54 protein-coding genes and 2 pseudogenes (2 of these 56 cut by a window edge) are annotated in these 57,671 nt (G+C 33.0%); 41 read left to right on the top strand and 15 right to left on the bottom strand.

Annotation, left to right across the window (positions count from 1 at the left end; genetic code table 11):
* The 14 genes and pseudogenes from AC5LXV_RS02500 to AC5LXV_RS02435 all read left to right on the top strand — a co-directional run.
* Positions 1-319, top strand: partial view of a PTS sugar transporter subunit IIA gene (locus AC5LXV_RS02500; protein ID WP_025316765.1) — the 3' portion only. Its footprint begins 143 nt before the window's first position; 319 of the gene's 462 nt are visible here — the last part of the coding sequence; the start codon falls outside the window, past its left edge; it ends in the stop codon at positions 317-319.
* Entirely contained in the window at positions 316-633 is a 318-nt protein-coding gene (locus AC5LXV_RS02495; protein ID WP_025316764.1) for a PTS fructose transporter subunit IIB, read from the top strand. Before AC5LXV_RS02500 ends, AC5LXV_RS02495 begins: the two co-directional genes overlap by 4 nt.
* 20 nt (positions 634-653) lie before the next feature.
* On the top strand, positions 654-1,751 hold the full coding sequence (locus AC5LXV_RS02490) for a PTS fructose transporter subunit IIC (RefSeq protein WP_493467299.1): 1,098 nt from the start codon (positions 654-656) through the stop codon (positions 1,749-1,751).
* Positions 1,752-1,772: 21 nt separating this feature from the next.
* Positions 1,773-4,469, top strand: coding sequence for a mannosylglycerate hydrolase (gene mngB, locus AC5LXV_RS02485; RefSeq protein WP_493467960.1), 2,697 nt, complete (start codon positions 1,773-1,775; stop codon positions 4,467-4,469).
* A 127-nt stretch (positions 4,470-4,596) separates the two neighbouring features.
* Positions 4,597-5,457 (top strand): annotated as a pseudogene (scrK, locus tag AC5LXV_RS02480) (fructokinase ScrK).
* A 224-nt stretch (positions 5,458-5,681) separates the two neighbouring features.
* Entirely contained in the window at positions 5,682-5,837 is a 156-nt protein-coding gene (locus AC5LXV_RS02475) for a carbohydrate porin (protein WP_493467959.1), read from the top strand.
* 913 nt (positions 5,838-6,750) lie between these two features.
* Entirely contained in the window at positions 6,751-8,337 is a 1,587-nt protein-coding gene (locus AC5LXV_RS02470) for an FGGY-family carbohydrate kinase (protein WP_493467298.1), read from the top strand.
* A 16-nt stretch (positions 8,338-8,353) separates the two neighbouring features.
* Positions 8,354-10,000, top strand: a complete 1,647-nt coding sequence (locus AC5LXV_RS02465) for a signal transduction protein (protein WP_493467297.1) — start codon at positions 8,354-8,356, stop codon at positions 9,998-10,000.
* Positions 10,001-10,079: 79 nt separating this feature from the next.
* Positions 10,080-11,462, top strand: a complete 1,383-nt coding sequence (locus tag AC5LXV_RS02460; protein WP_110424550.1) for an MFS transporter — start codon at positions 10,080-10,082, stop codon at positions 11,460-11,462.
* Positions 11,463-11,516: 54 nt separating this feature from the next.
* A complete protein-coding gene (locus tag AC5LXV_RS02455) occupies positions 11,517-12,620 on the top strand; it encodes a mandelate racemase/muconate lactonizing enzyme family protein (RefSeq protein WP_493467296.1) in 1,104 nt (367 codons plus the stop codon).
* Positions 12,621-12,636: 16 nt separating this feature from the next.
* Complete coding sequence (locus AC5LXV_RS02450; RefSeq protein WP_034884420.1) at positions 12,637-13,464, top strand: SDR family oxidoreductase; 828 nt, start codon at positions 12,637-12,639, stop codon at positions 13,462-13,464.
* A complete protein-coding gene (locus AC5LXV_RS02445; protein ID WP_110434817.1) occupies positions 13,458-14,369 on the top strand; it encodes a dihydrodipicolinate synthase family protein in 912 nt (303 codons plus the stop codon). Before AC5LXV_RS02450 ends, AC5LXV_RS02445 begins: the two co-directional genes overlap by 7 nt.
* Positions 14,353-14,811: a GlcG/HbpS family heme-binding protein gene (locus AC5LXV_RS02440; RefSeq protein WP_493467295.1), complete on the top strand. Its 459-nt coding sequence runs from the start codon at positions 14,353-14,355 to the stop codon at positions 14,809-14,811. Before AC5LXV_RS02445 ends, AC5LXV_RS02440 begins: the two co-directional genes overlap by 17 nt.
* Before the next feature lie 426 nt (positions 14,812-15,237).
* A complete protein-coding gene (locus AC5LXV_RS02435; RefSeq protein ID WP_493467294.1) occupies positions 15,238-16,242 on the top strand; it encodes a LacI family DNA-binding transcriptional regulator in 1,005 nt (334 codons plus the stop codon).
* 287 nt (positions 16,243-16,529) lie between these two features.
* On the opposite strand, the gene scrK (AC5LXV_RS02430) is transcribed toward AC5LXV_RS02435, so the two are convergent.
* Both scrK (AC5LXV_RS02430) and AC5LXV_RS02425 read right to left on the bottom strand, forming a co-directional pair.
* Positions 16,530-17,399 (bottom strand): fructokinase ScrK, encoded by an 870-nt coding sequence (gene scrK / locus AC5LXV_RS02430; protein ID WP_493467958.1) that lies wholly within the window; start codon positions 17,397-17,399, stop codon positions 16,530-16,532.
* Positions 17,400-17,763: 364 nt separating this feature from the next.
* On the bottom strand, positions 17,764-18,528 hold the full coding sequence (locus AC5LXV_RS02425; protein WP_493452652.1) for a DeoR/GlpR family DNA-binding transcription regulator: 765 nt from the start codon (positions 18,526-18,528) through the stop codon (positions 17,764-17,766).
* Positions 18,529-18,742: 214 nt separating this feature from the next.
* Here AC5LXV_RS02425 and AC5LXV_RS02420 point away from each other — a divergent pair, with 214 nt between their 5' ends.
* From AC5LXV_RS02420 to AC5LXV_RS02325, 20 genes are all read left to right on the top strand, one after another.
* The gene (locus tag AC5LXV_RS02420; RefSeq protein WP_493467293.1) at positions 18,743-19,615 is read left to right on the top strand and encodes a ketose-bisphosphate aldolase; all 873 of its coding nucleotides are present in this window, start codon (positions 18,743-18,745) and stop codon (positions 19,613-19,615) included.
* Positions 19,616-19,741: 126 nt separating this feature from the next.
* Positions 19,742-20,197: a PTS sugar transporter subunit IIA gene (locus AC5LXV_RS02415; RefSeq protein ID WP_034884675.1), complete on the top strand. Its 456-nt coding sequence runs from the start codon at positions 19,742-19,744 to the stop codon at positions 20,195-20,197.
* A 46-nt stretch (positions 20,198-20,243) separates the two neighbouring features.
* Positions 20,244-20,555 carry a PTS fructose transporter subunit IIB gene (locus AC5LXV_RS02410; RefSeq protein WP_493467292.1) on the top strand — a complete coding sequence of 104 codons (312 nt, stop codon included), beginning with the start codon at positions 20,244-20,246 and terminating at the stop codon, positions 20,553-20,555.
* Positions 20,556-20,575: 20 nt separating this feature from the next.
* Positions 20,576-21,670: a PTS fructose transporter subunit IIC gene (locus AC5LXV_RS02405; RefSeq protein ID WP_493467291.1), complete on the top strand. Its 1,095-nt coding sequence runs from the start codon at positions 20,576-20,578 to the stop codon at positions 21,668-21,670.
* A gap of 91 nt (positions 21,671-21,761) precedes the next feature.
* Entirely contained in the window at positions 21,762-22,304 is a 543-nt protein-coding gene (locus tag AC5LXV_RS02400) for a D-lyxose/D-mannose family sugar isomerase (RefSeq protein WP_493467290.1), read from the top strand.
* Positions 22,305-22,731: 427 nt separating this feature from the next.
* A complete protein-coding gene (locus tag AC5LXV_RS02395; protein WP_493467289.1) occupies positions 22,732-23,043 on the top strand; it encodes an integrase core domain-containing protein in 312 nt (103 codons plus the stop codon).
* Between the two features lie 168 nt (positions 23,044-23,211).
* Positions 23,212-24,027, top strand: a complete 816-nt coding sequence (locus tag AC5LXV_RS02390) for a helix-turn-helix domain-containing protein (RefSeq protein WP_493467288.1) — start codon at positions 23,212-23,214, stop codon at positions 24,025-24,027.
* Positions 24,028-24,291: 264 nt separating this feature from the next.
* Entirely contained in the window at positions 24,292-24,765 is a 474-nt protein-coding gene (locus tag AC5LXV_RS02385; RefSeq protein ID WP_493467287.1) for a PTS sugar transporter subunit IIA, read from the top strand.
* A 14-nt stretch (positions 24,766-24,779) separates the two neighbouring features.
* The gene (gene rhaD, locus AC5LXV_RS02380) at positions 24,780-25,601 is read left to right on the top strand and encodes a rhamnulose-1-phosphate aldolase (protein ID WP_493445682.1); all 822 of its coding nucleotides are present in this window, start codon (positions 24,780-24,782) and stop codon (positions 25,599-25,601) included.
* 28 nt (positions 25,602-25,629) lie between these two features.
* The gene (locus AC5LXV_RS02375; RefSeq protein WP_493446400.1) at positions 25,630-25,929 is read left to right on the top strand and encodes a PTS sugar transporter subunit IIB; all 300 of its coding nucleotides are present in this window, start codon (positions 25,630-25,632) and stop codon (positions 25,927-25,929) included.
* Between the two features lie 98 nt (positions 25,930-26,027).
* Positions 26,028-27,431: a PTS galactitol transporter subunit IIC gene (locus AC5LXV_RS02370; protein WP_493445681.1), complete on the top strand. Its 1,404-nt coding sequence runs from the start codon at positions 26,028-26,030 to the stop codon at positions 27,429-27,431.
* Between the two features lie 15 nt (positions 27,432-27,446).
* A complete protein-coding gene (locus AC5LXV_RS02365; RefSeq protein WP_493467286.1) occupies positions 27,447-28,502 on the top strand; it encodes a 2-hydroxyacid dehydrogenase in 1,056 nt (351 codons plus the stop codon).
* A gap of 281 nt (positions 28,503-28,783) precedes the next feature.
* Positions 28,784-29,098 (top strand): transposase domain-containing protein, encoded by a 315-nt coding sequence (locus AC5LXV_RS02360; protein ID WP_493467957.1) that lies wholly within the window; start codon positions 28,784-28,786, stop codon positions 29,096-29,098.
* Between the two features lie 12 nt (positions 29,099-29,110).
* Positions 29,111-29,326 carry a hypothetical protein gene (locus tag AC5LXV_RS02355; RefSeq protein ID WP_493445679.1) on the top strand — a complete coding sequence of 72 codons (216 nt, stop codon included), beginning with the start codon at positions 29,111-29,113 and terminating at the stop codon, positions 29,324-29,326.
* Between the two features lie 353 nt (positions 29,327-29,679).
* Positions 29,680-29,844: a hypothetical protein gene (locus AC5LXV_RS02350; protein ID WP_493452644.1), complete on the top strand. Its 165-nt coding sequence runs from the start codon at positions 29,680-29,682 to the stop codon at positions 29,842-29,844.
* A gap of 394 nt (positions 29,845-30,238) precedes the next feature.
* Complete coding sequence (locus AC5LXV_RS02345) at positions 30,239-31,336, top strand: hypothetical protein (RefSeq protein ID WP_493467285.1); 1,098 nt, start codon at positions 30,239-30,241, stop codon at positions 31,334-31,336.
* A 284-nt stretch (positions 31,337-31,620) separates the two neighbouring features.
* Positions 31,621-32,658 (top strand): sulfate ABC transporter substrate-binding protein, encoded by a 1,038-nt coding sequence (locus tag AC5LXV_RS02340; protein WP_493467284.1) that lies wholly within the window; start codon positions 31,621-31,623, stop codon positions 32,656-32,658.
* A 76-nt stretch (positions 32,659-32,734) separates the two neighbouring features.
* Positions 32,735-33,568, top strand: coding sequence for a sulfate ABC transporter permease subunit CysT (gene cysT / locus AC5LXV_RS02335; protein ID WP_334321059.1), 834 nt, complete (start codon positions 32,735-32,737; stop codon positions 33,566-33,568).
* Positions 33,569-33,582: 14 nt separating this feature from the next.
* Entirely contained in the window at positions 33,583-34,449 is an 867-nt protein-coding gene (cysW, locus tag AC5LXV_RS02330; protein ID WP_493467283.1) for a sulfate ABC transporter permease subunit CysW, read from the top strand.
* A 9-nt stretch (positions 34,450-34,458) separates the two neighbouring features.
* Complete coding sequence (locus AC5LXV_RS02325; RefSeq protein WP_493467282.1) at positions 34,459-35,538, top strand: sulfate/molybdate ABC transporter ATP-binding protein; 1,080 nt, start codon at positions 34,459-34,461, stop codon at positions 35,536-35,538.
* A gap of 24 nt (positions 35,539-35,562) precedes the next feature.
* On the opposite strand, the gene AC5LXV_RS02320 is transcribed toward AC5LXV_RS02325, so the two are convergent.
* The 5 genes from AC5LXV_RS02320 to sat form a co-directional block, all read right to left on the bottom strand.
* Positions 35,563-36,516 carry a LysR substrate-binding domain-containing protein gene (locus AC5LXV_RS02320; protein WP_493467281.1) on the bottom strand — a complete coding sequence of 318 codons (954 nt, stop codon included), beginning with the start codon at positions 36,514-36,516 and terminating at the stop codon, positions 35,563-35,565.
* Between the two features lie 364 nt (positions 36,517-36,880).
* Complete coding sequence (gene cysI / locus AC5LXV_RS02315) at positions 36,881-38,647, bottom strand: assimilatory sulfite reductase (NADPH) hemoprotein subunit (protein WP_493467280.1); 1,767 nt, start codon at positions 38,645-38,647, stop codon at positions 36,881-36,883.
* Positions 38,648-38,694: 47 nt separating this feature from the next.
* Positions 38,695-40,494 carry an assimilatory sulfite reductase (NADPH) flavoprotein subunit gene (locus AC5LXV_RS02310; RefSeq protein ID WP_493467279.1) on the bottom strand — a complete coding sequence of 600 codons (1,800 nt, stop codon included), beginning with the start codon at positions 40,492-40,494 and terminating at the stop codon, positions 38,695-38,697.
* 139 nt (positions 40,495-40,633) lie between these two features.
* The gene (locus tag AC5LXV_RS02305; RefSeq protein WP_065602911.1) at positions 40,634-41,269 is read right to left on the bottom strand and encodes a phosphoadenosine phosphosulfate reductase domain-containing protein; all 636 of its coding nucleotides are present in this window, start codon (positions 41,267-41,269) and stop codon (positions 40,634-40,636) included.
* 49 nt (positions 41,270-41,318) lie between these two features.
* Positions 41,319-42,479, bottom strand: coding sequence for a sulfate adenylyltransferase (gene sat, locus AC5LXV_RS02300; RefSeq protein WP_493467278.1), 1,161 nt, complete (start codon positions 42,477-42,479; stop codon positions 41,319-41,321).
* A gap of 268 nt (positions 42,480-42,747) precedes the next feature.
* On the opposite strand from sat, the pseudogene AC5LXV_RS02295 reads away from it, so the two are divergent.
* The 7 genes and pseudogenes from AC5LXV_RS02295 to AC5LXV_RS02265 all read left to right on the top strand — a co-directional run.
* A pseudogene (locus tag AC5LXV_RS02295) lies at positions 42,748-42,873 on the top strand (phosphorothioated DNA-binding restriction endonuclease family protein); the annotation flags it as partial.
* A gap of 247 nt (positions 42,874-43,120) precedes the next feature.
* Positions 43,121-44,380 carry a DNA cytosine methyltransferase gene (locus AC5LXV_RS02290; protein ID WP_493467277.1) on the top strand — a complete coding sequence of 420 codons (1,260 nt, stop codon included), beginning with the start codon at positions 43,121-43,123 and terminating at the stop codon, positions 44,378-44,380.
* A gap of 17 nt (positions 44,381-44,397) precedes the next feature.
* Entirely contained in the window at positions 44,398-46,584 is a 2,187-nt protein-coding gene (locus tag AC5LXV_RS02285) for an ATP-binding protein (protein WP_493467276.1), read from the top strand.
* Positions 46,574-47,605: a hypothetical protein gene (locus AC5LXV_RS02280; RefSeq protein ID WP_493467275.1), complete on the top strand. Its 1,032-nt coding sequence runs from the start codon at positions 46,574-46,576 to the stop codon at positions 47,603-47,605. The genes AC5LXV_RS02285 and AC5LXV_RS02280 overlap by 11 nt, the downstream gene beginning before the upstream one ends.
* A 468-nt stretch (positions 47,606-48,073) precedes the next feature.
* The gene (locus AC5LXV_RS02275; RefSeq protein WP_493467274.1) at positions 48,074-48,334 is read left to right on the top strand and encodes a hypothetical protein; all 261 of its coding nucleotides are present in this window, start codon (positions 48,074-48,076) and stop codon (positions 48,332-48,334) included.
* Positions 48,335-48,756: 422 nt separating this feature from the next.
* Positions 48,757-49,353: a GntR family transcriptional regulator gene (locus AC5LXV_RS02270; RefSeq protein ID WP_493445662.1), complete on the top strand. Its 597-nt coding sequence runs from the start codon at positions 48,757-48,759 to the stop codon at positions 49,351-49,353.
* A gap of 5 nt (positions 49,354-49,358) precedes the next feature.
* Complete coding sequence (locus AC5LXV_RS02265) at positions 49,359-50,000, top strand: GntR family transcriptional regulator (RefSeq protein WP_086326590.1); 642 nt, start codon at positions 49,359-49,361, stop codon at positions 49,998-50,000.
* Positions 50,001-50,042: 42 nt separating this feature from the next.
* On the opposite strand, the gene AC5LXV_RS02260 is transcribed toward AC5LXV_RS02265, so the two are convergent.
* From AC5LXV_RS02260 to AC5LXV_RS02225, 8 genes are all read right to left on the bottom strand, one after another.
* Positions 50,043-50,885, bottom strand: coding sequence for a fumarylacetoacetate hydrolase family protein (locus AC5LXV_RS02260; protein WP_493467273.1), 843 nt, complete (start codon positions 50,883-50,885; stop codon positions 50,043-50,045).
* Positions 50,886-50,962: 77 nt separating this feature from the next.
* Complete coding sequence (locus AC5LXV_RS02255) at positions 50,963-52,246, bottom strand: MFS transporter (protein WP_110434847.1); 1,284 nt, start codon at positions 52,244-52,246, stop codon at positions 50,963-50,965.
* A 103-nt stretch (positions 52,247-52,349) separates the two neighbouring features.
* Complete coding sequence (gene ttdB / locus AC5LXV_RS02250) at positions 52,350-52,964, bottom strand: L(+)-tartrate dehydratase subunit beta (RefSeq protein ID WP_034884698.1); 615 nt, start codon at positions 52,962-52,964, stop codon at positions 52,350-52,352.
* Complete coding sequence (ttdA, locus tag AC5LXV_RS02245; RefSeq protein ID WP_086326586.1) at positions 52,961-53,863, bottom strand: L(+)-tartrate dehydratase subunit alpha; 903 nt, start codon at positions 53,861-53,863, stop codon at positions 52,961-52,963. The genes ttdB and ttdA overlap by 4 nt, the downstream gene beginning before the upstream one ends.
* Positions 53,864-54,331: 468 nt before the next feature.
* Positions 54,332-55,075 carry a 2-dehydro-3-deoxy-phosphogluconate aldolase gene (gene dagF / locus AC5LXV_RS02240; protein WP_493467272.1) on the bottom strand — a complete coding sequence of 248 codons (744 nt, stop codon included), beginning with the start codon at positions 55,073-55,075 and terminating at the stop codon, positions 54,332-54,334.
* 21 nt (positions 55,076-55,096) lie between these two features.
* The gene (locus tag AC5LXV_RS02235; protein WP_493467271.1) at positions 55,097-56,206 is read right to left on the bottom strand and encodes a DgaE family pyridoxal phosphate-dependent ammonia lyase; all 1,110 of its coding nucleotides are present in this window, start codon (positions 56,204-56,206) and stop codon (positions 55,097-55,099) included.
* A 76-nt stretch (positions 56,207-56,282) separates the two neighbouring features.
* Positions 56,283-57,155, bottom strand: coding sequence for a PTS system mannose/fructose/sorbose family transporter subunit IID (locus AC5LXV_RS02230; protein ID WP_110434849.1), 873 nt, complete (start codon positions 57,153-57,155; stop codon positions 56,283-56,285).
* Between the two features lies 1 nt (position 57,156).
* On the bottom strand, positions 57,157-57,671 hold the 3' portion of the coding sequence (locus tag AC5LXV_RS02225) for a PTS mannose/fructose/sorbose/N-acetylgalactosamine transporter subunit IIC (RefSeq protein WP_034884326.1). It continues 232 nt past the right edge of the window; the window shows 515 of its 747 coding nt (coding positions 233-747); its start codon lies beyond the right edge, outside the window; it ends in the stop codon at positions 57,157-57,159.

Here is a 57,671-nt window from a genome sequence, read left to right as displayed (position 1 = left end):
AAAAGAATCATCGACAGGATTGATTGATGGGTTTGCAATTCCTCATGCAAAAGATGACGCGGTTATTACCCCAACTGTATTTTTTGCAAAATTAGCTAAACCGATAGAATGGGAAACATTTGATGAGAGTAATGTTCAATATGTTTTTGCTTTATTCGTACCTAAAAATGAGGCTGGCACTACTCATATTATGATGATAAGTAAACTAGCTACTGCTTTAATGGAAGATGATTTTAAAAATGAAATAAAAGCATCAACAGATATAAATAAAATTATATCACTAATCAGTAAGGAAATGACAAGAGAGGTATTAGTATGAAAATTGTTGGTATTTCAGCCTGCCCAGCAGGACTAGCGCACACTCCTATGGCAGCTAAAGCATTAGAGAATGCAGGTAAAAAATTAGGTTATGATGTAAAAATTGAGCAACAAGGATCTTTAGGGCAAGTTAATAAAATTTCACAAGCTGAAGTTGATGAAGCTGATTTTGTTTTATTAGCAACAGATCAAAAAGTAATAGATATGGATAGATTTAAAGATAAGCCTCAATTAAAAGTTAGTATTGCCACTTGTATTAAAGCTCCTGAAGCAGTTTTAAAAAAATGTGTGAATATCATAGAAAGTAGAAAATAACTAAATAAGAGAAAATTAATATGAAAAAAATAATGTTTGAGTTGAAAGGGCATTTGATGAGTGGCATTAGTTTTGTTCTACCATTAATTATCGGAGCTTCTTTAGTAATTGCTATTCCCAAAATGATAGCATTATCTATGGGTATTACTAGTCTAGATATTTTTAAAGATAGTGCTGGTTTTGAGCACTCTCTTTATTTGATAGAACAAGTGGGTTGGGTAGGTATAGCATTAATAAATACGGTATTAGCTGGTTTTATTGCATATTCTATTGGTGATAAGGCTGCACTTGGTGCTGGATTTATTGGTGGAGCTGTTGCTAGTTCAACTAATGCTGGATTTTTAGGTGCGGTGATTGCTGGATTTTTAGCTGGCTATTTAGTTAAATTGGCAAAAAATAAAATTCATCTACCAGCATCATTTTCAGGCGTAATGCCACTGGTTATCCTACCTTTAATTGCCACTTTATCTGTAGCTATCATTATGGGAGCTGTTTTATCTGAACCACTAGCTTTGATTAACACAGGATTAGTTAATTGGATCAGAAGTATGATCGCGAATGACGTCAGCCAATTATTATTAGCTATTATTCTTGGGGGAATGATCGCTTCTGATTTAGGTGGCCCAATTAATAAAGCTGCATGGATGGCAGGAAATGTGTTATTAATTGAACAGATTTATATGCCAGCAATCATGGTTAATATTGCTATTTGTGCTATTCCTATGGGATATGCTTTTGCAACGTTATTCCATAAGAAAAAATTTAATGCTGAATTATTAGATGCAGGCCGGAATAATTTTGTGATGGGATTTATTGGTATTACCGAAGGTGCAATACCATTTACTTTAGTAAACCCATTAAAGTTAGTACCAATTAATATTATTGGTGGAGCTATAGCATCAGGTTTAGGTGTTTTATTAGGGATGTTTGACAAGATGCCACCTGTTGGCGGTGTTTATGGTTTCTTTACTGTCGGAAATGGCTGGGCATATTTAGTCGGTCTATTTGTTGGTGCTGCTTTCATCGGTTTTTTTGCGCCATTGTTTGTTAACTTTAAAAGAGATGATGAGCAAGAATTAATAGATATTGATGATATTGAGATCAGCATTGAAAATTAAACTTAATTTAAATAGGCCAAGATAATGAAAAAAGTACATGTAGTTCCGCATACTCATTGGGATAGAGAGTGGTATTTCACAACTAGTCGCTCTAAAGTATATTTGATGCATGATTTTAAAAGAGTCATTGAATTATTAGAAGATGAAAATGGATATGATTCATTTTTATTAGATGGTCAAGCATCTCTTTTAGATGATTATCTCAAATGGAGACCGCAAGATAAACATAGAATAGAATCACTAGTAAAAAAAGGTAAGTTAATTATAGGTCCTTGGTATACTCAAACAGATCAGTTAGTGATATCTGGTGAAAGTATTATCAGAAATATGCAATATGGTATGAGAATTTGTAGTGAATTTGGTGGATATATGCCAGTTGGTTATGTTCCAGATTCATTTGGTCAATCGTCAAGCATGCCTCAAATTTACTTAGAGTTCGGCATTAAAGATACAATGTTTTGGCGCGGAGTTAGTGATGATGAAGTCAAAAAAACAGAGTATAGATGGAAAGGAGAAGATGGTTCAATTGTAAATGTATTCCAAATTCCTAGTGGTTATTACATTGGCGGAGCTATTCCTGAGGATTCGCAAGAACTAGCAACTTATTTGAAACAAGATCCTTTTAAAAAAACATGGGCAAGAAGTTCAACTAATCATGTTTTTTTCCCTAATGGATTTGATCAAGCTCCACCAAGAGAAAATCTATTAGAATTAATAGCTAGAATGAATGAATTATATAAAGATGAGTTTGAATTAGAAATATCTACTATAGAAAACTATATAAATGCTATAAAAAATGAAAATCCGGACTTAGAAGAGATTAGTGGTGAGTTAATTAATGGAAAATTAATGAGAATTCATAAAACTATTTTTTCTTCGAGATCAGATTTAAAACAGTTAAATACACAAACTCAAAACTATCTTGTTAATATAATGGAACCTATTTTAAGTATTTCTATGTCATTAGGTTTCGAATATCCAGTAGAAACAGTTCGTGAAATATGGAAATTGATGTTTGAAAACGCTGCGCATGATTCGATAGGTTCGTGTGTATCTGATTCTGCTAATGAAGATATCTATATGCGCTACAAACAAATTAGGGATATTTCGGAGAACTTGATAGAGCTTACAATGAGAAATATATCGATGAGAATTGATAATTTTTCTGGTAAAGAAATCACTCTAACTGTATTTAATACTTTTAATAAATCTAGAAGTGGAATTATTGAAGCAGATGTTTATTTACCACAAGAAGATTTTAGAATATTAGATCAGCAAGGTATGGAGATTCCCTATACAATTTTAGAATTAGTAGATCAGACACAATATGTTCTTAATCAAGGAAATATTCTTAATCCAAGTAAAAAAATATATATTCCAGAAAAAGTATATAAAGCAAAAATTGCGTTAGAATCATCTAATCTACCTGGCTTAGGTTATAACCAACTAACGCTTGATTTGAATGGCAGTACACATAAAAAAATCAAACAAAAATCTACTAATGTAATTGAAAATAGTTATTATACAATTACTGTTAATAAGAATGGTTCTTTAGACATTTTAGATAAAAAATCAAATGTAACCTATAAAAATCAAGCTATTATAGAAGATAATGGTGATGATGGAGATTCCTTTAATTATTCACCTCCGGTTAACGATTTAGTTGTTTATTCTACAAATTTTTCACCTACGATAACGATAAAAGAATCAGATATCGTTAGTATGGTTTGTATAGATTTTGAAATGTTAGTACCTAAAAATCTACAAGAAAGATCACAAAGAAAATGTACAACTTTATTACCAATCACATTAAATTTAACCATTAAAAAAGACTCTCCTGTAATTGATTTTTCATTACAAGTAGATAATACATTAGTTGATAGCCATCGAGTATGTGTATCTTTTGATACAAGTATTGCATCTAAATTTTCAACGGCAGATCATCAATTTGGTGTAATAAAAAGACCGGTGCTATTTGAAAAAGAAATGAACTTATGGGAGCAAAATAAAAACTCTTGGAGTGAGCAACCTATAGCAATCGAAACTTGCCAAACTTTTGTAACTTTATCTGATGAAAATAAAGGGGTTGCAGTCGTACCAAAAGGTGTTCGAGAATATGAAATCATTGGCGATGATTACAGTATTATCCGATTAACTATATTTAGAACATATGGTTTTATGGGAAAAGAGAATTTAATGTACAGACCAGGACGAGCTTCTGGTGAAACAACGATTAAAACTCCTGATGCCCAGTGTCATAAACATATGACATATTCGTTTTCGGTTTTTTATTATTCTGAATCATTTAACTCTTCAAATGTTGCGGAGTTAGCAAAACAAATATTATCACCAGTTCAAGTTTACCAAATAGCAGATTTTTTAAACTCAAGATTAATATTTACATTATCAGATGTAGATAAAACACTTCCTGTTACTTTTAGTATGCTAGAAACCAGCGGAGATTTAATTTTAAGTGTTATAAAGAAAGCTGAAGAGAGACCTGGTTATATTTTAAGATTTTATAATGGTAAATATAAACAGATTAGTCATTCAACAATTAAATTTAAGCATAAAATTAAACTAGCTGAAAAAGTTAATCTTCAAGAACATTGCTTAGATAATCTAGATATATTTAATAATAGTATTGATATTAAAGGTATTGATCACGCTAAGTTTGTTACGATTTATATCGAATTTGAAAATCAATTAACTCATTAATAAAGCGAATAAAATTTAGCCAATATGGATGATGTTGGCTAAATTATTTATAGTTATATTATTTAAAATAATATAAATCATAATAAGTTTATTTATGATATTGAATTTATTTTGAAGAGGTTCAAAAATGAATTTATTTGGAAGTATTGAGGCTGGTGGAACGAAATTCCTCTGTGCAGTAGGAAATGAGAAAAATGAGATAATTACGAGTGAAGTTATCCCAACCACAACATATGAACAAACAATTAAACAAGTTAATCACTTTTTCAGTGTGAATAGAGTTTCATCAATTGCCATCGGCAGTTTCGGTCCTATTGATAATAACAAGAATAGTGATAAATACGGATATATTTTAAACACACCTAAACAAGGATGGTCTAATGTTGATTTAGTTTCTCCTATTCAAAAAGAATTAGATATTCCTGTGTTTTTTACAACAGATGTTAATTCAAGTGCTTACGGAGAAATGCATTTAAATTCATGTGATAATTTGATTTATTACACAATAGGGACGGGAATTGGCGGTAGTGTTATTCAAAATGGCCAATTTATAGGTGGCGTAGGGCACCTATAAATGGGACATCAAATGGTAAAAAAACATCTGTTAGATCAGGACTTTAATGGAGTTTGCCCATTTCACCATGATTGCTTAGAGGGATTGGCATCAGGACCAAGTATTGAAGCTAGAACAGGTATTAAGGGTGAAAATATAACCAGTGATTCATATGTATGGGATGTGCAAGCCTTTTATATAGCTCAAGCCATTTTCAATGCAACATTAATAATACGACCTAAAATGATTATTCTTGGTGGCGGTGTAATGTATCAAGATCATATGTTAGGTAGAGTTAAAGCACACTTTAAACTGCTCATGAATAATTATATTGCAATTGAAAATGTGGATGAATATATAAAAACACCATCTATAGAAAATAATTGTAGTGCAACAATTGGTAATTTTTTACTGGCCAAAAAATTACTTTCTTAAATCAAGATTATTTTTTATATGTACACACACTATATTTAATCGTAATTTGAAAAAATTGTAGTTTATTTATGTGATTACATAATACTTTAATCGGAGATCGAGTAATGGAATATTCTAAACTTTTTGTCGCTTTATACTGTTTATCCAGTTTTCCTACGTTTGCACAAATTGAGTAGCAAACTAGCCAAGGTGGTTTAAAATTATATGGTGATGTCGAATTCAATATCGATGCAGCATATTTAATTCCCAATGTAATGGATATGGCTAACTTTAGTATCTATCTAGGTTCTTACTGGTCACATTTATCTCGTGATGAGAATCAAGGCGGTGGCTCTGATAATCGTTATGGTGCACGGGTAAGATTTAAATATTTCTTCTAACTATCTAATCTAATTAATATTTTTATCCTAGCTCGCTAAAGCAGGATGGAAATATTAAATCATTTCAAAATTAGAGTTTTTTACTTATCATATTATTTTAGACATTAATTGATTTAATACTTTTATTTATATAATAACACTTTGAAAAGATGGTGATTCATTTGTATGTTTAGCCGTTAAAAATATTTAAATTCAAGCAAGTTGACTATGGATATAAAAGTGGATACAGATAGTTTTTATTTGAATTAAAGTTATTTAATATAGGTAGGTTATTGTTTTATTTAGATTCCAAGTCAGGGCGCCAATCACCAAATGTTAAGACCTGCTTCTAGCAGGTTTTTTATGTCTAAATCCTTTTCAAAGCAGCCTCCCAACAACATTTCTCTATCAATCAACGTCAACTCCCCCTAAATTAAGTAAAAAAATAGATGCATTCAGTTGGATAATGATGCTCGACCTAAAAATTGTTTTAAAATCTTTATTGGCAATAGTTACCATAAACTGCTTAGGTTTTATTATTTATTCTAAAAATCAAATAATTGTATTAATTTTTAAAGTCAATTGAAGCCAAATTTGCTAAGTGAATAGTCAACTGCTGAACACTTATTTGAAACTAAATACTAAGTAGCTTTGATAAATAGACTTGCCGATTAATTAAAACTAATCCGACCATAATTGTTCAATTATTATGAATAATTATTCAATAAAATCATATTATTAACTCTATAAATATCATTTATCCAGTAAAGAAGTGTTGGTTTTACTGGTATTTTCAACTAGAGGTTTATAGCTGAAAAAACAATAAATTACATTAATATTCATGATCTGCATCACATAATCACATAATTATTGTTGTTGGTTCCAAATTATTTAAATATATTGCTAACACGAGTTAGCAAAGGGTATTTTAAAGATGGAAATTTATTTTATTGGTGTTGATGTAGGTTCGGCTAGTGTACGAAGTGCAATATTCGATCAACAAGGTAATCGAATTGCATTTGCAGTAAGACCAATCCAACAATTTCATTCGAATGTTGATTGGGTCGCGCAATCATCTTCTGATATTTGGGATCAAGTTTGTTCTGCTGTAAAAGAAACGGTTCTTCAAGCAAAAATAGATAAAAATAAGATCGTTTCTATTGGCTTTGATGCGACATGTTCTTTAGTTGCTATCGGCCATGATGGCTCACCAATTTCTGTTTCGGAAAATGGATCATTGCATGAAGATATCATTATGTGGATGGATCATAGAGCTAAAAAAGAGACCACTGATATTAACTTAACTAATGATCCGGTTTTGAAGTATGTTGGCGGTGAAGTTAATGTTGAGATGGAACTGCCTAAAATTTTATGGCTGAAAAACAATCACCCAGAAAGATATCAAGCAACATGGCGATTTTTTGATTTAGCGGATTATCTAGTTTGGAAATCAACCTCAGCAGATGTCGCCAGTGTTTGTACATTGACTTGCAAATGGAACTATCTCTCTCATAAAAAACGATTTGATGAAAAATTCTTAGCCAAAATTGGACTAAATGATGTGCTCGCTAAAATACCTAAGTCGGTAACTGAATTGGCTGAGGCGGTTGGTACACTTACACCAAAAGCAGCTATTGAACTCGGTTTAACTGAAAAGGTAATTGTTGCTAGTGGAATTATTGATGCCCATGCTGGCGGTGTTGCATTAGTCGGTAGTGATCCTAAAAATAGTTTAGCTATTATTAGTGGTACATCTAATTGCCATATGATAGTCAACCCAAAATCTATTTATGTTCCGGGTGTCTGGGGACCATATTATGGGGCAATGTTACCTAATTTTTGGTTAAACGAAGGCGGGCAAAGTGCTGCCGGCGCGCTTTTAGAATGGACAATTAGACAACATTCAGCTTGGCCGGAAATTGTTAAAGAATCAGAAAAAAAACAGTGTCATTATTATCAATTATTAAATCACTATGTTTATCAGTTAGAACAAAAAGAACAACGTCCAACACAAAATCTACACATCTTAGCCGATCATCATGGTAATCGTTCTCCTAGAGCTAATGCAGATGCTAAAGGGATGATTTCAGGATTAACACTCGAAACGGGGGTTATGGGCTTAACCAGAATTTACTTAGCAACCTTGCAAGCCATCGCCTATGGAACACTACATATCATCGACACACTAACTGAATCTGGTTACCAGATTGATAAGATCATTATGTGTGGAGGTGCAACAAAAAATCCACTGTGGTTACGCGAATATAGTGATGTAACTGGTCGTGAAATTGTTTTAGTCAAAGAGGAAGACGCGGTCAATCTTGGCGCGGCGATTTTAGCGGCAGTGGCAGCTAAAGCTTTCCCAAATATTCAAAGTGCCGCCCAATCTATGGTAGCTAGCGGTATCACAATCAAACCTAATTTTAACAGCCAAAATTTTCATAAACACAAATACCGTGTTTATTTGCAAATGTATCAAGATCAACAAAAGTATAACCAATTCATTAGTTTATCCGATTGAAAAAAAGGAGTAGAAAATGCTACAAGTCGTATTACCCAAACAATTAAATCCACAAAAAAGTGATGATAAAGAAATCATCATGATCACAAGTGGTGATTTGCGAGAAGCTGCAAATACCACATGCTGGCCTACACAGCTTAAATTTGAACACAAACTACAAGAATGTTTACAGAAACGTGGATATAAACTAACTCGTGCCTTTCCCGTTAATTCAGAAGTAGGACATGGTTTTCTTAGAACACAACGTGAAGGTTGTGATCATTTTGCCAATATTGACCCTGATGCCCCTTTAATTGTTCTTTTAACTGCTTGGCAGTATTCACATTATGTTGCGCCTTGCTTAGTTCATCATCGAGGACCTATTTTGCTATTAGCTAATTTTGAAGGAACTTGGCCAGGGTTGGTTGGTATGCTTTGTTTAGCGGGAACATTAACAAGCTTAGGGAAAAATTATTCAAGATTATGGTCTGAGAATTTTGACGATGACTTTTTTAATAGCTCTTTAGATACCTGGTTAAAGTATGGTTCTGTACAACACAATACTCAATATTTACATGATATTTCACCAGTACATCCTGTCATGGCAACATCAGCCGGAGAAATTGGGCGGCAAGTTGGTAACTATATTTTACAACATAAAGCTATCTTAGGGCTGTTTGATACCTTTTGTATGGGGATGATCAATGGCGTTTTTCCACAAAAATCATTGATCGATATTGGTATGCCACTTGAATCATTATCACAATCGGCATTATTAGTTGAAATGAACAAAGTACCAAAATCGTTACGTCAAACTTGTCTCAAATGGTATGAAGATCAAGGCATGAAATTCCAATTTGGTACAGATCCTCAAACAGAATTAACACGTGAACAAGTTGAAGAGCAATGTGCCATGATGATTGCCATGGCTCGCTTTTATAAACGCTATGGTTTATCCGCGATTGGAGTTCAATATCAACAGGGCTTGAAAGATAGTTGTGCGGCGTCTGATTTTGCAGAGGGTGCCATAGGTTCAACTCAGCGTTTCCCGATCCCAGATGATAATGGCGATATTATTGCCCCAGGAAAACCTATCGCTTGTATAAATGAAGTTGATATGGGTACCGCAATTCCACAAACCATGCTTTGGTATCTTCTTACCTCCTTAAATTTACCTGCCGAGACAACTTTACACGATGTTAGATGGGGTAGTGAATACAACGGCGTATTTTACTGGGATTTTGAAATCTCAGGCGCAGTTCCTTTTGAACATATTAAAGGTGGCATTGCCGGCGCAACAGGATATCGACAACCAGCAATGTTCTTTCCTTATGGTGGTTCAACCATTGCCGGACAAGGTAAAGCAGGACGTTTTATTTGGTCGAGAGCTCATTATGAAGGACTTGACGTCATTATGCATATTGGTACAGGTCATGCGGTGGAATTACCAGAAGCTGAATTTGAGCGTCGCCGTAAAGCAACCAATTATGAGTGGCCACTTATGAATGCCATTTTAGATGGTGTATCACGTAATGATTTTATGGCTGGGCATCAAAGTAACCATATCACTATTGCTTACGTTGATGAAGATAAAATTGCAGAAGTATTACAAGCTTTTGTTGCTCAATGTTTAACCCAAAAAATAAAAGTTAAAGTCGCTGGCGATGCATTTAGATTTTTTTAGTTATATCTAAATGTTTTGCTTAGTGTTGATAACGTGTGGGCTTTTTACATAAATTTGGTTAAAGGTAACAGGTAATAATATGAGTACATCCACAAGAAATATAGATGAGCTTATCTCATCGGTAAAAAATATATTTGATAATAAAGAGTCACCATCGGCAACAAAAGCTGGTTGGTTAATGATAACCGCTTTATTAATTGAATCATGGGATATCTATTCTATGGCATTCATTATTTATGCTTTAAATGATATTTACCACCCAAGTAGTTGGTTATTAGGTTTAACCGCCGCAGGAACACAATTAGGCGCAGTTATAGGTGCGTTAATGGGCGGCTGGCTAACAGACAAAATCGGCAGAAGAACAATTTTCCTTGGTTCAATGATCCTTTTTGCTATTTGCGCAATTTTACAAGGTATGGCACCTGATATGTATTGGCTAGCTGCAATAAGATTTTTTGCCGGTATTCCAGTTGGGGCTGATGTTGCTAATGGCTTCACTTATATTATGGAAGTGATGCCTAAAAAGAAACGTGAAGTTATGGCAAACCGTTGGCAATTTATGTTTGCATTAGGAATCATTGCTGCAATTTTATTAGTGACCATTTTGCAATTAGCTAATGTTGATAATTCTTTAATTTGGCGCATTGTTTTAGCTGTTCCGGCAATTCCAGCATTTGGACTATTGATGATGCGTAAAGAACTACCAGAAACACCAACTTGGTTAGTTGAAAGAGGTCGTTTTATTGAAGCAAAAGTCGCATCAAAAACATTCTATAAAGATGATTTTTTAGACGCATTACTACCTGACGAAAATGTACATATCGAACAACCAAAAGTTAACCAAGTATTAAAAGATGTATTTAAAAATAAATTTTCAAAGAAAACCACAATTTTTGGTTGGATCTCATGTGCTGTGCAATCATTTGAAAATTATGCATTTTCATTCTATTTACCGTTTATTCTAGTAACAATTGGAATCTCAGGACAAATACAAAATAACCTAGCATTAATTTTTATAAATTGCATAGCTGCAACCTCCGCTTTTGTTGGCCCATTATTGTTACCTAAATTAGGTCATAAAGGGATTAGTCAGTGGGGCTTCTTAATGGTAACCATTGGTATTTTAATTGCAGCTTACGGATTTTATGATCAAAACTTTATCTTTATTACATTTGGCGCTGCTTTAATGTTATGGGGGCATTATTGGGATTCTGAAAGTGGAATGACAGTTATTTCCCTAGTAGCAAAACCTGAGTATAGAGGAATTGCATCCGGTATTGGTTACACTATTGTTAAAGTGACTGCTTTTGTTACTACATTAGTTTTCCCCCCATTATTCAAAACCCTTGGCGTGCCGGTTGCTGCGGCCATCGTTTCAATTGGACCTTTCCTAGCATTTTTAGCGGCAACATTTATTTTGCCAGAAGTATTTGGACATGAAGAAAGTAACAAACAGAAATAAACAAGAATATTAAATTAGTAACAGAGAATTATATATAGATAAAAGGATATAGTTATGAAAAATTTACAAATGCCTGTAATTGAACGAATCGAATTAATGACCTCAAGAGTTCCTTTACCGAAAGGCCCTTGGGGAGATCAAATTCACCATGTAACAGATATAGAAGTATCGATTGTTGATGTTTATGGCTCAAATGGTCTTGTCGGTACTGGTTTTAGTCATACTTCAGGTTGGTGCGGGACAACAATTTCAGCTTTAATTAAGGAAATTATTCCTGACGTTATCGGCCAACGACTATCACCACGAGGTTTATGGCATCGTAGTTATAAACACGTTCATGATGTTGGCGGTGCCGGGGTTACGACTCATGCTTTATCTGCTCTTGATATCGCTTACTGGGATTTACTAGGTAAAACCTTAAATACGCCAATAATTGATATTTTAGGACGAGTAAGGGATAAAGTACCTCTCTATGGTAGTGGTATAAATTTACATTTATCGGTCGAAGAAGTTATTGAACAGGTTAAAGAGTGGAAAGCTAAAGGTTACTTCGCAGCAAAAGTGAAAGTAGGTAAACCAACATTAGAGGAAGATGTTGAGCGATTAACAAAAATCCAAGAAGCAGTATCCTATTTTCCTTTAGCGGTCGATGCTAACCAAGGATGGAATTTCCCTCAAGCTTTACAAGCATTTAAAGCATTTGATCATTTAAATTTATTATGGATTGAAGAACCATTACCATCAGATGATATTACCGGACATATTCATTTGCGTGAGCGTGTAAATACACCAATAGCGCTAGGTGAGAATGTTTATAATGTTAATCAATTTGCTCAATATATTGAAGGTAATGCCGCTGACTTTATTCAAGCGGATCTAGGTCGAGTAGGGGGAATTACCGGATATTTAGATATTGCTGCGGTAGCAAGAGCACATAATTTACCAATGACACCGCACTTTGTTATGGAACTTAGCGCATCACTATTAACAACTGTACCAAATATCTCTTATTCAGAAATGACTGATGGTGGAACTTGGAGTGATTTACGTATCTTCAAGTCTGCTGGTCGTGAAGAAAATGGCTATTATATCCCTAGTGAGTTACCAGGGCATGGCATCATTCTTGATAGAGAATATTTAGAGAAATACAAAATTTAATTGAAGGAGTTTAATGATGCAAGATTCTCTATTTTCTGTTAAAGACAAAATTATCATTGTCACAGGCGGCTTTGGGCAATTAGGGGCTCAATATGTTAGAGAACTTCATTCACGTGGAGCACTGGTAGCAGTGCTCGGTTCAACATGTGGTGAAGATAAAATTAACAAAGTATTTAATGATATTCGAGATTCCAAAAACGTTAGATTTTATGGTGTCAATATTACAAAAGTAGATGAAATTACTAACGCCTTAGATGATATTGAAAATGTATGGGGAACACCAGACGGCTTAATTAATAATGCTGGTATTGATACCCAACCAAGTGCTCCACCAGAAGTATCAGGACCATTTGAAAATTTTCCTGAGGAAGTATTCCGAGAAGTTGTTGAAGTAAATTTGGTGGGAACATTTTTAATGACACAACAAGTTGGTGCAAGAATGAAACAAGCTGGAAAATCTGGTTCAATAGTGAATATTGGATCCATTTATGGTGTTGTCTCTCCTGTACAAGATATCTATTCTTATAAAAAAGAAGATACCGGTGTTCCATTTATTAAACCAGTTGCTTATTCTGCTGCAAAATCAGGTGTTTATAATTTTACTCGTTACTGTGCAACCTATTGGGGACGAGATAATATTCGGGTTAATACGTTAACCTTATCGGGAGTACAACGCGCAGATCAAGATCCACGATTCCAAAAAAATTATACAGCTCGAATTCCTATTGGCAGAATGGCTCAAGCAAATGAATTTAATGGCGCAATTGTTTTCTTAATGTCAGATGCATCTATTTATATGACTGGAGCAAATGTCGTTATGGATGGAGGATGGACGGCATGGTAGACAATAAACAGCAGTTTGCCGGTGTTTTCTCGGCAATCGTCACACCAATGCATCATGATGAATCGGTAAATTATGAGGCATTAGCTTTATTGGCAAAAAAACAACTATCACGTGGAGTTGAAGGGTTTTATTGTTGTGGTTCTTCGGGAGAAGGACCATTATTGAATATTGAAGAACGTTCACAAATAGCTGAAACCATCGTTAAAGCGGTCGGTGATCAAGTACCGGTTATTGCTCATGTGGGTACAGTTAGGACTCTTGATGCAGTTAAAATTGCAAAAAACGCTGAAAAATCAGGGGTTAAAGCTGTTTCCTTAGTTCCCCCCTATTATTATAATTTTAGTCAAAAAGAGATCATTAATTACTATAAAACAGTATTATCGGCTGTTTCTATTCCAGTGATTCTTTACAATATTCCACAATTTACTAAAGTTGAATTCGATAGAAAATTTGCTGGAGAGTTGCTCTCAGAACAACAAGTATTAGGAGTGAAACATACCTCTCATAATATGTATTCATTACAACGTATGGTCTGCGAGTATCCTGATAAAATCTTTTATAATGGTTTTGATGAAATTTATTTTTCTAGTCTTGCCGCCGGGGTTAAAGGAACAATTGGCACTACCGTCAACATTCAACCTGAGCTATTTTTGAAAATTCGCCAATATTACCATAGTGGGCAGGTTGATAAAGCTCAAAAAGTACAAGGTATGATCAATTATGCCATAGAGTATATGGTTGATAGGGGGATTTTTCAATCGGCTAAATATATGTCAGGAATAGACTTTATGGATTTGGGTAATACTCGAGCTCCATTTGAATTATTATCAGAAGAATACAAAAAGCAACTTGATAATTTGAATCTGATTATAAAAGAGAATATAGCCAATGAAACAAATGGATAACAATTATTCGCAAATAGTTCCTATCAATATTTCGAAAATGGTTGAGTGTGTGACAAATTTGTTAGATGACATTGCTCGACAAGATAATAATCGTGGTATTGCCGTTGCTATTGTTGATAGTTATGGTGAGTTATTGGTTTTTGTAGCTCACCCTTATTGCTATCCATTACCCCGAAAAATTGCTATTCGTAAAGCTTATACTGCAGCTATTTTACGGCGAGGAACCGATTTAGTTGAACAAGAGGTTAAAATGGGCAATTTAAATTTAATTGCACTCAACGATCATAATCTTATTGCATCAACTGGTGGGATTCCAATTGAATTTGATCATAAAGTTATAGGTGGTATTGGGGTTAGCGGTTTAAGTGCACAAGAAGACTTAACCATCGCTAAACAACTATTTACTTTTCTTAATGATTCAGGACTATTTTCAAAAGCATAAATGAAATAATGATTAAAAATGGTTTTTATTCTATTTTCATTTTTACTACTAATCGAAAACCACCTCCATAAGAGGTGGTCATCACTTAAATGAGTTTCTATCCATTTTAACTAATATAAATGACCAATCGAAATTGTAATTAACAGCAGCTAAAACCTTGGCAAGACAATTTCTGGCAAAAAGATTTTTCATTGAATAATTACAGATCAACAAATAATCAGAAGATGCAAATAAATAAAGCTAAAGACGAAATTAAAGTTTTTTAATAACATTATGCTACCAATCCAATAAATTATATCTTAATTTATTCTAAAGTTTACTCTATATAAATAACCTTAAATATTTATTACTGATCTAAGGAAAGGTTTTTATTTCGTTGTGAAATTTTTATAATACTCTCTTAATATATAAATTATAGGATCTAAAATGGCTAAAACAGTAGAGCAAATCTCTTCTGCATTAAATCTGTCAATAACAACAGTGAGATTAGTATTAAATGGACAAGCAGAACGTTATCGTATCAGTCAGAAAACCCAGAAAAAGATCCAAGATTATGTCAATAAGTATGGTTACACCATTAACCATATTGCACGTAGTTTAAAATTAAATAAAACAGAAACATTAGGCTTAATTGTGCCTAATTTATCAAACCCTTTTTTCTCATCCTTGGCTGAGTCGATGGAATTATCTTGTCGAAGTAAAGGTTATCGATTGATGATCTGTTGTACTCATAATGATCCTGAACATGAAAAAAAATTACTTGCTTCACTAGAAGAGAGAAATGTTGATGGTATTTTTGTTGTCCCGGTTACTGAAGAAACACAAATGTATCATATCAAAACATCTAATAAACCCATCGTTTTCTTAGATCGTGATTTTGCTCAAAATGACTCTTCATGGGTTGTGTCTGATAACTTTGAGAGTGGTTATGCCTTAACATCATCAATGTTTAAACTCATCCAAAAACCCATTGTTTTTTTTGCGGGAGCGCCGATTTTACCCCCAGTAAAAGAACGTATAGCAGGTTTTATCTCTGCCATGGTTGAGAACGGCATTGACGAAAAAGATTGTGAAGTCTTTTATTCACAAACTGATTTAGTTAATGACGGCGAGCTTTTAATGAAAGAGTACATTGAAACACATAACGACATACCGCAAAATTTTATCGCTTCATCACTACCTATTTTAGAAGGAATTATTAGTTTTCTACGTCAGCATTTGGGATATATTCCGGATAATCTAAATATTGGTGCTTTTGATGAACATATTATGCTCAATTTCTTAGCTAACAATATCTGGTCAATGAAGCAAAAGGATAAAGATATTGCCGAAAATGCTATCGCCATTATGAACAATAAAATATCAGGAGAAAAAAGTTCTGACCAGATCAAGATTAAAACAGAAATTATAAGCCGCCTTAAAAAGAAGTAGAGTAGAACTTTTTAGGTTTTATTGCTTATAATTCAATTGGGCTATTTTTCAAACCAACTAAAAATTTTGTGATATAACTCCCAAAACAAGGCAATATTGGTAAGATTTTTTCCATATATGACCTCTAATTGGCATCTGAATGGATATTAAATAAAACCTATATGATGATCCATTTGCGATTAGCCTATCTATAATTTAAAAAACAGGGTTAGTTCGGTTTTAAATTCAGAGGTTCCTATATCAATTTCGGTAGATATAACAACCTCATCATATACAATGGCAATAAATTAATTTTTAATTAATAAGTTTTTGGCGAGTAAAAAGTTACCTATTGTTGCACTGCCATTATTTTCAACTGACGGGGTTTTTATATATTTATCAATATTTTCAATGGTAACATAATTATTTAACAATTTTTTAAAATGCATTTTTATTCGATCTAGCATGTGATGTTGGCTCATCACTCCACCACCAACAATGACTAACTCAGGTCTAATCACTAAGGTCGTATTCAAAATAGCTTGAGCAATATAGTATGCTTGAATATCCCAAACCGTTGAATTGCTCTCTAGTTCTTGACCTTTTTTACCAGTTCTCGCTTCAATACTCGGTCCTGACGCTAGTCCTTCTAAACAATCACCATGTAATGGACAAACACCGTTAAAATTGACATCTAGTGGATGTTTTTTTATCAATTGGTGTCCCATTTCTGGATGGCCAATGCCACCAATAAATACACCATTTTGAATGGCACTGCCACCAATTCCGGTACCAATTGTATAATAAACTAAGTTATTACATCCATTTAGATACATTTCACCATAAGCGCTTGAGTTAACATCTGTGGTAAAAAAGATCGGTATATTGAGTGCTTTCTGTATTGGTAAAACAATATTTACATTAGTCCAACCCTGTTTTGGGGTATTTAATATACATCCATACTGCTCACTAGAAATATCAAGATCTACTGGCCCAAAACTACCTATCGCTAAAGCATCAACGCGATTTTTTTCAAAAAATACAATGACCTTTTTTATTGTTTCTTCATAAGTTGTGGTTGGTATAGCCTCGCTAATAATGATTTCATTGTTTTCATTACCAACAGCGCAAATAAATTTGGTGCCTCCCGCCTCAACACTACCATATCGCTTCATTATTTATCTCCATTAAATATTATTCATTACATTCAATTAGGACTAACAGCTAACTAAATTAAATTGTAAATTTTTCATCCTAGTCATCATTAAAATACCTTACACTATTTTTGTTTATTATATATTAGCTACCTTAAAATATAGCCACGAGGTAAAGCTCTCTAATGGTTCTTAAATCAATCACCTTGTTACTTATTCATTGGTCAACCTAAATCAGGTTAAATACCGAGAACATATTTATTTTTAGCAAATTGATTCGACTAAAATGGCCCTCATTACGCCAATAATTTTTTAATATCACTAATATGCAGAGCAACTCTTTAGCCCTCATATTGTTAAACCAAACCATCTTTAGTGCTATTTATCTTCAAGCTGTTAGAACTTTTACATACTTCTTATATTGGTCAATAACCATTTTATCGACAGCTTGAGTTGTTATTAAATAATCAACCTCTTTTAATTGAGCAAAGCTAGATTTTGAATCAATATTAAATTTACTTGAATCAATTAACGCAATAGATTGTTGGCATTTTGCTAAAAACCTTTTTTTGTCAACAACTTCATTGTAATTATAATCAGAAAAACCGTTTTTCAGTGAAACCCCTGAGGCTGAAAAAAAATATTTATCAATATTAAAAGCGTTTATAACGCTATCATCAAAAGAATTTTGTATGGTATTTGATTTGGGTTTCAACACACCACCAATAATAATAACGGTCAAATTTGGATTTTCTTTTAACTTAATTGCGATATTGATACCGGTAGTAATAATCGTAATTTTGATATTAATATTTATTAATTTATTGGCGATTTCATTACTCGTTGAACTAGAATCAATAAGAATTGTATCTTTGTGTTTAATTAAAGATATCGCTAAATTAGCAATGCTCTGTTTTTCCTTCAAATTGAGTGCTTTTCTTTCTTCATAAGGGGTTTGATGTATAAATTTATTCGATAACACAATCCCGCCATGTGTTCGCTCTATATCAGGAAAATTTGCACAAATTATATCAATATCACTACGTATAGTCGGCATTGATACGTCTAATAAAGCGGCTAACTCTTTAACAGTAATCGATTTATTTTCTATTACTGTTTTCAAAATAATCTGTTGTCTCTCTTCAGCAAACATAATTAGTCACCTTAAATTTTGATTTATCTGAATAATACACAAAAAACAAAATAAAATAAAACAAAAAAAACCGATAAACATAAGAAAATAAAATAGCCATAAAAAGAAAATAAAAAAACAATTGACACAAATAAGAAAGAATAAAATAATAAAAGAAAGAAAAGAAAAAGAAAAAAAAGAGAAATGTTAATAATAGCAATTTAAGGAGTAGCTTATGTTAATCACTGGTAAACAAATGCTAGATATAGCAAGAGAAAATAAATTTTCTGTCCCCGCTTTTAATGCGGGTAGTGGGCAATTACTTACTGCAGTCATGGAAACGGCTGAACGCCTTAACGCACCATTTATAATGGCTATTCACCCTGATGAACTTGCTTTCTTAAAAGATAGTTTTATCAGTCAAGTTATTTATGAAGCTAATCACAGTAAAATCCCTATTTGTATTCACTTAGATCATGGCGCCAACATGCAACAAGTCGCCCATGCCATTCAATTGGGTTTCACCTCAGTAATGATAGACAGTTCACATCAACCATTTGAGGAAAATATTAGGATTACTAAAGAAGTCGTAAAATTAGCACATAGTGTTGGCGTATCAGTGGAAGCAGAGTTAGGCACCATTGGCGACACTGGTTCTACCGTTGAAGGGGGAGCCAGTGAAATTATCTACACCGATCCGCTAAAAGCCAAAGAATTTGTTGAAGAAACAAAAATTGATTCTCTTGCGGTAGCCATTGGTACATCACATGGTATTTATCCAAAACACTTAGTTCCTAAATTACGTTTAGATATTCTAGAAGAAATTTATAAGCTGGTCGCAATCCCATTAGTACTTCATGGCGGTTCGAGTAATGCTGATGATGAACTTGCCGCTTCGCTTGATTTAGGTATTGCCAAAATAAACATCTCTAGTGATATAAAAATCTGTTTTGCTAACAAATTACGCGAGATGTTAAATGGCGGTAATAACGAGATTAGAGAACCTAATGTTTTATTCCCACCTTGCATGCTAGAGACACAAAGAGTCGCGGAGCAAAAAATTAAATTATTTAAAGCAGATAATAAAGCATCTTTATATTATCGATAAATTTTAAGGCAAGATAAGAACAAATAGCTAACTGCTTGTTCATATTAATAAATGTAAGCTAAACGCCGGTTAATTGTCGACCGGCAACCAACAATGGATTATTACATTTAATAAGAGGAAGAGTTTATGTCATTAAATAAAATTTTAGATGAACAAGTCATTACCACCAATATTAATGCAAAAGATAAAAATGAAGCATTACTGATTTTATCAGAAAAACTACTTAGTGCTGGCTATATTAATGATATTAGTTCATTTCTGGAAGATATCTATTATAGAGAATCATTGGGAGCAACAGGTATAGGTAATTATATTGCTATTCCTCATGGTCAAAGCGATAGCGTACTACGAAATGGTATTGCTATTGGGAAATTCAACCAAGAAATTCAATGGGAAACTCTTGATGGCAAAGGAGTTAAATTAATATTTTTATTCTCAGTCAGCGCTAATCATGATGGTGCTAATGAACATCTGATGTTGTTGGCACAATTAGCCGGTAAGCTTGGTAATGATGATGTTATTGATAGATTGTTAAAAGCAAATGATAGTCAGGAAATTAAACAAATTTTCACTAGTTGCTGATAGCAAATTTATCAGCAAGTAATTGTAATTAAAAAGGACAAAGGCTATGAATATTATTGGAATCGCTGCCTGTACTGCAGGAATTGCACATACTTATATTGCAAAAGAAAAATTAATCGCTGCGGCCAAAAATGCTGGGCATAACATACATATTGAAACCCAAGGTACGATAGGCGTACAAGATGAAATTCCAGATGAATTAATCAAAAGTGCTGATATTGTTATATTAGCTATTGATGTAAAAGTATCTGGTAGAGAACGATTTGCCGACAAAAAAATCATTGAGGTCCCCACGGAAATCGCCATAAAGTCCCCCAATAAATTAATTAAGAAGATCGAAGAAGCTATTTCTCAATAATCTTACAGGTGAGGTTGCACATGAAGATGTTCAAATTAATAGCGTTAAAGCGCCATGCTCTAACGGCTATATCATATTTAATACCCATTGTTGTCAGTGCCGGTTTTTGTCTCGCTATAGGCAGTCTATTTGGTGGACAAGTCATGAATAGTTTTCATGATGATTTCCGATTAGTTGATGCGCTTTCGACCATGGGGGTATTAGTTCTTGGAATGCTACCTGTGGTGATATCTACCGGTATTTCTTATTCTATCGCCGATAAACCAGGCATTGCTCCCGGTTTTTTGACCGGATTAATTGCGATTAATATCGGCGCAGGCTTTATCGGTGGTTTTATCGGTGGCTATATTGCTGGTTATATTGCTTTACTTCTCAGAGAAAAAATTAAAGTACCACATTGGGCGGAAGGGCTAAGACCGGTTTTAATTATTCCGTTATTATCGGCGTTTGCCATGGGTCTCATAATGTACTACGTTGTCGGCACCCCAATTGCTGCATTTACTGAATTACTGATGGACTACTTAAAAAATCTTAATACCAGTGAAAAAATTGTATATGGATTAATTATAGGTGTTCTTTCCGGAATTGATTATGGTGGTCCAATCAATAAAACCGTGGTCATGTTTTTACTTTCATTAGGTCCAAATGGCTATGAACCAATGGCAGTTATGATTTTAGCCTCAATGGTAACGCCTTTTGGAATGACAATCGCTTACTTTATGCAAAAAATATTTTCTAAAAATATTTATACCCACAATGAAGTTGAAACATTAAAAGCCGCATTTCCTATGGGAGTGTGCCAAATCACTGAAGGTTGCTATCCGATTATCTTTAATGACTTACTCAGATGTTTAATAGCAACCGGGGTCGGTGGCGCTGTTGGCGGTGCAATTAGTATGGCGTGTGGAAGTGCTACACCGGCACCCGCTGGTGGACTATTTGCCATGGTGACAATGGCGAATCCTATCCAATGGTTTATTGCCTTAATGGCTGGCTCACTTGCTACCGCAATTATATTATTTGTGCTGAAAAAACGAGTTAATCTCGATGATAACAATCAACTCACTATTGATGACGAGAAAGATATTGACTTAGATACAATAAAAATCAGCTAACTTTATAAAAATTAGATGGTTATGCAAGTCATTATCGATTAAACCATAGCCATCTAAATATAGACTTAGTTTTAGTTATATGAGGTGTATTATGTTAGTAAGTGAAGATTATAAGAATAATGTCAAAGAGTTATATAAAAAAGCTCAACTTATTTTGACCGAACAAGAGTTAAATAATATTGAGTTTGCTGATTTTGGTTTAAATAATATTGACAATGAAGGATTAAATTTAATTATTTATATTAATACTGACCGATATTGTGCCAAAGAAATGGTATTACTACCTAACCAAACCTGCCCTGAACATCGACATCCTGACATCAACAACAGCAGAGGAAAACAAGAAACATTTCGTTGTCGATGGGGTAAAGTATATTTATATGTTGAAGGTGAAAATAAGGGCAGTATATCTTGTACTTTACCACAAGGCGATAATCAACAATATTATACTGCTCGCCAAGAGATTGAATTACTCCCCGGTGAGCAATATACCATTGACCCCAATATCAAACATTGGTTTAAAGCTGGACCTGACGGTGCGGTGATAAGTGAATTTTCATCAACCAGTTATGATGAATTTGATATTTTTACTAACCCAAATATCAATAGAGTTTGCCAAGACCGAATCACATAATTGAAATTTTCTAGACCTAATCATCGTCTATTTTCAGTTTTATAAAGCAACGGAAAATAGTCATAATAATGGGGTTATTTATCATAGTAACCGTTGAAAATAAGATTAATAGCCCCCCAATAAATATCAGTTAACCAATAGATTAATAACATTATTTACTACCTTAATCTGATTATTTATAACTACAGCAAACTATCGATTTACAGATAAAAAGAAGCTACTTCATAATTCAATAGAATGAGATGTTCGGATCTCGATACTTTTGCAAATAACCAAATCAACGGATAACTATTTCTTCAATACCATCGCGGTTAAATAGCCCAATGATAATCGCTTCCCCCACATTTATATAAATTAGATCAGCAACAATCACAACTGCTTTTACACCGACGGTAAAATAAGGTGTCTAGGCATATTCTTAAACGCATTGAGTCCGTATTTTACCTTGTTGGTAGTGGCTACTACTTATTGTTTACAATTATCAATATTAGAGAGATGGATAACACACTACTCCACAACTGATTCATTGAAAACCAAAGATAATCGACGTTCTGCGGTGTCTTTTAAGACGATGAAAACTAAATTTGTCAAAAATGAAAAATTCACTAATATCAATGAACTACGACAAGGTTTTTCTGCTTATGCATATAGGTACAACAACAATCAGCGACATTCATCATCAGGTTATTTGACACCGATGGTATTTAATAGACTGTTACCCCTTAATTTTGTTATATGAAAAAGTGTCGACATTTTATATGTGATCAATGTTTGAAAATAACCAACAATAACGTTAATAAATTTTACTTATTTTCATCTGAATGATTATACTTAAAATTGATAAATGATAATCTCAAAAATTACTTATCAATAAATTAAGTAATTTTTGTGACGAAAGGAAATTAGAATGGACTCTCAAAATTTTAAAGATTATTTTATCTCAGAGCATCAAAATATTATCATCACCTCCCGTATTCCAAAGAATTACTCGCCAAAGCCTAATTTTAATTATAATAAAATAACCTTTATTATTGATGGTATTGGGTTACATGTTATTAATGGTAAATCTTATCCTATTTATCCTAGAATGTTATTTTTTACCCAATCAACTGATTTACATATTTATGAAACTACACAAAATTTAAAGGCGATAAGTATATTTTATCAACCATCAGATAAATTTTGGTTAATTAAAGGTTTTGAGGCCCTCATACCAAAGCAATTTGCTTCATTTCATATTCACCGTTTTTTAGATTTAGACAGTTCTTCCAAAATTCAAGATTTACTAAAAAAGTTAATTCAAAGTCAAAATAAGACATATATAGAACAAGAAAGTCTATTTTTACGGCTGTTAATTTTACTAAGATACTGTCGTTATTTTTATAATAAGAACAATAATAACGAACGGCGTATTTTACAATTAATTCATTGGTTACATTGGAATTTTGAACAAGATATTGATTGGAACAAATTAGCAGATCAATTTTCTGTTTCAATTAGAACGGTGCATAGATATTTCAATAGAGACATAAATTTATCGCCACAACGTTATTTGGTCAAATTACGTTTATTTAATGCTTTTTATCAACTTAAATATACGAATAAAAGTATCTCCTTAATTGCACAAAATAATGGTTTTGATGATCAATCATATTTTACCACTTGTTTTAAAAAAGAATTTAATTTCACCCCAAGGGAAACTCAACTTGGTATTGCCAGATAAACAAAATTTAAGCCAACTTTACTTCAAAATAGATTCCTTCCAAAAAGTATTTGGCCATTGAGCTAAAGATAAATGAAAAAATTTTTTTTAAATTATATGTGAAGTTTATCACATCGATTTTTGTTAGATTGCCACGTTTTTTATCTTCATGTCCATAGGCTCATGGTAATAATAATTTAAGCCGTTAATATCTAATTTAACAGTTATTTTAACTTAAATACCTAGTTAAAAATTGCAATTACTTTAAATAAAAACGGTTATTTTATGGAAAATCTCATATCTTTTGAATCTTTTTTATCACCAGCATTTATTCAGTTAAATGATTCTTATCTTAATCAAAGAGAGTTATTTAGCAATATAAGTTCAATTATGTTAAAGCATGGTTATGTTGAAAAAAGTTACTTAAATAATGTAATTCAAAGAGAAAAAATATATCCAACCGGACTAGCTACTCCTTTATTAAATATAGCAATTCCTCATACCGATCCCGTACATATAAAAAAGCCTTTCATTTTTATTACCAAAATTGAAAAACCATTGTCTTTTGGTGCCATGGGAACGGAGGACGAGAAAATTGATGTTAACTGGATATTTTCTCTTGGTGTAACTCATGCCGAAACACAACTCACTATTTTACAACAACTAATTTCGTTATTTAGTAATGAAAATAAAGTAAAAACTTTAATTTCTCTAAATAATGAAAAAGATATTTATGATTTTTTTATTAATTTTAAATAACAGGGTGAACAACGATGATTATATACAATATTGAAAATGCGCCATTCATTCAAGAGATGTGTGACATTACAGATAAACTTTGGGCAAAAGGTTGGGCGGAAAGAAATGGAGGAAATATTAGCTATCTACTTAAAGAAGAAGAAGTAACCCCTTATCTTAATGTTAATGATATTAAATCTGAAACGGAAATGCCTATTCCTCTTCCTGAATTAAAAAATAAAATATTTTTAGTCTCAGGTTCTGGCAAATATTTCCGTAATGTAATTAAAAATCCTGCCGACAACTTAGTTATTATTCGAATATCTAGTGATGGTAAAAAATATCAAAAACTTTGGGGATTAGTTAATGGTGGAAACCCTACAAGTGAATTAGCATCACATTTAAAGTGCCATGCTGTCCGTTTATCTCAAGATCCTGAACATCGAGTTATATTTCATACTCATGCGACATCAACGATTGCTATGACATTTATTCATGATTTAGATGAGAAATCATTCACAAAAACTCTGTGGCAACAGATAACTGAGTGCGCCATAGTCTTCCCTGATGGAGTAGGAATTGTTCCTTGGATGCCGGCAGGAACGATTGATCTCGGTTTAGAATCAGCCAAAAAAATGGAATATTGCCGAATCGTAATTTGGGCTCACCATGGAATCATGGGTGCAGGATCAAATATAGATGATGCTTTTGGATTAGTTGAAACCGTTGATAAAGCCGCGGAAATATATTTAAAAGCGGCATCGGTAACGACCGGAATAAAACAATCGATAACCACCGAAGAATTAAAAGATCTCGCCAAAGTATTTAACTTGACATTAAGAGACGGGATTTTATAAGAAACATAAGAGGCATGTGAGGTATGTTATGAAAAATATTAATGTTATTTCCGTTTGTGGTTCTGGGACAGTAACAAGTTCTATGGTTGCAGAAAAAGTAAGAGATATTTTAGAGGTTAACGGCTATAAAGCCAAAACAGTCGAAGTTAATCCCGGTGGCGTTGACGGACAACTTAGTAATGGTAAATGGGATATCATTGTGCATACAAGCCCATTAAAAGCCAAATATGATATTCCGACGATCAATGCTGTTGGTTTACTAACAGGAATGGATGAAGAAGGATTTATCGAAGAATTATTACGTAAAGTAGAAGAATTGAAAATTTAACTACCTAGATTAGCCTTTTCAATTGGTTGGAAAGGTTTTTCTGTTACTTAATTAACATTTTTCCGCTTTATGGCGTTACTTAAGAAAGGAATCAACTAATGCTAGAGTTACTTTCAAATATTATGAGCTCATTTGGAGCCGCAATTGTTGTCCCTTTCATTATCTATATAATCGCTTTGATAATGAAAGTTAAACCTAAAAAAGCATTTCAAGCTGGTCTTAATGCTGGTATTGGTTTAACAGGTTTTGGCATGCTAATAGGTGCATATACTCCTATTGTTACTCCCGTTATAAATAGAATGGTTGAAACATCTGGAATATCTTTGCGTGTTTTAGATACTGGGTGGCAGGCAACAAGTGTTGTAGCCTACTCAACAGAAGTAGGGATGATCTTTTTAGGATTTGGTTTAGTCTTTCAAGTACTATTATTTATAAGTCGATTTACCAATATTTTTATGCCATCAGATATGTGGAATAATTACTCATTTATGCTTTGGGGATCGATGCTTTATATTGTAACAGGTAATTTGATACTTTCTCTTGGATTAATGATTTTATCTAATCTTTACTCCCTTGTTTGTTCCGAAATTGTAGCCAAAAGATGGTCAAATTATTATGGTTACCCTGGCTGTACCATGACCGCTCCACACCACATATGTTCAGTACCGCTAGCCATTGTTGTTGATTGGATTTTAAATAAATTAGGAGCGAATAAAGTAAAATGGAATCCACAAACACTTCAAGAAAAGCTAGGATTTATGGGTGAACCTATCTCATTAGGGTTAATCTTAGGTTGTTTAATTGGTCTTGCTGGCAATTATTCCCGTTTAAATGAACTCGAAGCGTGGGGTGAAATCACAAAAGTTGGTATTGCAACAGCAACAGTGATGTGTGTTTTCCCTAAAATAGCCGGTGTATTTGCTTCTGCATTTACAACTATTACTGATGCATCAAGAAAAACAGCAAAAAATAGCGGGAAAAACCGGGAGTGGTATTTAGCTATCAATGATGCAGCTGGTTATGGTGAATCAGCAACATTATTAACTGGCATGTTACTTATCCCAATTGTTTTTATTTTAGCAATTATTTTACCTGGCAATGAAACATTACCTATGGTCGATCTTATCGCCATTCCATATATGATTGAATTAATCATCGCTATTTCTGGCGGCAATATATTTAAATCATTGATTACAGGAACTATTTGGTGTGTAGGTGGATTATATGTTATTACAGCAGTAGCGCCTATTTTTACTGATGTTGCACGAGATATTGGTTTTATTCTACCAGCTGGAGCAATGTTAGTCTGTAGCTTTGCAGTAATGACTAATCACATAATGGGTGGACTTTTCTTAATCTTTTTAACACAAAACCCGTTATACATAGCTTTGAGTGTTATTGTTTATATTGTTTTCTATCTGTTTGTGCGCTTAAAAAGAGATGCAATTCATGATTATTTAGAAAGACAAGCACTAGGTGATAATTACGTTAAAGAACAATAAGTTAAGGATAGAAAAATGAAATTAATTGTAATAGGCGATACTTTAGTAAGTAGTAAAACACTAATTGATGCAGCTAAAGATATTAATTTTCCTGAAAAAACAGGTGACCTTGAAATTAAAACCTTTGAATGGTTTTCTGATCTGAAAAAAGAACAATTTCAAGAAAAAATATTAGAAATAGAAAAAAATGGCCCAGAAAAAGTAGCTATTCCTGATGGCATTATTGAGGAAATGAAGGATGCTGATTATGTACTTGTTCATATAGCCCCAATTTCAAAAAAAATGCTAGAAGTAGCGACTAAATTAAAGTTAATTGGTACTTGTCGAGGTGGTCTAGAGCATATTGCACTAGATACCATGAAAGAAAAAAATATCAAATTAATACATGTAATTCGTAATGCTGAGCCAGTTGCTGATTTTACATTAGGTTTGATGTTTACCGAGACGCGCAATATAGCACGCGCGCATTATGAAATAAAAAAAGGCAATTGGCGTAAAAGTTTTTCTAATGATGAATATAAAACGGTATTAGCCAATCACACTGTTGGATTAATTGGTCTTGGTTATATAGGTAAGCTTGTTGCTAAACGACTAAATGCCCTAGGCGTTAAAGTTATCGCCTATGATCCATTTATTGATAAATCCAAAATAACCGCAGAAGGATTAGTTATCGATTTTCTAGATTTTGATGAAGTCATAAAACAATCTGATATTCTTTCTCTTCATATGCGATTAACACCTGAAACCGAAAATATGATAAATAAAGATGTCATAAATAATATGAAACCTAATAGCTATATTATTAATACAGCTAGAGCAGGGGTTTTAAATAAAAATGACTTAATTGATGCATTAAAAAATAAAAGAATAGCTGGTGCCGCGCTTGATGTGAGCTGGGTTGAACCTATTGAAGAAAATGATCCTTTATTGGATTTAGATAACATCACTTTAACCACCCATATTGCTGGAGATACGGTTGATGCTATTCCTAGAGCGCCTTATTTACTCAAAAATGTTTTAAATGATTATTTCGAAACTGGCTCTAGTGACATGTTAATCAAATTCAAATAGAGGTGAATATGACTTACCGTATAATACTAAATGAAACCTTTTACTGTTATACGGGGGTCAATTAATAATATTGTTGATGAAGTTAAACACGTGACTTTAAAAATAATGCCGATCAGTTAACATCAAAATGATCGATTGCTATATCCTTACATTATTAAAAATCCATAATGAAATAAAAACATTATGGATTTTATTATATAACTACTCAGTCAGCCTCTTGAAACGATACAACAATTTACTTAAAGATAATTTATGGATTCTACTAACTTAGCTGTTCATAAATTCATTGTTTTTGGGACGATACTGACTTTGTGACCATTTACAAATGTCGATTATCAATGGAAATGATGGTTTATGCTAAGGAAGAAATGATTTTAAATCGACAAAAATTAATGGATCAAATCACATCGCACCTTAATATTTTTTCCTCAAAACGTCCTTTTGTTGCACTGAGTATGGTTGTGCAACTTCGTCAACAGTTAGGCTATGGTGTGGTTAAATTAATCTTCACGCGAACAAAACCACTTTGGTTCGAAAAATTACCATTATCTCATTGGAATGTTTTAATATTATTCATTATAGTTGGAACCATTTAAAGAATGAGAATAATGATGTATTTAGTAGAACAGCAAATAAAATTACATACTATCAATATCCACCAGTTAAGAATAGTTGGCCAAATTTCGTTAACCATTTACTCAATAACTATGTATCTATCTGATGACAATATCGATACAAAAATAAGTGTGCTAGGCTTTATTGAAGAGCAAAATGGCAGCGAAACACCATTTACTATTGAATTAGACGATTACATTGACATTTGAGTAAGATTAAATGATGGCAGAATTTAAATTGGGGTATAAACCGTATCCTAAAAATTTGGCTAAATACATTCAAATTACTATTAACTTAAGGGGGGAAATCAACTTATTAACATTACTCCATAATGACGAGCTTTTTGTAGGTATGCAAATAATCAACTCGTTAATTATTAGTCCTTTTTTGCGGTTTTTAATACACCTAAAGAGTATAGAATTATTGTGAACAATAAAGTACTCGATACTTTAACCTATGAGCTCACTGGTTTAGATGAGCAACATATTATATTTGGTGGAAACCTATCTGTACATAATGTTATTCGTCAGAAAATATACAAAATACCGTGTGACCAAGATAGATGAATCCTACAATAATCGATCAGTTAGCATTACAAATCTTAATTCAGCATTTTCCTGAAATTGTTCAAGAAAAATTAATTGGAGCTAATGCAGTATTTAACCATGTACTAAGAACACAATTTATAAAACTTGATGATAATAATGATTTAATTTATCTTAATTGAGATAAGTTTCAGTTAAAAAATAATTCTAAAGTGTAAACTCTTGTACTATTTTATAGTTGAATATAAATGCTTTAAATATTGTTTTGTTTATTAAAATAAGTATCTTTTAAAATCATCATGTTATCATTTTTAGTTAAAAATAGATAAAATGATTAAAAAAAGAACTGATAAATTGTAAAATATATTTAATTTCTATATGGAGTAAATTTATTGTGATTAATTTAGTAAATAAAAAAAAATTATTATATATTTTTCAATAGCTTTAATTTTACCTTTATTATTTTTCTTATTACTTTTTCCATCTAGTTATTATGGATATCTTTTTAATCGAATCAACATTAGTAAAATTGATAATAATTCAATAGATTCAAATTTCTCATTTTTGACTCATAAGATGATTCAATATGATTTAGATAATAAAATTACGTCAGAAGAAATAGCAAATAAAGCATTTAGTAATACAAATTATTTTTTTAATCAAGTTGTTAAAGATTGCAAGTTTAATCAAGAACAAACAATTTCCGACATTACCAATTATATTTCTTGCGCCAACCAAAAATTAGGCCAATATTTTTCTTATCAACCTTCAGTAGAAGTCTCAAATAATTATGCCAATCAACGCTCCGATTGTGACTTGAATACTTATTTACTAGTTGATGCTGCAAGACTGGTTGGTATCGATGCTTATATTATCTATTCACCTTATCATGCTTTTTGGGCTGCAAAAAGTAAAAATCATAAAGTTGTTTTATGGGAAACTACCGACAATAATAATAAGGGAGAAAAAATAGATTTCACAAGCAAAGGGGTTAGTAATCTAGATACAAATGAACTTAATGTAGATTTTGCATCTTCTTTTTATGAGAAAAATAATAGAATACCATATTATAGGTTTTACAATGAAGTTGATGCGTTTAACTTATATAAAATTTTGGTATTAGATGTTCCTAAAATTAATTCCTTAGATTTATTGGGTAATTCTAAAGTTGATTATTCAAATCTCATTGAAGATAGTTATTTAAAAAATCCTGAAAATGTAATAATAGAAGATGCATATATTGATTTACTTGTACAAGAAAATAGAATTAATGATGATATCGTAAGAGATATTGAAAATAGTTTAAAAACAGATGTAACTAATCAGGTTAAACATATTTCACTAGCAATTTTTTATAAAAATAAAAGAATGTTTGATAAAGCAGGTGAGCATATCAAAACTTTGTTAAAGTCTAATCTTTGTGATAAAGACTGTATTGATTTAGTTATAGAATTGAAGTTAGAAAATAACTTATATTTATTACAAAATTATGTAGATTTCCATAATTCTTCTTTAGTGAAAGATTTGAAGGAATTTTTGGAGTTAAAATATCTTGATTATACATATGAAGACTACCAAGAGGTTCTTTTAGGTTTTAAATGCTTGTTTGCTGTTTGTATTGGTATTGGTATTTATAAACTCATAAAACTCATAATACGAAAATCAAAAAAATAACATAGTCAGAAATACGTTCTGGATTACTATAATTTTGTTAAAATAAAAAATGTTTTTAATTGTTGGTTAACATCAAATAAACCTCTCACCCATAAAATCCATATATTCAACACATTATTATTCACTTTAAACAATATTGAATAAGATCCAACCCTAAATTTTAATCCTTCCACTTAGTATATCTATTTTTGTTATAACCTAATGCAAAATAATCGTTTTCGCATCTTTCGATAATTTGGTCTAATCTCGGTATTCCGATCAAAAAAGCTAATGTCTTTAATAGTATGAGGTATCAAGTGAAAAAATTACCTATCGTTTGGAAACAATATTGGTTAAGCATTAGCTTAATTTTATTCGCAATATGTACTTTTATGCGGCATGCCTATGGTGTTGAATTGCTTAATGTCTCTTATGATCCAACTCGTGAGTTTTATAAAACCTATAATCAGACCTTTATTGAGTATTGGCAACAACAGACAGGTGAAACGCTGACTATAAAAAATTCGCACGGAGGCTCTGGTAAGCAAGCGCGTTCAGTGATTGATGGTTTGCAAGCGGATGTTGTGACACTTGCTTTAGCGAGTGATATTGATGCGTTAAATCGTTATCAGACTAATATATCACCTGAATGGCAAAGTCGATTGCCAAATAATAGTGCTCCCTATAATTCAACGATTGTATTTCTAGTCCGCAAAGATAACCCAAAACAGATTCATGATTGGAGTGATTTAATTAAAGATGATATTGAAGTAATAACACCCAATCCCAAAACGTCAGGCGGGGCGCGTTGGAATTTTTTAGCTGCTTGGGCTTATGCTCGTAGTACTTACGGTGATGATGAACAAGCTCGAACATTTGTAACTAAATTATATCAACATGTACCTGTATTAGACACTGGCGCTAGAGGGGCAACCATAAGTTTTGTACAGCGAGGTTTAGGTGATGTATTGATTGCTTGGGAAAATGAAGCTTATTTAGCGTTAAAAGAACAAGGTGGCGATCAGTTAGAAATCATCATGCCGTCATTATCGATTTTAGCTGAGCCAACCGTCGCCTTAGTGGATAAAGTCGTAGATAGCAAAGGCACACGTAAGCAAGCGCAAGCCTATTTAGAGTACTTATATAGTGAACCTGCACAACATATTATTGCTCAGCATTTTTATCGACCGGTAAATCCTGAAATCCTTAAACAGTATGCTAAGCAGTTTCCTGAAATTAAATTAGTAACCGTTAATGATTTCTTTGGTGGTTGGCAGAAAGTACAAAAAGCCTTTTTTAGTGATGGTGCAATCTTTGATGCAATTTATGCTGAGATAAACTAAACATTGCTTATTATGGTTATGTGTTGCTATTACTTAACCCTACCTTATAAAGGTGCAAATTCTAAAGGTATAAGTTATGAAAGTGGCAAGCTTTAAACAACAACGCAATATACCCGGATTTAACTTAACGTTAGGTTATACTTTAACCTTTCTTAGTTTGATTGTTCTTATTCCGCTATTAGGCTTGTTTATCTATTCAACTAAATTATCTTTTCATGAATGGGAAAAGTTATTAATCAGTAAACAATTTTTATTAGCGCTAATGCTTTCATTAAGTACCGCATTGATAAGTGCGGGTTTAAACAGTTTTATTGGTTTATTGTTAGCTTGGGTGCTGGTGCGTTATCGTTTTCCAGGACGCAAAATAATGGATATCTGTATCGATATCCCATTTGCTTTGCCAACTGCAGTAGCGGGTATCGCTTTAACTGCAATTTATGCTCAAAACGGTCCTATTGGCTACTGGTTTAGTTTTAAAATTGCTTATACGCCAATTGGTATTACCTTAGCACTACTATTTGTCACGCTGCCGTTTGTTGTCCGCACTTTACAACCTGTAATGGCAGACTTGCCACGCGAACAGGAAGAGGCAGCCAGTCTGCTTGGCGCATCACCTCGGCAAATTTTTATGCATATTATTCTACCCGCTATTTTACCTGCTTGGTTAACTGGATTTACGCTCGCTTTTGCTCGTGCTATTGGTGAGTATGGTTCAGTCGTTTTTATTGCTGGAAATATTCCATTTAAAACCGAAATCTTACCATTATTGATTGTCTCGAAGCTTGATCAATATGCTTATGATGCCGCTGCAGCCATAGGCATAACCATGTTATTGATCGCTTTTATACTATTATTTTTAATGAACACATTACAGCGAAGACTCAACCGTAATATTAATAAAAATAACTGACTATAGGTAAATTTATGCCGATATTGCCAACAAACCCAATAACCCCAATAACCGATAAAAAACAAGCACTGACCAGTGTACAGTTATTCTTAATACTACTAGCGATATTATTGTTTTTAATTTTGTTATTTTTACCGCTCTTGGTAGTATTGGCACAAGGTCTTGCCAATGGGATAACGGCTTTTTGGCAGGTGATCACAGAATCAGATACCTTAGCGGCTTTTAAATTGACACTTATTGCTGTTGGTGTGGCGGTGCCTTTAAATGTCATATTCGGTGTGTGTGCTGCTTGGGTTATCACTAAATATCAATTTAAAGGTAAACAGATATTAATGACCTTAATTGATTTACCGTTCTCTATCTCTCCCATTGTTGCGGGTTTAATCTATGTACTGCTATTTGGTGCACAAAGTGCATTATATCCTTTTTTACAGGCATGGAATATCCAAATAATCTATGCCATTCCCGGTATTATCTTAGCAACCATTTTTGTTTCAGTTCCTTTCGTCGCAAGAGAATTGATTCCAATAATGATGGCGCAAGGAACCCATGAAGAAGAGGCCGCCAGTGTTCTTGGCGCAAATGGTTGGCAAATTTTTTTCCATATCACATTACCAAATATCAAATGGGCATTGATGCATGGCGTTGTTCTTTGCACTGCTCGCTCACTCGGTGAGTTTGGCGCGGTATCCGTTGTTTCTGGACATATTCGTGGTTACACCAATACGTTACCCTTACATGTAGAGATTTTATACAATGAATACAATATTGTTGCCGCATTTAGTGTTGCGATTTTGCTGTTAATTATGTCGCTTACATTACTATTGATTCGTCAATGGATTGAACGACGCTTAGTTAATGAACTTTATATAGGTCACTAAGGGGTAGCTATGGGTATTACACTACAGAATATTAATAAAAGTTTTAAAAACTTCGATGCCTTAAAAAATATTAACTTTAGTATAAAACAAGGTGAATTAGTTGCACTCTTAGGTCCTTCAGGTTGTGGTAAAACCACATTACTACGCATTATAGCGGGTTTAGAAACAGCCAGCTCAGGTAAAATCTATTTTGCCGATACTGATGTAACACAGCTGAGCGCTAAACAGCGAGATATTGGATTTGTGTTTCAAAATTATGCACTTTTTCGCCATATGAATGTAGCAGAAAATGTGGCATTTGGATTAAAAATGAAACCAAGAGCAATACGACTGAGCAAAACCGCGATTGATGAGCGGGTTAATCAGTTACTTGGATTAGTTCAGCTAGAAAATTTTGCTCAACGTTATCCTGACCAACTATCTGGAGGACAACGACAGCGAGTTGCTTTAGCACGAGCGTTGGCATCAAAACCTAATGTTTTGTTGCTTGATGAACCTTTTAGCGCCTTAGATGCTAAAGTTCGTAAAGATTTAAGACGCTGGTTGCGTGATTTTCATCATGAACTCAATGTTACTAGTATCTTTGTTACGCATGATCAAGAAGAGGCGTTAGAAGTTGCTGATAAAATAATTTTAATGAACCAAGGTCAAATAGAACAAATAGGCACGCCAGCGGAAGTTTATAAACAACCCAAAACAGCATTTGTTGCGCACTTTTTAGGGGACGTCAATCTATTACATGGTTACATTGAAAATAATACCTTAATTATTGGTAATTTCCGAAAAGATATGCAAGAGCAAGGTAAATGGGCTGATCAGTCGGCTATCGCTTATGTTCGACCTCATGAAATCAGTATTACTAAAACGGCCAGAAAGAATGATATCCAAGGGCAAGTAGTACGTATCCATACCGCTGGGCCAACGGTTTTTTTAGAAATTGCAGTAGTAGGACAACCCAAGCATATTGATGTCTCGGTAAGTTATCGTCAATATGAACAACAGCAAGTTGAATTGGGCGACAATATCTATTGGCAACCGATACTTGTAAATATCTTTGTTCAAGATGAGCTGTTTGAGTTTATGATTTAATACGTATCGTTTTATTAATATCAATTAAATCTGATAATCAGGCACTTTGGAATGAGTTTGATCAAACAAGGCATGATTTTTAATATCTTCCAATGAGAGCTCTTGATTACATAATTGAATAAAACGCCAAATATAATTACGTTGTAATTTATGACGCTTTAAGCCAAGCCAAGTAACATGTGACTCAAACAGATGTTTTGCATCTAGTTGAACCAAGTTTACATCATATTCAGGGTTATACATTTTATTGCCTAAAATACCAATTCCTAAACCTAATTCAACGTAAGTTTTTATAACATCAGGTTCTTGGACGTTCAATGATATATTAGGTGCCAATCCTATCGCTGAAAATGCTTTATCGATGCTTTTGCGAGGAAAGATCCCTTGTCGATAAGTAATTATGGGTAAGGGTTGCAACATATCTAATGTTACTTTGTCGGCTTTGGTTAAAGGATGATCTTTCGGTGTCACAATCGAGTAATGCCAACGATAAAAAGGGTAGGTAGCAAGAGAGCTATTATCAACTCTTTCATTATCAATACCTATATCAGCCTCGCCTGAAAGAAGCTGGGCAATAATCTCACTTGATGAGCCTTGATTGATAATAATATGGACTTTCGGAAAAAGTACTCTAAATGATTTTATAATGTTAGGGAGAATATAACGAGCCTGTGAGTGGGTTGTTGCTATTACTAAAGATCCTTCATCTTTATTTGAAAAAATGGTTGATAAACGGTGTATGTTATTAATTTCATTTAAAATACGTTCTGCAATCACGACCAGTTCTAATCCTGGTTCAGTCATGTTAATTAGGCGTTTTCCTTGGCGGATAAAAAGATCAATATTGAGTTCTTCTTCTAACTCTTTAATATGTCGACTTACTCCAGATTGGGAGGTGTATAAAGTATTTGCTACTTCGGTTAAATTATAATTACAACGCGCTGCTTCTCGAATAATTCTTAATTGTTGTATGTTCATGATAGCGATCTTCCAAGAAAAAATTACTTTATTCCCATCGATATAATTGTATTGCATTAATTTAAAATAATTTGCTGTATATAATTAATAACATGTACTAAAAAGTGAATTATTTAAAAAAACGGATCGCCACCCAGCATAAACACTGTTATCGAACTGGTTATAGGCAGGTTATCTAATTTATAAATTATGTTTATTGTTAATTTTATTAATAAAATTAGATAGTTTAATAACTCACTTAAGTATAAAAGAACATATAAAAAAGACAAATATGATTAAGTAATAACCATATGCCTTATTGCTATATATGTTTTTTATCAGCAAATAAGCACGTCATAAGGTTCTACAAACCTGTATATGATCTTTAATTAACGACCTGATAAAAATCAATCGCTGAGTTTACTACTGGTTTGACAATTTCATGACGGATAACAAAATCGCCAAAACCTTCATCTTTATTGCGATGAATTGACCAAGCTTCAATTAATGGTTCTAGCGCTAATAAAATTTCATCAACACTTACGTTTTCTTTATATAAACGTGGAATTCGTGTCCCTTCTCGATTACCACCAAGATATAAATTATAGCGACCGGGCGCCTTACCAACCATGCCTACTTCGGCCAACATCGCTCTTGCACAGCCATTAGGACAACCTGTCACTCGTAAAATAATATAATCTTCAGATAAGTGATGCTGAGTTAACATCTGCTCAATTTGAGTGACAAACGTCGGTAAAAATCGTTCGGCTTCGGCCATAGCAAGAGGACAAGTTGGGTAAGAAACACATGCCATGGAATACTTACGTTGTAATGTGACCGTATCGTCAAGCAGCCCATACTCTCTGGCAATTTTTTCAATGGCTTCTTTTTGTTGTTCCGGAATATTAGCAATAATTAGATTTTGATTAGCAGTAATGCGTAAGTCACCTTGATGAATTTTAGCGATCTCAGCAACACCCGTTTTTAATGGTTTGTTTGGATAATCAAGTAATCGTCCATTTTCAATAAACAGCGTTAAATGCCAGTTATCATCAATACCTTTATACCAACCAAATTGATCACCTCTTTGCGTGAATTTATAAGGTTTACTGGTCAAAAAAGCACTACCTGCGCGTAGCTCTACCTCTTTTTTAAAGTTTTCCACACCGACACGTTCAAGTGTATATTTGGTTTTGGCATTTTTGCGATTATGACGGTTGCCCCAATCGCGCTGTGTGGTAACAACGGCTTCTGCAAAAGTCAGTACTTTTTCTACTGGAATAAAACCAAAATCATCCGCTTTACGAGGATAGGTTGTTTTATCTCCATGAGTCATTGCCAAACCACCGCCAACTAACACATTAAAACCTATCAATTCACCTTTTTCGGCGATAGCGACAAAACTAAGATCATTGGCATGAACATCAACATCATTAATAGGCGGGATAACCACCGTGGTTTTAAATTTACGCGGTAAATAAGTTGAACTTAAAATGGGTTCGCTGTCGGGTGTGGGTAGTTTTTCACCATCTAACCAGATTTCAATATAAGCATGGGTTTTTGGTAAAAGATGTTCTGAAATTTTGCTTGCCCAGTAGTAAGCTTGTTGATGAACTTTTGATTCTATTGGATTTGAAGTACATAAGACATTACGATTGACATCGCCAGCGGTGGCAATCGAATCAAGTCCTATATTGTGTAATAGTTGATGAGCTGATTTAAGATTGCGTTTAAACAGGCCATGAAACTGAAATGTTTGCCTTGTAGTCAGCCGAATACTGCCATACTTTGTTGCCTCGGTGGCAAATTTATCAATCGTTAACCACTGTTTGGGAGTGATAATCCCTCCCGGTAGGCGGCAACGTAGCATCATGTTGATTAGTGGCTCAAGTTTTTGTTCTAGGCGTTCTTTACGAATATCTCTGTCATCTTGTTGATACATGCCATGTAAGCGGATGAGCTGAGAATTATCACTATTAAAGCCACCTGTTAAACCATTATTCAAATCGTCAACGATGGTGCCACGTAAATAATTACTTTCTCGTTTAAATCGTTCAGAATCCGATAATGGTAGATCTGAGACATCATTTTGCGGTGGTGTTAAATTTACCACTTGAGTTAGGGTAACTGTTTTAGGTTTATCATTGCTCATATTACATCACTCAATAAATTAAAATTAGTTGTTATGTCGGTTATGTGTTAATAAACATCTCGTTGATAGCGTTTTTGACTTCTTAATTCATCCAGATAGTTGATGGCTTGCTCTTGATTGTATTGAGCTTGAGTCATCAGAATTTGTTGTAGTGCTAAATCAACTGCTTTTGCCATGCGCTTCGCATCCCCACAAACATAGATATAGGCACCTTGTTGCAACCATTGCCAGATTTCACTGCCTTGAGCAATTAATTTATCTTGTACGTATATTTTCTCGGCTTGATCTCGCGACCACGCAAGATCGATATTCGTTAACAGACCTTCTTTAACATAATTTTGCCACTCCACTTGATACAGAAAATCAGAAATAAAATGCGGATTGCCAAAAAATAACCAATTTTTACCCGTAGCACATTGAGCACTACGTTGTTGTAAAAAAGCTCTAAATGGTGCAATGCCAGTACCGGCAGCAATCATGATGATTGGCGTATTGGTATCATTAGGTAATCTAAAGTTATCATTATGTTCAACAAAAATTTTGACCTGATCTTGGTCAGCAATTTGATTGGCTAAAAAGTTTGATGCACCGCCAGTACGGGTTTTATTTTCGATCTGATAACGCACCACATTTACGGTAAGATGAACTTCGTCTCCAACTTCATCTTGTGCTGATGCAATGGAGTAAAAACGAGGTGTAAGAGGTCGAAGCAATCCAACTAATGTTTGTGCGGTAAGGTTGCCTCGATAACGATTAAGCATATCAACCAGTGGTAATGTTTGACTCATTTCTATCAAAGCTTCTCTGTCTTTGCTTAAGGTAAGCAGTTCAGGATTTTGAATCGCTTGGGCATATTTTTCAATAATGACAGGTGTATTTTGAGTCAATTCAACATGCTCAATCAGAGCTGTTTTTAAAGTAATTTGTTGACCATTGTGTTCGACCAGTTCTTCACCGGTAAGCTGGGTAATATTAAGAATTTCATCGACAAGCTCATCGCTATTTTGATACCAGACCCCTAACGCATCGCCCGGTTGATAGCTAATATCAGAACCGGTAAGGTCGAATTCAATATGACGGATATCGCGATCCGAATCGCGAGAAGTAATTTTTTGATTCACATTAACGGGTGCAATAAAGGGATTATTGCGGTGATAAAGGCTACTGTTAACAACGACACTGCTTGAAGTATTATTTTCTTTTGATGATATTGAAGTCGATTGTTGTAGACTGCTAAGTTTATCAATTACTGCCTGTCGCCAATTGGTAGTTACAGTTTGAAAATCCGTATCAGCATCAACGCGTAATAACATACGCTGAGCATCTAATTCAGCTAATCGTTGATCAAAATCTTTAGCAGCTTGACAGAATTTTGGATAAGAAGAGTCACCTAAACCCATTACCGCAAATTGTAGATTTGCCAATTTAGGGGCTTTGGCAGCAAAAAGGTATTTATAGAGTGGTAATGCTTCTTCTGGTGGTTCACCCTCACCTTGTGTTGAGGTAATTAAGATTAAAATTTCTTCCTGACTCAATTTTTTGGCTTTGTATTCGCCAGCAGGCAGATGAGTTACTTCAATACCTAAACGCTCAATATCTTGAGTTAACTCATTTGCTACTCGACGAGCATTACCTGTTTGTGATGCTGATAAAATCGTAACTTTTTTCGCTTGCACAGCTTGCGTTACGTCGGTGGTAGTTGTGATATTCGGTAACGCTTGTTCATTTGAATTTTTTTCTGCAAGTCCCCATAAATATCCAGACAACCAAGCGAGCTGTTTATCACTGGACTTTTCAATAATTTTTTTTAATTCATCACAATTAAAAGGAAAATGTTGTGTGCTCATGTGATTCCCTTATTTGATAGCTTTTGCGCTATCGGTAAATTGCCAGTACCTAGCAACCTTAAAATGTTCTGTTAAATCCTAATAATATTGTTTTACTCAACGATTATCAGCAAAGTCCAATGTGTATCTATTTCTAAAATCAAAAGGTTATTTTATGTAAGCCACACTCTCTACCTTGCGGTCCTTTAGTTGGATCGACATAATCCATCTCATTAGGTAAATTAAGTTTTTCGATATAGTTCTGCATATCTTGACTTGTCCAGTCGAGGAGAGGGGCAATCTTAAATAAATTATCTCCCGCTTTTGTCACAATATTTAACTCCTGTCTTAACGCAGATTGTTCACGACGTAGCGCAGTAAACCATAGCGTTGGTTTGAGTGTGGCTAAAGCACGATTAAACGGCTCAATTTTGACAATTTGGGTAAACTCGGTATGTTCTGGGGTATCTAATTCAGGTAATCCACCGTATCGCACATCTAAATAAGCTGTCGTTCGTTGTGGTACAAAAATATGTAGATTTAGATTAAGTTGCTTTGTAATTTTATTGGCAACACGGTAGGTGGAATTTGTGGCATAACCATTATCAACCCAAACAACCTGAATATTTGGGTCAACTTGGGTAACAAGATGAAGTAACACCGCTTCATATGGTCCAAAATGGGTACTAATAATACTTTTGACAGGAATATCTTGTTGCTTCTTTAACGCCCACTCAATAATGGTTAACGGCGACTGATTTTGTAATTTCTGGTTAACTTTGGTTAAATCTAGCATGGCTTTCCTCTTTATCAACTTATCGATGAGTAATTATCTATTTTGCATATTACTGGTTTGCCCATTGGTATAATTCAGCAACGACTTCTGGGCGACTAAATGTTTCAGGTATGGGCTCTTTTGTTTGCAAACGCCGTCTTACCTCAGTACCTGAAATAAGAACGCGCTCACTACTGTCATGTGGGCAAGTTTTGCTTGATGCCATACCTGCACATTTATGGCAATAGAATGTCCAGTCAATTTTGATGGGTTTAATAAGTAAATCTTCATCCCGTAATTGGGTAAAAATCTCTTGTGCAGCAAACGGCGAATAATAATTACCGACACCAGCATGATCACGACCGACAATAAGATGACTACAGCCATAGTTTTGCCTAAAAAGAGCATGTAGTAACGCCTCTTTGGGTCCAGCGTAACGCATATCTAAAGGATACCCAGAATGAACAACAGAATCAGGCACAAAGTAGTTATAAATTAGGGTATTAATTGCTTTCAAACGAATATTTGCCGGTACATCACCTGCTTTTAAATTGCCAAATAGAGAGTGGATAAGTACCCCATCAAAAAGCTCTAATACTGTTTTGACTAAATATTCATGTGAACGATGCATAGGGTTACGCGTTTGAAAGGCGGCGATTTTCTGCCAACCTAATTGATTAAAACGTTCTCGTGTCTCTTGTGGTGTTAATGCATATTGACCAAATTGCATTTTAAAACCATTATCATGGAAAACACGCACTTTACCACCTAAATTAACAGGTGGCTGAGCCATAAGCATTGCAACGCCAGGATGATTTTGATCGGTTGTTGTAAACACCTGTATCGCTTCAAATTGCTTATCTGGTCGATAAATACTATCAACATTTAAAATACCAATTATCTGCCCATCGGGTGTTTTGAGTGCAATATCATCACCCAATTTTAAGGTATCAGCTTGAGCATCGGTTACGGATACTGTGATAGGAATTGGCCAAAAAACACCATTTGCTAAATGCATATTATCGCAAACACTGCGCCAATCTTCTTCCCGCATAAAACCATACAGTGGCGTAAAACCGCCAATTCCTAACATCACTAAATCTCCAGCTTCACGACTTGATAGCGTAATTGCGGGAAGATTTTTTGCATAATGCTGTAATGCCAATCGATCATCGTCTTTAACAAGAAGTGGTTGTAACTGGTCACTGGCGTGAGGAGGGATCAAAGCCATAATGTTTCCTTACCTATCTAGTTTTAATTAAGCTTAATTAAAAACGATTAACGACAAATAAGGAAATATCAATTTTACATACCATTATGCGATTTACGCATATTCATAAATTGGTTGGGGTTTGTGAGGGTTAAAAATAATTTTTTAGATCTAACTAGCAAATATTGATTCATTTTTACATACTAACTTGGAATTTTGTGAGGTAGATCACAAAAACAATACGATATTTGTAATATTTTCCAAATTATTACCTTTATTTTGAGTGCTAATGGATATTAAACAATTACAACAACAAATTACCAAAATCACTATTTGGAAAAAAGGCGATCAACGAGCTCCACATAAACCTTTATTATTACTTTATGTATTAGCACAATATAAACAAGGTCATGATTACTGAAAAATAAGCTAATCCAAATTGAGGATTAATTATGAAAATTAATTTATGAAATATAAATAATCAAAAGTGTTATATAAGTTGTAGCAGATATTTTAAAAATATGTAAAGGAGGTTTATTCAACCTCTTCAAAGAAGTTACTTAAAATATAAATAAAACTTAATTTAGTTGTCAATTAAATAGATTTCAAACTTTATTACTAATATAATGAAAAAATTTAATTAGGAATCATTATTATAAAAAATGATATCAAATACAAAAATTAAAAAAAAACAAATGTTAAATTATATTGATCTTTTTGCCGGAGCAGGAGGGCTTTCAGAAGGTTTTATCCGTAATGGTTTTAAACCAATTATTCATGTTGAAATGAATACAGATGCATGCTATACGTTAAAAACAAGATTAGCTTATCACTATTTACAAAATAATAATCGCTTAGATCATTATATTAGTTATTTAAGAGGTGAAATTTCTCGCTCTGAATTGTATGAAAAAATCCCCCAAAATTTGTTATGTTCAATTTTAAATCTAAAAATTGAAGATACAACCTTACAACAAATTTATAAACAAATTGATACAAATCTTAAACTACAAAACTCAAAAAATGTGGATTTACTTATAGGTGGTCCGCCATGCCAAGCTTATTCATTAATTGGACGGCATGCGATTGATTGGAACAACGATGGACGAGTAAAACTTTACCAATTATATGGCAAAATTCTTGAAAAATATAAACCAACGATGTTTGTTTTTGAAAATGTTCCGGGTATTGTGAGTGCAAATAATGGAAGATATTTTAATGATTTAAAAATATATTACGATAAACTTGGTTATAACGTAGATTATCAAATATTAAATTCCAAAGATTATGGTGTTTTACAGTCACGAAAGCGCATTATTATAATAGGAAGTTTAAAAGAAAAAGAATTGAATTATCCTGAGTTTCCAAAAGAAAAACAGCAGTATATAGTGGCTGATATTTTTCATGATTTAGCTATTTTAAAAGCAGGAGATATAATACCTGTTGGTAGATACACAAAACCAGCCTCAGATTACCAGAAAAAATATAATACAAGAAGTGATTTAGATTTTTATACTCAGCATATTACAAGACCCCATAATAAAAATGATTTGGCAATTTATACTATCGCACAAAATAAATGGAACAATGAAAAACATAGACTTAAATACAATGATTTACCTGAAAAATTAAGAACTCAAAATAATATCTCTACTTTTTTAGATAGATTTAAAGTTGTAGATTCAACTGGACTTTCTCATACATTAGTTGCTCATATTGCAAAAGATGGACATTATTATATTCATCCAACACAAAATCGTTCTATTTCTGTTCGAGAAGCAGCTAGATTACAATCTTTTCCTGATGACTATTTTTTTGAAGGCTCTAGAACTGCTGCATTTACCCAAATCGGTAATGCTGTACCACCATTAATGTCGCATGTTTTAGCTAAAACTATCAAGAAAATTTTAATTAGTCGGTAATATTTTTAAGAGGTTTTATGAATAGTATTAGAGCAAATATTCGCCCTGCAGGACGCCATGTATTAACGATAGGTAAAGAGTTAATACAAGATTTGCATACAGCCCTTATAGAGCTTGTTAAAAATGCCTATGATGCTGATGCAACAAAAGTATCCTTAGAATTTTCTTTAATTGAAAGTGATAATATTCAAGTATTGAAAATTTCTGACAACGGTCATGGCATGACAACTGACGTAGTTTTAAATAATTGGTTAGTTCCTTCAACTGATGATAAATTGAAACGAAAAATGAGTCCTTCAGGTAAAAGGATAATGCAAGGTAGAAAAGGAATTGGTAGATATGCAGCGTCAATTTTAGGAGAAGATTTACTTTTAGAAACGATTGATAAAAAAGGATTAAAAACAAAAGTTTATTTGGAGTGGAATGATTTTGAAAAAGCGGAATATTTAGATCAAGTTGAAATTGTAGTTGACTTATCTACAAGTTCTTTACCTTCTGGTACCACTCTGACAATAAAAAGTAAACTAACTGAATTTAAATGGAACCAAAAACAATTTAATGAATTGAAATTTCAACTAAAAAAACTTATTTCACCACCAGAATTACCAAGCAATAATCCATTAAATGACACTTTCGAGATTGAATTAGTTACACATAACTTTTTAGAAAAAGATATTAATGAAATTATTGAACCTTTTCCACTTCTAGAATTATCTGATTATAGAATAAAAGGAAAAGTAACAAGTTTAGGAAATGTAGAATTATTATATACTTTTCAAAAATATAAAGGTCAAAAAGAGACAATTCCAATCATTTTTTCTTTAGATAGACAGACATTATGTGGTGACTTATATTTTGATATACGAGTATTTGATCGTAGTGCTGAAGATATAGATAATTTAATAAGCAAGGGTTTAAAAGATGAGCAAGGATATTATGTAGGAAAAAATCAAGCCAAAAGCTTATTGAATGCAAATAATGGTATTGGAGTTTATCGAAACGGTTTTAGAATTCGTCCACTTGGTGATCCAGGATTTGATTGGTTAGAGCTAGATAAACGCCGTGTACAAAATCCAACTTTAAGAATCGGTAGTGATCAAGTTATCGGTTTTGTTTTAATCTCGTCAGAAGAAACATCTAATCTTATAGAAAAAACTGCTCGAGATGGATTAAAGAACAATCATGCTTATGAAGATCTTATTAAAATAACCCAATTAGTTATTGCTAAATTAGAAGAAAAAAGAAGTCTTTTCCGACAGTCTTTATCAAATAAAAAAAGAATTTCAACTGAAAAATTGGCACAAGATACGTTTTCATTTGAAAATTTAAAAAATGAAATAAAACAGTACTTAATTTCTAAAGATACAGCACCTGAGATAATAGCTGAAATTGTTTTATCAATTGATAAAGATGCAGAAAAAAAACAAGAAAAATTAGAATTTATTAAACAGCAAATCGCGATATTTCAAGCTCAAGCAACATTAGGAAAACTTGTTCAATATGTTATCCATGAAGGGCGCCATTATATTAGTTATATACGTAACTCAATTGATTCTTTGGGTTATTATATTGATAAATTTTTAAATTCTTCTACCTCTGAACTTACTGACCAAATTAAGAATACGTCTAAAGAAATTGATAAAAACGCTCTAGATCTAGCAAAACTATTTAAAAAGTTAGATCCTCTAGCTGTAGGAAAAAGAGAGAAACCTATTGAAATTAACTTAGAAACAGAAATTAAAAATGCTTATGAGAATGCTTATTCATCTATTGTAGTTGAAGAGTCTTACGAGAAGAAAGATATACTTTTAAGTATTACTGATTTTGATGATATATCTATCAAAGGTTATAAACAAGATATTATTTCCCTATTTGTTAACCTTTTTTCAAATAGTTTGTATTGGATGATAAAAAATAATTCGGATAAAAAGCATATTATTATTAATTGTATAACTGAAAAAAAACAAATCCAGTTTATTGACTACAAAGATAGTGGACCAGGAATAAATCCAGAATTGATTGAATCAGAAATTATATTTGAACCAGGTTTTACAACAAAAATAGATGGTATAGGAATAGGATTAACCATTGCAGGAGAAACTGCAAATCGTTTAGGTTTTGATTTATTAGTTTTAGAATCTTCCAATGGTGCATATTTTCGATTAATAAATAGAAAAAGAGAGGAATTGGAAAATGATAATTAATATTTTTTATTTGGAGGACGATAATACTATTATTAAACAGTTTAAAGAGGCTGTATTACGTTATAATGATGAAAATGAAATTACTATCAATTTAACATCGGTTAATGAATTAAAAGAAGCAGAAAAGATTGATTTAAGAGACTTTGATTGTGCCATTATCGATTTAAAAATTGGAAATACTAATGGTGCTGGATCTAGTTATATTTCAAAAATATATGATAAATTAATTAGATTACCAACTATTATTTATACAGGTACCCCAAACGATATTCCTGATAATATACCAATTATGAAGACATTTAGTAAATCAGAAGATAAACATACAGATGTAATTGAATACATACATCAAATTTACAAAACTGGTTTGACCAAAATTTTAGGAGCTAAAGGAACTTTTGAAAAAACACTCCATAATGTTTTTAAAGACATTATGATTCTTGAATATGAAGGATGGGTTAATTACATTAAAAATGATGAAGTTGATGTAGAAAAAAGTCTTTTAAGGCATATATTAAATAATATTTATTATTTGTTGAATAATGAGCATGAAAAGTTTGTACCTGAGGAATATTATCTCAAATATCATTCTGAAAAAAATATTAGTACGGGTTTAATTTGTAATTATAATGAAAAAAAATATATGATAATTACTCCTGCATGCGATTTGGCAAACAGTAAAACTACATATATTCAATTAATTGAGATTGATTCTTTTGATATGGTAAAAGATGATTATAACAAGGTGAAACCTAAACGGACAAGCGAACAAGACTTAAAAAATATAGTTAATAAGAATAATATAGGCTGTTATCACTTTTTACCAAAAACACAAACTTTTGATCAAGGGTATCTAAATTTTAGAAAGTTATGCAGCGTTGAAAAAGAATTTTTTGATAAAAAAATTGAAAGTAAAGAAATAAAACCTGAAGCGCAGATCTCACCATATTTCATGAAAGATATTATTGCTCGATTCTCTTCTTATTATGCTAGACAAGGACAACCATCGATTATTCCTATTTAATCTACTTGATAAATACATTAATTTTATATCCAACTTAATGTATTTATTTGAATTTACAAATATATAGTAAAATTTAATAGTCAAATAGCCATTGATACATCTATTTAATATCAAAATAATGATTAAATAGTTGGTTAAATGAAAATTATCATATTGGATGATTTTGTTATTTGTTTTGTCGATAATCAAAATAACGAAAAAAATAGATATCATTACTTTTTCGCTTTAAAGTAAATTTTTAATAAGAATAAAAAACACCCCAAAACTACTACTCATCACTCTTAGCTTGACTATGATAAGTAGTGCTGATTGTGAAAAATGGGTTGATCATTTACTTGAAAAATACCACTCTTCTCGCGAGAGTGATAAGGCAGTTTGTAAAATATGACCAACTGATGAAAGTAAAAAAATTGTGGTGATACCGTTTTTTAATGAAATCGAAGGGACAATTTATTATGCTTTTTATGTGTGGTTTGTGGATACGCAAAGTGTGAATTTATTGCTCATCATTGGCAACCAGTTGCATTTTATTGTGATGCTATTGAATTAAATAATTTTGAAATCGATACGGCTCGTGATCAACTAAATAATGAATCTCGAGCTTTTGGTGTTAGTACTAATTTTGCACCTCATTCCAATAATGTTTCTTTTTCTGAACAGCAAATTAATCTTTATGAGCAACAAATTGAAAAAGTTGAAAACTATCAATTATTGAATCTTATAAACTAATAAGATAATTAAATAATAATTAACTAGCTTCTCAAGTTAAAATTATTTGAAGCTAAAATCTTAACTTTTCAAATAACTACACTAGCACTTTTAAATTAGTAATAACTTATTATTTCTATCTAAAATTCAATATATTAATAACTACTAAGTAAACTATTTAACTTATTACTTTATATTTATAAATAACGCCATAAATAATGAAACATATATAATGAAAGTAAATTTGGTTATTTTTAACGTAACTTGAGATTGATTAAGTATTTTTAATAATTTAATTAAATATGATTTTTTAATTATATTTAATTGTAAAAATAATCTTATATTTATACTTTTTAAAAATTATTTTAGAATTTGAAGGCTTGTACTAACAGATAATCTAAGGAATAATCTCTGTTCTAATTTTATTTGAAACCGATAATATAATGGATAATATTTTACCAAAGCTGGATAACACTCAAACCAAAGATCGAATAGCAAAGATATTGCGGCAGGAGATCATATCTGGTAGGTTCAAAAATGGTGAACAACTTACTCAAGAACAGATAGCCCAATATCTTAATACATCTAGGATTCCCGTTAGAGAAGCGTTTCTTATATTAGAATTAGAAGGATTTTTATCGCGATTACCTAATCGACACGTATTAGTAGTAGGTCCGAAGATTGATTTGTTAAAAGATATTTTTGAATTAATCGCATCGGTTGAGATCCAAATTATCAAAATATTGTTAAATTCAAAAAAAGATATAAGAAATATACTTGTTGCAGATGCCAAACAATTTCGACAAGTTTTATTAACCGAAATCGACAATTATTTTATTAAAGAAAATTATTCAAGACTATTAGTGGGTTATCCGCAATATGTTTGGGATAATATTGAAAAAAAATCTAGTGATGAAGATTTACATAATAGTTTAATAGCATCAATTCAGACACATGAATTAAAAGCAATAGCCAAATTTGTATACAAATATTATTTTTCATTAGCTGATAGTTTAACAAAAAAGTTAAATAGGAGTTAACCTAGATGAATCAATTGCAACCACTGAAGTTACTACCAATGAGAGAACGAATAGCTTCGGTTTTACGCAAAGCCATTTTAACCAGAGAGATACAAGAAGGCACAATTGTGACGCTTGATGGTGTTGCATCGCAATTGGAAGTTTCAAATACCCCAGTCAGAGAAGCTTTTCAGATTTTGGCTAGAGATGGTTTTATTAAATTGCGCCATAATAAAGGGGCAGAAGTTTTAGGAATTACTAAGAAATTTATCAAAGATCACTATGTGACTCGCGCAGTTTTAGAACGCGAAGCTGTCGCTGAAGTTTGCCAAAATAAAGCCGATCTATCCGAAATTATTGATGCTTATCAATGTGGAAAAAACGCTATTGAAAATGATAATTACGTTGATTATACCAATTATAATCAAGCGTTTCATATGGCAATTTGGGCCGCATGTGGCAATAATAAAATTAATTCTATCTTATCGGAAATGTGGAATGGATTATCATTAGGTTCGAATATTTCTGAGCAAGAATACGCTATTCTTTCATCTAAAGAACACGGTAATATTTTGAATGCAATGATTGAATATGATGCAGAATTGGCAAAAAATCTTATGTATCAGCATATCATTCGCAGCATGGAAGATATGCTAACACGTTTTTAAGTTTTAATTTTTTACATAAGTAAGGAAAAACAGAAGTTTAGGTTAACAGTCCAAAATTTTATTTTTTAATTTACCAATTTGACTAATTTCAACTTCAATAATATCTCCTTCTTTCATAAACAGCGGGGGGGTTCTTTTTTTGCCAACGCCTCCTGGTGAACCTGTTATGATAACATCACCGGCTTCAAGTTTACTGAATCTTGAGATGTACTCAATTAAATAAGAAATAGAGTAGATCATATTTCCTGTAGATTCACTTTGAACTTGGAGTCCATTTAATGAAGTTGTAATGTGCAGTTTTTGCGGATCAGTAATTTCATCAGATGTGACTAGCCAAGGCCCAAACCCACCCGTTTTTGGCCAATTTTTACCTGAAGTAAACCAAGTATATTGCATATCTCTGACGGAACCATCCATAAAACAGCTATAACCAGCAACATGCTCTAGAGCTTTTTCTTTTGATACGTTACTGGTCGTTTTACCAATAATTACTGCTAATTCACCTTCATAATCAAATTCATTTGTTGAATTGGGTTTATGCATGAATTCATTATGTGCAACAAGCGAATCAGGAAATCGAATAAAAAGTGTTGGGGCATTGGTAGATTGTTCAAATTCCTTTCTTTTTTCTGGATAATTCATTCCCACACAAATTATTTTATTTGGATTATCAATAACAGGTAAAAAATGAATTTCATTTAGCGCATAATCTGGATGCGCCAATTTCAATTGTTTTAATTCACTTAAAATATTGTTAGAAATGGCTGATTTTAGATCTGGATAGTTGTCACCTAACTGTTTTTTCAAGTCATATACATTGTCATTTTTAACACAACCCCATGTTTTTTCATGTGTTAGTGGTGACAAAAAGCTTAATAGCTTCATAATAAATTCCTTTTTCAAATTTAATTGCCACTTCTGACTAAAGTGGCATTTTTATTTAAATTCATATAACAATTTTGTTATTGAGCTTGTCGTTTTTTATTATTGATACCAATAATTAACGTTAAAAAGGCTGAAATCATTAACATTCCGGCAACAAAATAAAGTGCATAAGAAAAATCACCCGTTGCCTGTTTTAACCAACCAATTAATGCCGGTCCAGCAAATCCACCTAAATTACCTATGGCATTTATCGCCGCTAATCCGGCAGCAATAGCTGGTCCATTTAAAAATTGAGATGGAATACTCCACAATGGTGGTTTGCAAGATGATATACCAATATTAGCCATAACTAAGGCAATGGTTGCAATAATTAACGCTGTAGCAAGGCCGGCAATAATGAAACCAACGCAGGCAAGTAAACACGCACAAATAACATGCCAGGTTCGTTCATTTGTTTTATCCGAATGTTTCGCCCACAAGATCATCGTGATTGCAGCTAATGCCGGTGGTATGGAATTAATATAACCGACTTGAATTGTGGATAAGCCAAAAGATTTAAAAAACATTGGAGACCAAATATTGATCGAATAAAGTCCAGCAGAAGTACCAAAATAAACAATCGCTAAGGTTAATACCCTAATATCAGTTAATCCTTTCCATATACTGGTTTTTATTACTGCTTTTTCCCCTTGTTTCTCTTTTGCAAGAGTATCGACTAACCATTTAGTTTCGTCTTCTGTTAGCCAGCTATTTTTTTCTGGTTTGTCATTAACATAAAATAATGTAAATATCCCCATTACCGCGGCAGCAATCGTACACATTAAAAACATTAATTGCCATCCTTTAAATCCAAATGCGCCGTGTAAACTCATAATGATTCCGGCTAAAGGTGAACCAATCATGGCTGAAATTGGTGCCGCAGCCATAAAGAACGCTATCATTTGAGCGCGTTTCTTTATTGGAAACCATGTGGATAAATACAATATGATTCCAGAAAAAGAGCCTGCCTCAGCTACTCCCAATAAAAAACGAATAATATAAAAACCAGTAACTGTTTCAACATAAATCATACATGCTGTGATTACAGCCCAACTTAGCAATATTCTAGCTAACCAAATACGAGGTCCCACCTTTTGCAAAATAATATTAGATGGGACATCAGTAATAAAATAACCAAGAAAAAAAAGTCCAGCCCCAAGTCCAAAAACGGCATCAGAAAATCCCAACTCCTGATTCATCGTTAAAGCAGCAAAACCAATATTTATTCTATCGAAAAACCCAATGAAATAGACTAGCATGACATAAGGAACTATTCGTAATGTGATTTTTCTTAATGCTGTTTGCTCTAAATTTTGTTTCATTACATTTCATCCTTCTCACTAAAGACAAATTTTTTGTCTTTTATTAAAACTTCCAACATAACGTTAACCTTTATAATTTTGATGTTACTATGGATAGTTACCGTTATTTAATAAACCTGACTTGCGGAATAATTTCTTGGTAAACTTCTTCCTTGCGTTGATTGAAAATGATTTTGTTATTTTCAAATAAGTTATTCCCTTCGGTATCAATTGATACAATCAAAGGACCTAATTCTTTTACTTTACATACCCACAATGTTTCAGGCATACCAAGATCTCGCCATTTAGCATCAACTATTTTTTCAACTTGTGTTGCAGCAACAACAGCACATCCAGCCGGGAAAACAACATGTATTGCTTTATATTTTTTACAACCCTCTTCAGTATTTGGCCCCATTCCACCTTTACCAACTATTAATTTCACGCCTGTTTGTTCAATAAATTCTTTTTCAAATTTTTCCATTCTCATGGAAGTTGTTGGTCCAATAGATATCATTTGAAATTCATTATCAGATAATGCTTTAACTATTGGTCCTGCATGAAAAATTGCACCACCATTTATATCAACCGGTAAATCTAATCCTTGTTCAATTAATCGACGGTGAGCCACATCACGACAAGTTACAATATAGCCAGTTAGGTAAACGATATCCCCAGCTTTAATTCCTTCTAAATCCTCAGATTTTATTGGGGTGGTTAATATTTTCTTTTGGCTCATAGTGTTACTCCTTTGTGACTTATCGTTTGGTAATTCAACTCTTTATCAAATACAATTGTTCCTCTACGGTGAGACCAACAACCAACATTTACTGCCACACCAATCGCCGATGGATGACGTGCACCATTTTCAACATGGACTCCCATAACTGAATATTTACCAGACATACCTTGAGGACCTAATCCTATTTTATTTATGCCATCTTCAAGCAGCTGTTCAAATTTAGCGGCTTTTTCATTGGCATTTCGAGATCCGATTGGGCGCATAAGCGCTTTTTTGGAAAAAAGTGCTGCTGTTTCTACTGAAGTAGCCACACCAACACCAACAAGTAGCGGAGGACAAGCATTTAATCCATAGCTGGTCATTACATCTAAAACAAATTTAGTTACCCCTTCATAACCAGCACCAGGCATGAGTACCATTGCTTTACCTGGCAAAGTACATCCGCCACCAGCCATGTAAGTATCAATTTCAACGACATCACTATCAGGAATAATATCCCAAAAAATATAAGGCGCATTTGTACCTATATTTTTGCCAGTGTTTTTTTCATCAAATGTTTCAACACAGTTGTGTCTAAGAGGGGCGGTAATTGTGGCTTGAAATACTGCATTAGTTAAAATGTTTTCTAATTCACCAATAAGAGGAAAATTCGTACCACATCTTACCGAAAACTGTAAAACGCCCGTATCTTGGCAACATGGCCGATTCAATTTCATCGCAAGATTTTGATTTTCCTGCATAGTGCTATAGATGACTTTTGCTAATTGACTTGTCTCTTTTTTGCTTAGATCTTGAAGTTTATTTTCAACATCGTCAGGTAATTTCTTACCTACAAGGGCTACAAACTTGCTCATTATTTCGGTCATATTAGTCACAAGTTTATCTTTATCTGACATAAATTATCTCCTAGTTGATGGTGATAGATTTAGATATTTAGAAAAATATATTCTGAGAAAATTAATTGCCTATCTATGAGGTGTTTTCCTAAAAGAACATGCTTCCATCTAATATTTTTAATCTCCTAACACTAAGTAATATGAGAATTATTGACCCAATTACTTAGTCATTATTAAATTATATAAATTTTATTTTTAATTCAATGTATTTAATAATGTATCCAATTATTTGTGAGCAAGTTCTCACCAAATTAGTTTCCGATGGAATTTCAGTTATTAATTTCTAATGCTTAATTTAAGTTTAATTTATTGAATTAATTGGGTTTATTATCAGGATAACATGGCCATAAAACTAAAATTGACAGATTTTGCTATGAGTAATTTTTTATTAAATGAGGTTATTTTATTGAATTTTAGGTTTAAAGTGCACTTAACTTAACAGTCAATACTGTTAAGTTAATTTATCATTTATAACAACTCTCTCGTCATATCCATTAATGTTTTTACATCTTGAGGCTTTGTTTTTCCACTGTTTTTATCAATAATTGAGCTATAAATATGAGGAATCACTTTTTTAACCCCAGCATCTAAGGCTATTTTTAAAATGGTGGCATAATTGTTTAAGTCAATTCCGCCAGTCGGTTCAAGAGCAAAATTAAGTTCAGCACAGCATTTTGCTACATATTTGAATTCATCAATATATTTTAAACCATCCATTGAAAAGTATTTTACTGAGCTTCCCCCCATATCTTTTAACATTTCAATAGCTGTTTCAACTGGAACTATGCCATCTGGCGCTTTACAACTTAATGGTCCGGTTGAAATTTTAACCAATCCAACTTTACCTGTTGGTGAAACTAAACCATTAATGACGGTATTATCTTGTCCGAGTAATGCTCGACTGGTGGCAACACCCGTAAAAACCTGATTTATATGTTGTGGTTGCAATACACTAGAAATCTCTGAAACCATCTTAGATTGATTAGGATCACCGGCACCTAAACCTATAGAGATAGCGTTATCAATCGCCATTGCATATTTTTTCATTTCAGTTATTGCCTGCTTATTAGTAGGATAATTTTTAGAGAGAACACCAACTACAACATAAGTTTGTGCTGCCTCATACACTTCTTTAGCATTTTCGATGGAATTTGCTAGTACATTTAGACACACTCTATCTTGATAATAATTAGGGATACATTTGTTAGTCATACTTTTATTCCTTTAATACAACTATTGTTGAATAATCGTTTTAATTTTTTGATAAATTACATCTAATTGTGCTGCCGATAGGCTACGAACATCAGCATCAACTTTCCCTTCATTGACTTTATACTCGCGAAAATAAATAGCGATATCTCCCTCTTTCATCAGTTTTACTATGTCGTTAGCCGTTTTACCGATTATATTTTTATCAAAGCTTATTTCAGCACGCGCTATATCTCGACCAGCACCATCCCATACAACTTTAGCGGATACCCCGTTTAATTTATTTAAGTTGGTAATAAATGGTGTCATCTTTTCAATCATCTGTTGGCCGGTCTCATTAATTGGCTCACTCATATACAATTCGATAGCTTTGGTTAATCCTAAAATACTTTCTTTACCAACTTTCATTGGACGACCAATGCCATTAGATTGTTTTTTTACCCATTCGATTGCTTGATGACGACCAACCACTAAACCACTAGTCGGACCTTCGATTGCTTTAGCGCCACTATAAATAACGATATCTGCACCTTGTTGATAATAAGTTTGTAAATCTTCTTCTGCTGCGGCATCGACAATCAAGGGTAGCGCATGTTTTTTCGCCACACTTAATGCTTCAGCAACAGATAACATACTTTTTTGAACACAGTGGTGTGATTTCACATATAAAATGGCTGCCGTATCAGAACTAATCATTGCTTCTATATGTTCTGGCTTACATTCATTGGCATAGCCAGCTTCAACAACAATACCGCCTCCCAATGAGACCATTGTTCCAATAGGCGCACCAAAATTAACATTATGCCCTTTGGGTACAATAATCTCTCTTGGTACATATTTGTTTGATGAGTGAAGATTATATAGAAGATCTTGATCATCTTTGACGATCAGTGCCGCCACCGATTGCACAATTCCGGCTGACGCACATGAAACAACTACCGCATTTTCAGCATTGAGTAATTTAGCAATATATTGACCGGTTTTATCGATCAAATCTTTCATCTCAAAGTATTCATTTAAACCTAGAGTCACTGCTTGAGTAACTTCTTTTCGTGGTGTCGAAACACCTAAAATAGTCATTCGACCAGATGCATTAAGCACTTTTTTTAGATGATATTTTTCATAGATAGACATTTTTATTCACCGATTAATCACTATAATTTCAGCACTAAATAAATTGCTAATATTTAGTGCTGATTTTCTAAAAAATTTATAATATTCCGAGTAGGGAACTAACGACGCTAATTACCACAACAGATATAAGAATTGTGGTATAACGAGGTCCTTTTTTGATGAGATAGAAATAGATCGAGAATACGGCAAGCAGAGGTAATAACCCAGGTGCAATTGAATCAATTATTTCTTGTACTACCACTTTCGTGCCTTCTGCGGTACTAAATACTAACGGCGTTGTTAAATTAACATAATTAGCTGAGAGAGCGCCCATCATAATTAGCCCTAATACATTGGCGCCATAAATTAACTGCTTCATTTTACCATCTTGTAATAGCGTAATAATGGAATCACGACCAACGGTATATCCTTTATTAATCAAACCGTAGCTCAAAATTAAGGTAATTGCCGGATATAGAATTAATGGCATAATTCCTCCCATTGCACTACCATTAGCGGCAAAAGGGATAAATAGTGCAATTAAAAGAGGCATAATAGCAGCCCAAATAATAGAATCACCAATACCAGCAAGCGGTCCCATTAATCCTGTTTTGATACCGGTTATTGAACTATCAGATATATTCTCACCCAAACTTTTTTGCTCTTCCATTGCAATAGCAATGCCTTGAATCATTGAGCCAAACGTTGCTTCAGTATTAAAAAAGTTCAAATGACGTTTTAATGCTTCTGCTTGCTCTTCTTTGGTGTGATAGAGTTTTTTAATAATTGGTGTCATCGATGCACAAAATATTAAACTTTGTAAACGTTCATAAGAACTTGATAACTCAGCACCTAAATAGTAGATAAGCCAAGCTTTACGAATATCATTTTTAGTTAAACGACTACTTTGTTTAGCTTTTTCAATCAATTCATTTTGCATAGTATCAGAACTAACTTGATTTCCATTCATCTTATACATCCTCTTTATTTGCGAAACCTTTAATTAAAAATGCTAAGCAGGTTCCAAATATAGCCATAGCCATTACATCAACTTTTAAGTAAAGAACAGCGAAAAAGCCACCAATAAAATAAGGTAATAAACTCTTCTTACCGATAACCATGATGGTGATAGCAAAACCTAACGCAGGTAAAATTCCGCCGATAATTTCAAAGGAGTGGGTTAACCATGTCGGCATTAAACTTAAGAATTTTTCTACTACTGGCTGACCAAAAAAATTCGCCGCAAAAACAACAGGAAAGCGAATAACAAACCCAAGAATAGATGGATAAACAAAAGCACAGCGCATAATGCCACCCATATTTGCTTGTTCGGCATGTTTATCAGCCATATGTACCCATATAGCATTTAAAGTACGTCGTAACTGATCAACGAAAACACCAATAACGCCAAATGGAATCGCAAGCGCAATTGCCATATTGGTATCCATACCCGATTGTACGGCAATTGGAATTGCAATACAGGCAG

Source organism: Gilliamella sp. LMG 34359, from assembly GCF_984569085.1.
This window is presented reverse-complemented; position numbering and strand designations above follow the sequence as displayed.

Bases quoted from the DNA above. Each gene is read 5' to 3' on its own strand.
- AC5LXV_RS02495 (WP_025316764.1), top strand. From the start codon at position 316: ATGAAAATTGTTGGTATTTCAGCCTGCCCAGCAGGACTAGCGCACACT.
- AC5LXV_RS02490 (WP_493467299.1), top strand. From the start codon at position 654: ATGAAAAAAATAATGTTTGAGTTGAAAGGGCATTTGATGAGTGGCATT.
- AC5LXV_RS02470 (WP_493467298.1), top strand. From the start codon at position 6,751: ATGGAAATTTATTTTATTGGTGTTGATGTAGGTTCGGCTAGTGTACGA.
- AC5LXV_RS02465 (WP_493467297.1), top strand. From the start codon at position 8,354: ATGCTACAAGTCGTATTACCCAAACAATTAAATCCACAAAAAAGTGAT.
- AC5LXV_RS02460 (WP_110424550.1), top strand. From the start codon at position 10,080: ATGAGTACATCCACAAGAAATATAGATGAGCTTATCTCATCGGTAAAA.
- AC5LXV_RS02455 (WP_493467296.1), top strand. From the start codon at position 11,517: ATGAAAAATTTACAAATGCCTGTAATTGAACGAATCGAATTAATGACC.
- AC5LXV_RS02450 (WP_034884420.1), top strand. From the start codon at position 12,637: ATGCAAGATTCTCTATTTTCTGTTAAAGACAAAATTATCATTGTCACA.
- AC5LXV_RS02445 (WP_110434817.1), top strand. From the start codon at position 13,458: ATGGTAGACAATAAACAGCAGTTTGCCGGTGTTTTCTCGGCAATCGTC.
- AC5LXV_RS02440 (WP_493467295.1), top strand. From the start codon at position 14,353: ATGAAACAAATGGATAACAATTATTCGCAAATAGTTCCTATCAATATT.
- AC5LXV_RS02435 (WP_493467294.1), top strand. From the start codon at position 15,238: ATGGCTAAAACAGTAGAGCAAATCTCTTCTGCATTAAATCTGTCAATA.
- AC5LXV_RS02425 (WP_493452652.1), bottom strand. From the start codon at position 18,528: ATGTTTGCTGAAGAGAGACAACAGATTATTTTGAAAACAGTAATAGAA.
- AC5LXV_RS02420 (WP_493467293.1), top strand. From the start codon at position 18,743: ATGTTAATCACTGGTAAACAAATGCTAGATATAGCAAGAGAAAATAAA.
- AC5LXV_RS02415 (WP_034884675.1), top strand. From the start codon at position 19,742: ATGTCATTAAATAAAATTTTAGATGAACAAGTCATTACCACCAATATT.
- AC5LXV_RS02410 (WP_493467292.1), top strand. From the start codon at position 20,244: ATGAATATTATTGGAATCGCTGCCTGTACTGCAGGAATTGCACATACT.
- AC5LXV_RS02405 (WP_493467291.1), top strand. From the start codon at position 20,576: ATGAAGATGTTCAAATTAATAGCGTTAAAGCGCCATGCTCTAACGGCT.
- AC5LXV_RS02400 (WP_493467290.1), top strand. From the start codon at position 21,762: ATGTTAGTAAGTGAAGATTATAAGAATAATGTCAAAGAGTTATATAAA.
- AC5LXV_RS02390 (WP_493467288.1), top strand. From the start codon at position 23,212: ATGGACTCTCAAAATTTTAAAGATTATTTTATCTCAGAGCATCAAAAT.
- AC5LXV_RS02385 (WP_493467287.1), top strand. From the start codon at position 24,292: ATGGAAAATCTCATATCTTTTGAATCTTTTTTATCACCAGCATTTATT.
- rhaD (WP_493445682.1), top strand. From the start codon at position 24,780: ATGATTATATACAATATTGAAAATGCGCCATTCATTCAAGAGATGTGT.
- AC5LXV_RS02375 (WP_493446400.1), top strand. From the start codon at position 25,630: ATGAAAAATATTAATGTTATTTCCGTTTGTGGTTCTGGGACAGTAACA.
- AC5LXV_RS02370 (WP_493445681.1), top strand. From the start codon at position 26,028: ATGCTAGAGTTACTTTCAAATATTATGAGCTCATTTGGAGCCGCAATT.
- AC5LXV_RS02365 (WP_493467286.1), top strand. From the start codon at position 27,447: ATGAAATTAATTGTAATAGGCGATACTTTAGTAAGTAGTAAAACACTA.
- AC5LXV_RS02355 (WP_493445679.1), top strand. From the start codon at position 29,111: ATGATGTATTTAGTAGAACAGCAAATAAAATTACATACTATCAATATC.
- AC5LXV_RS02350 (WP_493452644.1), top strand. From the start codon at position 29,680: ATGAATCCTACAATAATCGATCAGTTAGCATTACAAATCTTAATTCAG.
- AC5LXV_RS02345 (WP_493467285.1), top strand. From the start codon at position 30,239: ATGATTCAATATGATTTAGATAATAAAATTACGTCAGAAGAAATAGCA.
- AC5LXV_RS02340 (WP_493467284.1), top strand. From the start codon at position 31,621: ATGAGGTATCAAGTGAAAAAATTACCTATCGTTTGGAAACAATATTGG.
- cysT (WP_334321059.1), top strand. From the start codon at position 32,735: ATGAAAGTGGCAAGCTTTAAACAACAACGCAATATACCCGGATTTAAC.
- cysW (WP_493467283.1), top strand. From the start codon at position 33,583: ATGCCGATATTGCCAACAAACCCAATAACCCCAATAACCGATAAAAAA.
- AC5LXV_RS02325 (WP_493467282.1), top strand. From the start codon at position 34,459: ATGGGTATTACACTACAGAATATTAATAAAAGTTTTAAAAACTTCGAT.
- AC5LXV_RS02320 (WP_493467281.1), bottom strand. From the start codon at position 36,516: ATGAACATACAACAATTAAGAATTATTCGAGAAGCAGCGCGTTGTAAT.
- cysI (WP_493467280.1), bottom strand. From the start codon at position 38,647: ATGAGCAATGATAAACCTAAAACAGTTACCCTAACTCAAGTGGTAAAT.
- AC5LXV_RS02310 (WP_493467279.1), bottom strand. From the start codon at position 40,494: ATGAGCACACAACATTTTCCTTTTAATTGTGATGAATTAAAAAAAATT.
- AC5LXV_RS02305 (WP_065602911.1), bottom strand. From the start codon at position 41,269: ATGCTAGATTTAACCAAAGTTAACCAGAAATTACAAAATCAGTCGCCG.
- sat (WP_493467278.1), bottom strand. From the start codon at position 42,479: ATGGCTTTGATCCCTCCTCACGCCAGTGACCAGTTACAACCACTTCTT.
- AC5LXV_RS02290 (WP_493467277.1), top strand. From the start codon at position 43,121: ATGATATCAAATACAAAAATTAAAAAAAAACAAATGTTAAATTATATT.
- AC5LXV_RS02285 (WP_493467276.1), top strand. From the start codon at position 44,398: ATGAATAGTATTAGAGCAAATATTCGCCCTGCAGGACGCCATGTATTA.
- AC5LXV_RS02280 (WP_493467275.1), top strand. From the start codon at position 46,574: ATGATAATTAATATTTTTTATTTGGAGGACGATAATACTATTATTAAA.
- AC5LXV_RS02270 (WP_493445662.1), top strand. From the start codon at position 48,757: ATGGATAATATTTTACCAAAGCTGGATAACACTCAAACCAAAGATCGA.
- AC5LXV_RS02265 (WP_086326590.1), top strand. From the start codon at position 49,359: ATGAATCAATTGCAACCACTGAAGTTACTACCAATGAGAGAACGAATA.
- AC5LXV_RS02260 (WP_493467273.1), bottom strand. From the start codon at position 50,885: ATGAAGCTATTAAGCTTTTTGTCACCACTAACACATGAAAAAACATGG.
- AC5LXV_RS02255 (WP_110434847.1), bottom strand. From the start codon at position 52,246: ATGAAACAAAATTTAGAGCAAACAGCATTAAGAAAAATCACATTACGA.
- ttdB (WP_034884698.1), bottom strand. From the start codon at position 52,964: ATGAGCCAAAAGAAAATATTAACCACCCCAATAAAATCTGAGGATTTA.
- ttdA (WP_086326586.1), bottom strand. From the start codon at position 53,863: ATGTCAGATAAAGATAAACTTGTGACTAATATGACCGAAATAATGAGC.
- dagF (WP_493467272.1), bottom strand. From the start codon at position 55,075: ATGACTAACAAATGTATCCCTAATTATTATCAAGATAGAGTGTGTCTA.
- AC5LXV_RS02235 (WP_493467271.1), bottom strand. From the start codon at position 56,206: ATGTCTATCTATGAAAAATATCATCTAAAAAAAGTGCTTAATGCATCT.
- AC5LXV_RS02230 (WP_110434849.1), bottom strand. From the start codon at position 57,155: ATGAATGGAAATCAAGTTAGTTCTGATACTATGCAAAATGAATTGATT.